Source organism: Pseudomonas sp. GM102, from assembly GCF_000282555.1.
Lineage (GTDB): Bacteria > Pseudomonadota > Gammaproteobacteria > Pseudomonadales > Pseudomonadaceae > Aquipseudomonas.
This window is the reverse complement of the sequence record NZ_AKJB01000059.1, coordinates 57,672-112,034: the sequence shown is the minus strand read 5'-3', so window position 1 is coordinate 112,034 and position 54,363 is coordinate 57,672. Positions and strand designations below refer to the sequence as shown.

Here is a 54,363-nt window from a genome sequence, read left to right as displayed (position 1 = left end):
CGCTTGGTGTCTTTGGGAATGTCCGGTTTGAGGTAGTAATCGAGGGCGCGATCGGCGGCTTCGTTGAGTTTTTTCGAATCGAGGGATTCGTACGGGGATGCCGGATCGGTTTCCGGTGGGTTCGGTGTAGGTTTGAACATGGTAAAACTCCTTGATCAATGGAGTCGCCACATGTCGCTGCTAAACGAGAAAGGGTGGCGACCGTACGCGGGTTAGCAGACCAGGGATCAAGGAACCCGGCGCACCGAAGTGCCCCACGCACAGTCACCATAACGCAGACCAGCGTAGGCAAAAGTAGCCGGCTGATCGAGAGATGACACTGCGTGCCTTGATATTTACCGAGCTGCTAAACCCGATCGCTGATTCGTCAGCGACCCGGAAACGATAGAGCCCGGCCTCAAGGCGTACAAGCCGGCGGATTCTGGCGTAGTCGTAGGCAACGGCGCAAGGATGTGTAGCCTGGGTGAGTGTCTGGAAGTGTCGTTTAAACATCGCCTGTTGATCGTTCCCACGCTCCGCGTGGGAATGCCTCAACGGACGCTCTGCGTTCGGCTTTAGAGAGTGGGACGCGGAGCGTCCCGGGCTGCGTTCCCACGCGGAGCGTGGGAACGATCCTTAGCGCTGATTATCGCGAAACTGACTCGGTGACAAACTGGTCAACGCGCGAAACTGTCGGCTGAAGGCACTGTGGTCGGTGTAGCCGCAGCGCAGGGCGATTTCGGTGATGGGCAGGTCGGTGTGCAGTAACAGCCGCGAACCTTCTTCCAGGCGCGCCTTGTGAATCATCTGCCGTGGGGTGAGCTGGAATACCCGTTTGCAGTGACGCTCCAGTTGCGCCACGGAATAGCCGGTGATGGCGGTCAGTTCGGCGAGGCTGATGGCGTGGGCGAAGTGGCTGCGGATGTGCGCATCCATGGCGGCGAGTTTCTGGAAGGCGGGATGGTTGGATTGGGGTGATTGCAGGTCGCGGGAGATCCCGGCCAGGCCAACGATGTGACCCTGTTCATCTTGCAAGGCGAGTTTGTGGGTCAGGCACCAGATCGGCTGGTTGCCGTAATACAGGTGCAGCTCCAGTTGATCGGCCAGTTCGCGGCCGCTGGACAGGACCCGTCGATCCTGTTCGGTGTACAGCGGGCCGAAGCGTTCCGGGAAGACCATTTCGGCGGTGCGCCCCAGCAGTTCCTCGCGATGTTTGAAACCGCAACGCCGGGCCAAAGTCTGGTTGACGAAGGCGTAGCGGGCTTCGCAGTCTTTGATGAAAAACACCACGTCCGACAGGGTATCGAGCAGCGGCGCAATCGGCTGCAGACTGTTGAGCAGCGTTGGCAAGTCGCAGGGTTTGAAGGTGCTGAGCGAGGGATACATGGCGCTGGGGTCTGATGGCGACCCCGGGATCATAGAGGCTCGACAGCGTGGCCGAAACCCCCGAGGGAGTTTCAGGCTGGCGGGGTGTCGTCCAGGCACATCAAGGTCTCGATTCGCGCCGGGTTGAAGGGTGGGCGGGGTGCCGAAGGTTGCCAGCCGAACAGGTGCTGCACCGCACCGCCGCACACCCGGCCCTGACAGGCACCCATGCCGCAGCGGCTGGCCAGCTTGGCTTCGCGCCAGTCAGAATGCCCGGCCAATGCGGCGTAAGGCACGTCTTCGCAGCGGCAAACCAGAGTGTCGGGTTGGGCCAGGGACTTGAGTGGCGGGGCGAGGGCGAATGCCTGATTCAGCGCTCTGGCGAAACCCTGCCAGCGTGCCCGGCGTGGCCATAATTGGCGGGCCGCTTCAAGGTTACCGACCGCCGCGTGACCAGCAATTGCACCTTCGACCAACGCCAGTTCACTGCCACCAAACCCGGTGCATTCACCCGCCGCATAATGATCGGAATGGCTGCTGGCCTGCCAGGCATCCACCGCCAACGCCTGACCTTCGATGGCATAACCCAGTGCATGGCCCAACTGAATGTTCGGGATCAAGCCAAAACCACAGGCCAGCCGATCACATGCCAGTTCGACGATTTTGCCTTGCTGTTGCAGGCGCACGCCTTCCAGTCGGTCAGTGCCGAGGGCGGCCAGCACATGAGTCGCGGTCCGGTAATGGCGGTTGAACAAGCTGAACGATTGCATCAGCTTGTTGGGCCAGCGGGGCAGTTGCGCGGCGAAACCGGCGACGGCGGTGCGCGAGGCTTGCTCGGCGATGCGTTGTACTTGGGCGCCATGTTTTTTCGCGGTGGCGGCACTTGCCAGTAACAGCGGGCCGCTGCCGGCGATCACCATGCGTTCACCCTGCACCGGAACACCCGCCTTGACCAGCGCCTGCAAACCACCGGCCCCGGTCACGCCGGGCAACGTCCATCCGGGGAAGGGCAGCAGTAACTCGCGGGCGCCGGTGCACAGAATCAGTTTGTCGTAGCTGATCAGCCAGCCGGCATCGTCATTTTCGACCAACAGCTGTTTCGGACCGGGACTGGCGATCACTCGGGTGCCAGCGTGACGGCGGATGTTACTGCATGACTGCAAACGCTCACGCAGGCGACGGGCCTGATCGGGCACGTTGGCTTGAGGCCCGTCACGCCAGATTTGCCCGCCCGGCAGCGGGTTGTCGTCGAGCAGGACGATGCGTGCGCCGCTGGGTGCGGCGGCAAGGGCGGCGGCCATGCCAGCGGGGCCGGCACCGATGATCAGCAGATCGGCGTATTCGTTCATGGGCATGTCTGCACCTGCATGCCGTCTCGGCACAAAGTCTGGCAGGCCAAGCGTCGCCGGCCGTCGATGGTCACCCGGCATTCCTGGCAGATGCCCATGCCGCACAGCGGTGCGCGGCGCTGACCACTGACTGACGTGCGCGTGCAGCCGTCGCTGCCCAACGCCAAGGCCGCGGCGACGCTAGTGCCCTCGGCCACCGTCAAGGCGCGGCCGTCCAGCAGCAATTCAGGCATAGGCAGGTTCTCCAAGGAAACGCTGGGGCAGATAGGGTGGTGCGGCCAGTGGCGGGGGTTCGTTGAACAGTTGCGCCACCAGCAAGTCAGCTGTGCCGGGGGCCGTGGTGACGCCCAAACCTTCGTGACCCACCGCCAGCCACAAGCCTTGGCGTTGCGGGTGTTGGCCCACCAGCGGCAGGCCGTCGGGGCTGGCGGCGCGAAAGCCGGTCCAGGCGCGGATGCCGTTGAGTCGGGCCAGCCCCGGCATGTACTCGGCGGCGCGCTTGAGCATTTTCGCCAGCATCCAGCCTTCGACCTGCGGGTCGGTGGTGCCGAATTGGCGCGAGGCACCGATGAACAATTGCCCGGTGGGGCGCGGCTGAATATTGCAGGCGGTCGACGGCCCCGTGGCGTTGTGGGCGCTGGTGACGTAACCCAGTTCGACCAAGGTGTGGGTAACGGTGCGGGGGTAGCGATCGGTAATCAGCAGGTGACCTTTTTTCGGCTCGATGGGTAACTCCGGGCACAGTTCGTTGGCCTGAATACCGTTGGCCAACACCACCGCTTCGGCACTCAACCAGTGACCGTCATCGAGGCAGACGCGGTTGCCATCGACTGCGCTGACCCGCGCCCGGCGCTGACGGATGTTCGGCGTGTCGAGCATCCAGTTGGCTGTCGCCGGCGCATAAAGAATGCCGTCGCCATTGATCAGCAAACCGCCTTCCAGACCTTCGCGCAGTTCCGGTTCACGCTGGCGCAAGGCACTGGCGCTGATCAATTCGCACGCCACGCCCTGGGCTTTCAGGTTCAAGTATTTGCTATGGGCGACTGCCATTTCCTCGGCGTTGGCCGCCAGCCACAGTGTGCCGTTGTTGCGGTAGGCGCAGCCGTCGGGCAGGTCCGGTGCCAGCTCGCGCCAGCGTTGCAGGGAATATTGACTCAGGGCCAGCTCGGCCGGGTTGTCGTCGAGCACCAGCAGGTGGCCCATGCCCGCCGCCGTCGCACCGTGCAGGCCGGCGTCCAGCACCAGCACCTGCAAGCCACGACGGGCCAGCGCCTGGGCACAGGCGGCGCCGATGATGCCGGCGCCGATCACGATCACATCGGCCACAAGGCCCTCGTTCATGGGCGAATGCCCCAGGCGAACGGGTCATCCTGTTCGATGATCAGACTGGCTTCGGCGCTGATAAAAGCGCGGCCGCGAATGGTCGGCACAACGCGCTCGCCCTGCCATTCGTAAGAGCCTTCGAACTCGCTGCCGATGACACTGGCCTGGCGCCAGATCTGTCCCGGTTGCAGTTTGTCGTCCGCTGCCAGGCACGCCAGTTTGGCGCTGGTGCCGGTGCCGCACGGTGAGCGGTCATAAGCCTTGCCGGGGCAGAGGACAAAGTTGCGGCTGTCGGCGTGATCGTCATCGCTGAACAGTTCGACATGGTCGATCAGCCCGCCGTCTTCGCCACGAATACCCTGGGCCTCCAGTGCCTGCTGCACGGCGTAGGTGTAAGCGGTCAGCGCGTCGAGGTTGTCGCCGGCCACCCGCAGGCCATGCTCGGCGATCAGGAAAAACCAGTTGCCGCCCCAGGCGATATCACCGACCACCTGGCCGATATCTGGCACCTGCAACACCAACGCCTTGCGGTAACGGTAGGCCGGCACATTGCGCACGCTCACCGAATGGTCGTCGTGCAAAGTCGCCTGCACCGTACCCACGGGCGTCTCGATGCGATGCACGCCGGGGCTGATCTTGCCCAGATGCGCCAACGACGCCACCAGGCCAATCGTGCCGTGGCCGCACATGCCCAGGTAACCGGTGTTGTTGAAGAAAATCACCCCGGCACAAGCGCTCGGGTCGACCGGCTCGCAGAGCAGGGCACCCACCAGCACGTCGCTGCCACGGGGTTCGAGCACACAAGCGGCGCGCCATTGATCGTGATGTTCGGCGAGCCGCTGGCGGCGTTCGGCCATGCTGCCGGTGCCCAGGTCAGGGAAGCCTGCGGTCACCAGACGGGTCGGTTCGCCGCCGGTATGGGAGTCGATCACGGTGATGCGTTTCATGGGATGGCCACGTCCGTTCAGATGAGTGAACGAAAGAGTGGCCTGTGCAGCGGGGTGTCGGCTTGATGGATTTATCCTGTGCCGATGACGAAATCAGCACAGCACTCTAACGGTCAGTGCGCGTGAGGCAGGTGCTCGAACAGGGTCTTGCAGACCCCGGCAATATGCTCGTCCAACAGCTTTACTGCCAGATCCACATCCCCGGCACGACAGGCTTTGATGATCTCACGGTGCTCGTGATCAGCCCGTTCCTTGCCGGCCGACAGGCTCATCTGCATGCGCAGGTAGCGCTCCAGCTTGTCGTTGACCGAACGAATCAGGCTGACCAGAAATGGTCGTTGCGCCGGCTCATAGAGGCAAGCGTGCAGCTCCCAATTGAGCTCGGCCCAGCGGCCCACGTCGTCCTCGCCGATGAATTCCTGACAGATGCGCTCGGCACGGGCGAAGGTTTCTTCGGTCATGTTGGGAATGGCCAGGCGCAGTATTTTGTCCTCCAGCAACATCCGCACTTCGAACATCTGCGCCAGTTCGGCATCGGAAACCCGCGTGACCATCGCCCCGCGATTGCGCTGGAACATCACCAGCCCTTCGGCCTCCAGCCGCTTGAGGGCCTCGCGCACCGGGATCTTGCTGACGTTGAACTGGCGGGCGATGTCATCCTGGCGAATCGGCTCATCTTCGGCGAAATGCCCGGCGACGATCGCGTCCCGCAAATGACGGGTGATGATTTCCGAAGTCGATGGTGTATTGCCAAGGTCGGGAGCGTTGAGTTTGGGTAGGTTCACGGCAGCGGTCGTTTGGAGTGAGATGGCGATAGGGTATACGAAATTCTTTCGCTGCGAAGTTCCAGGCGATGGCCGCCCCGAAGAATAGGCATCAGCGAACGCCACCCAGACGCTTCGCGTGGGATTTCACCGGTCTGGTTAGTCATTCGGCAGCGCGTCGGCCCGGGTCTGAGCAGGATGGCCGAGTGGATATCTGTGCGAAGCCGATTATGCTTCAAGAAACCTTGCAGCGATGCGAGGCCATCAGCCTGTTTGCATGCTTTGCGCAATCCGTAATCCGATGACATCAGCCATAGGGCCTGGGTGCGGTAAAAAGAGAGTGAGGTACTCCGGCCTACAACAAGAGCAAGACGGAGAAGACTCATGGCCGCAATCGACAACGCATCCACGGGCAGCGCGCCCCACCACGGGATCACCAGGGAGGAGCGCAAGGTCATTTTCGCCTCGTCCCTGGGCACCGTGTTCGAATGGTACGACTTCTATCTTTACGGCTCCCTCGCCGCGATCATCGCCAAGCACTTTTTCGCCGGCGTCAATGAGACAACGTCCTTCATCTTCGCGCTGCTCGCGTTCGCCGCCGGCTTCGCTGTACGGCCCTTCGGCGCCATCGTCTTCGGTCGACTGGGCGACATGATCGGGCGCAAGCATACCTTCCTCATCACCATTGTCATCATGGGTGTCTCCACCGCCATAGTGGGTTTTCTGCCCGGCTATGCGACCATCGGCGTGGCGGCGCCGATCATCCTGATCACCCTGCGCCTGTTGCAAGGCCTGGCCCTGGGCGGTGAGTACGGCGGCGCGGCGACCTACGTGGCCGAACATGCGCCCAAAGGCAAACGCGGCTACTTCACCTCGTGGATCCAGACCACCGCGACCCTCGGCCTGTTCCTTTCGCTGCTGGTGATCCTTGCCTGCCGAACCATTCTCGGCAACGAAGCCTTCGAGGCCTGGGGCTGGCGGATTCCCTTCCTGCTGTCGATTCTGTTGTTGATCATCTCGGTGTACATCCGCTTGCAACTCAGCGAGTCACCGGTGTTCTTGAAGATGAAGGAAGAAGGCAAGTCGTCCAAGGCGCCGCTGACCGAATCCTTCGCCCGCTGGGAAAACCTCAAGATAGTGATCATGGCGTTGCTTGGCGGTACCGCCGGCCAGGCGGTGGTCTGGTACACCGGACAGTTCTATGCGCTGTTTTTCCTGCTGCAGACGCTGAAGATCGACCCACAGACCGCCAACTATCTGATTGCCGGCTCGCTGCTGATCGGCACGCCGTTCTTCATCGTATTCGGCAGCCTGTCCGATCGCATCGGCCGCAAAGGGATCATCATGGCCGGCTGCATTATTGCGGCGCTGACCTACTTTCCGATCTTCAATGCCTTGACCCAATACGGTAACCCCGACGTGTTCGCCGCGCAGGAGAAAAACCCGGTCACGGTGATTGCCGATCAGAGTAAGTGCTCGTTCCAGTTCGACCCGGTGGGCAAGGCCAAATTCACCAGCTCCTGCGACCTCGCCAAGACTGTGCTGGCGAAGAAGGCCATACCCTATGAGAACGTGAAGGCCGAACCAGGTGCTATCGCGCAGGTCCGCATCGGCGACAAGGTGATCCAGAGCTTCGAGGGTACCGGCATGCCAGCCGCCGACTTCAAGGCCCGCAACGATGCCTTCGTCGCTACCCTCGGCACCGCCCTCAAGGACGCCGGTTACCCCGAGAAGGCCGACCCGGCCAAGACCAACTATCCGATGGTGCTGCTGCTCCTGACCATCCTGGTGATCTACGTCACCATGGTCTACGGCCCGATCGCCGCCTGGCTGGTGGAACTCTTCCCGGCGCGCATTCGCTACACCTCGATGTCGCTGCCGTACCACATAGGCAACGGCTGGTTCGGCGGCTTTCTGCCCACGGTGGCGTTCGCCATGGTCGCGGCCACGGGGGATATCTACTACGGGCTGTGGTACCCGATCGTCATCGCCGTGATGACGGCCATTCTTGGCACGTTCTTCCTGCCGGAAACCAAGGATCGGGAAATACATCACACCTAGGATTGGCCTCGCCCTCTCCCACAAGGGGGAGGGCAATGCGCGGTATCAGGACTCTTCGCGATAGCGCCCCGGGGTCATGCCGAACCAGCGCATGCAGGCTTTATGAAAGCTGCTCTGATCGCGAAAACCCAGCAACGCGCCGATGTACTTTACGCTGCGCACCGAGTTGCGCAGGAAGTTGTGTGCGAGCATCAGCCGCGCCTCATCCTGCAGCGCGGAGAAGTGCATGTCTTCATTGCTCAGGCGTCGTTGCAGGCTGCGCGCGCTAACCCCGACCACCTGGGCGATTTTGTCCAGGTCGCTGGGCACGCCTTGGGCCAGACGTTCGGACAGCACCCGTCGGACCCGCGCGGTCATTGAGTCATTGAGCAACAGGTTCAAGCGCGTGCGAGCGTATTCGACATGCAGGACATCCAATGCTGGATCGGCGGTGGGCAATGCAATCGAGCAGTCGTCGAGGCTGAACGTCAGGCTGTTGTACGGTGCGTCGAACAGCAGGTTGCTGCCCAGCAAACGTTCCAGCCATGAGGTGTCCGCGGGTTCGGGGTAGGTAAAGCTCGCCGCCAGGGGTTGGGGTTTGTGCTTGGGCAGCAGCCAGTGGACCAGCCCCAGCGTTTGCGCGGCACCAGCATCGATGAACGGGCGGGGCGTCAGTGACGGTTCCATGCTGATATCGAAGCCGATCAATCTCAGCGCCCGGGGTTTGCGTTCCAGGCACATGCAGAAGCCGTTGCTGATCAGTGAGTGATAGTCCACCAGGCGTTGCAGAGCGGTGCCCAGAGTGGCACTGGACATCACGGCATAACCGAGCACCTCCAGATTGGCCGGGTGCGCCCGGGTATAGGCCAGCAGGCCGATATCTGGATTGCCGGTACGCTTTACCGCTTCTTCCATCACCTTATAGACCAGCTCCAGCCCGACACCTTTGGGGTTTGCAAAGACCTCCTCGCTGCTGTCGAACTGCTTGAGCAAGGCTTCCACGTTTGCACCTCCGTCGGTCAAGACATCGGCAAGCACCCGAAAACTGGCGCAGGTCATTCTGTGCATAGTTCATCCTGAAGTGGTAGCTAAGTGATATCGCGCGAGCCGGCGCATGATCGCAATAAACAAATCACCACAGTCGATTAACGGGACGACCACGTTTCCAAGGACAAACGAAAGGTATCCGGGAACACTTCCTGACGGCGAGAGGCGGGGCGATTATGGCCGGCAGTCAACCCTTGCAGTCGCAGGAGCGCCCGTTCGGCGTAGTCACACTCAGCCGGCGACAAGCCGCTGCTTTGTCCACGGATGTGTCATGCACAGAGTTAGAAACTTTTACAGTGAGTTGGCTCTCGGCCGATTAGTCCTGGCGTTTCAGCCGGTGGTCTGGTTACCCGACAGCAGTCGGGTGCTGTATCAGGAGGGGCTGCTGCGGCATATCGATGCCCTGGGGAAAGGGGTCTATCCCTTTGCGATGCTGGAGAAACATCAACTGATGCGCGAGCTTGACCGCAGCGTGGTGCATAGCGTGATCGACAGCTTGCTGCTGGATGAACACCTGCGATTGGGCTGCAACATCTCTGCGCAAAGCGCCATCGTCGACCACTACTGGCAGGAGATCATCGCGCAATTGCGTGATGCGCCCTCGGTGGCCGCGCGACTGGTTATTGAAATCACCGAAAGCGCCACGCCGCCCAGCACTTTGGCGGCAATTGAATTCGTCCTGTGCTTGCGCGAACTGGGCTGCCGGGTGGCCATCGACGATTTTGGCGCGGGGCTGGGTACCCTGGAATTCATTCGTCAGACCCGACCGGACATCGTCAAGATTGACCAGGGTTACATCCAGCGTGCACGCCTGGAGACCAACAACGCCCAGACCCTTGGCCACTTGGTGCAGTTGTGCAAGACCCTGGCGCCGTGTGTGATCATCGAAGGGATTGAGTCCGAAGCCGACAGGGCGCTTGCCAGCGCCTGCGGCAGCGAGTGGGGGCAAGGTTATTTATTCGGGCGTCCGCAGATTGATGCGTTGGGCGCGCGGTGCCTGCTGCAACCGATGGGGAAGAGTGCTTGAGACCTAGCGCTTACGGCGATGGCCAGTGATCATCGACAGCGGCAGGTTTTCACGCAAGCGGACGCTTTCCACCAACGCGGCGACGATATGCACGCAAACCAGCGCGAGCAGCGCATTGGCCATAAACTCGTGGACATCACGTAGCCAGTCCTCGCCCCAGAAATAGTCCACTTCTTCCATCAAAAAACCGCTGATACCCAGACCTGTCATCAACAGCAGCATGAGGACCATCACCAGTGCACCGATGGGCGAGTGCCCCATGCGGTGATAGCCCTTGCCGGAAAACAGCGCCCGGCCATGCTGAACGACCCGCGTCGGGGTCGGCCAGAAGTCTGACCAACGCGCCGCTGGCGGGCCGATGAACCCCCACACCACGCGCACCAACACGACAGCCACGGCGTAATAGCCGAGCCAGCGATGCCAGCCGTCTCCTTCCTCATTGAGGAAGTAGTCGCTGATGAAGACTACCGCCAGGGACCAATGACAAACGCGTACGAGGGGGTCCCAGAGGCGCAGGGTTTCAGCTTTCACAGGGGTCCTATTCGATTTCTTCTTTCACGACCTTGCCGGTGACCGGGTCAAAGTAGATTTCGACTTTGCGCTTGTCTTTGTCCCAGCCGTATATCTCGTAGCAATTGCCGCTCGTGACCTTGAATTTCTTGATGTTGTAGCCCTTGGCCTTGAGATCTTCCTGGAACTTGGCCTGGTCCTGCCATTGGGCCTTGTCGGCTGTGGTGCATTGAGTCCCGGCGAAAGCCAAGGGGGAGGCGGCAAGAAGCGAGAGCAACAGAAGTTTACGCATGGGTTTTCCTCTACATATTGTTGTTGTCTGACAACGCGAGAGATTCTCATCACTCTCCGCGCGCTGAAGGTTAGTTGAGCTTTGAATCGTTGTCACGATGTTGCTATTCACTGAAGAGAGTCTTGAGTCACCGACACCTGTGGCGAGGGAGCTTGCTCCCGCTTGAGTGCGTAGCACTCACAAAAATCGACGATTGTTGTCAGATATTTGGGGCCGCTACGCAGCCCAACGCGAGCAAGCTCGCTCGCCACCAAGGTAAGCATGACTGAGGAACAGTGCTTGATTGGCATTGCCTGGAAGGCAGGGCATCTGCTTCAGGTTCCACTCAGAACCGGTAGTTGGTGCTCAGCTCCAGAGTCCGTGGTGCTCCGGGGGTGATCAGGTCTACCGAGCCATGGGCCGAGGCGTAATAGTCCTTGTCGAAGACGTTACGCAAGCGCAGCGCCATGTCCCATTTCGGCAAGTTATAGAGCAACGCCGCGTCCACGGTGGTGTAAGCGGGCATGACCACCTGGTTGTCCAGGGCGGTGTAACGGTCATCGACATAGTTCGCCCCCATGCCCACGCGCCAGGTGTTGGTCAGCGAGCGCACCAGCCAGAGGTTGGCACTGTGACGCGGGGTCAGGGTTGGTGTCTGGCCTTCGTTGGCAACGCCGTTGGTTCGGTTGTTGGACTTGGTGATCTCGGCGTCCAGATAGGCATAGCCGGCATAGACCTGCCACTTGTCACTCAACTGCCCGGTGGCGGTCAGTTCAAGACCGTCGGTGCGCTGCTCACCCGACAGGACCAGCTTGGTCGGGTTCGCCGGATCGGTCGTTTTCATGTTGGTGCGTTCCAGACGGAACAGCGCCGCCGTCAACGCCAGGCGATTGTCGAGCAGGTCCCACTTGCCACCGATCTCGAAGTTGGTGGTTTGCTCCGGCTCAAGGTCCTGGTTGCTAGTGCTCAGGGCGAAGACTTCGGAGGAGGGTTGATAAGAACGACTCACCGAAATGTAGTAGGACTGAACCTGATCAGGCTGATAGACCAGGCCTGCGCGCGGGCTCCAAGTGTTGTCGGTTCGGGACATGGAGGCACCCGTCAGGTCATCCGAATATTGCTGGTCGAACACGTCATAGCGCACCCCCAGCAAAGCTTTCCAGTGCGGGGTCAGTTCAATCAGATCCTGGACGTAGAAACCGGCCGTGTCCTGGGTAGTGGTGCCCTTGGCGGTTTGTCGGTTGGCCTGGAACGGTACGTCGACCAAACCATCGCGGTACACCGGAACCCGCGCTACGTTGTTCTGGCTAAAGACGGATTGATCCTTGACCTGACGCCCCAGCTCCACGCCATAGAGCAGGTTGTGGTTCATCCCGGCCAGCGTGGCCTGTTGCTTCAGTTCGGTCTGGTTGAACCAGCCGTCTTCCTTGCGCTGCACGTTGCCGCGATTGAGCTTTACCAGCAGTTCGCCGTTGGGAGCGGTGACGAAACGGGTCGGGCTGGAGTCGGCGAGTGTGTTGTTGCGATCCAGATCATAGTGGTAGTAGCGGCTGGTGTTGCTGAGGGTGAAGTCGTCGTTGATGCGGTAGTCGACGCCGGCCGTGAACGAAAACACTTCGCTGCGGGTGTAATCGTCATCCGGGTCGGCGGCACCGAAGCGCTTGTCCCGATCGACATCGACCGGACGATCGCCCCGTGCGGGAATGCCGAAGTCGATCAAGCGTTTGTCATAGAGGTAAGTCGCCCCCAGGTTCAGCTCAAGATCGTCGGAGAGTTTAAAGTAGGCCGAAGGCGCAATGGCCTTGCGATCGATATAGCCGTCATCGCGGAAGGTGTCGCTGTTCTCCAGCGCACCGGTCACCCGGAATGCCTTGTCGTTTTGCTGCTGATCGGCCCAGCCAGCGTCGAACTGCGTGCGCTTTTTACCCTCGCTGTCGAAGCTGACACCCACTTCCTGTTTGGGGGTGAAGTTGGGTTTCTTGCTGATGCTATTGATCAGGCCACCGGATGAGCCACGGCCATAGAGCACCGCTGCCGGTCCCTTGATCACTTCCACGCGCTCGACGTTGGACAGATCGCGGAAGTAGAGCGCGTCGTCACGAACGCCGTCGACGTACATGTCGCCGATGGCACTGAAGCCGCGAATGGTGACTTGGTCGCGCTGGCCATCGCCATTGGAAAGACCGATGCCGGGGACGTTCTTCAACACGTCTTCCATCGACTGTGCGCCCTGATCCTTGATCACGCTCTGGGGGATCACGTTCACCGTTTGCGGGATATCCCGCAGCGGCGCATCGATCTTCAGCGCACTGCGGCTGTCGGTCGGCTTGTAGCTCTGCTCGCTGTAATCACTGGTCACAGCGGTTGCAGGAAGGGCCAATGCCGATTGGGTTTGTGCTTGCAAATCAGGTACTGCAAAAAGCCCCAGCAGTGAGAGAGAGGCGGGGTAAATGCGCGGTAAAGCCACCATGAGCTCCTTTTTTAGTTATTGCGTTAATGATAACGATTACCTTTTGTAAGTAAATAAATATCATTCACACACGGAGTCGATACATTTGCCGTTGACCCGTACATGCGGGAAAACATATATTCGGAAAAACGCATATGAACACCCCACGCAGAGAAACCCAATGGCTGACCACCTGACGCCGACCACCGTTTTCAAATGCCTGGCTGACGACAACCGGGTCCGCATGATGCTGCTCATCGCCCGAGAGGGTGAGCTGTGCGTCTGCGAGCTGACCTGTGCGTTGAATGAGAGCCAGCCCAAAGTCTCCAGGCACCTGGCGCAATTGCGCACAGGCGGATTGCTCTCGGACCGTCGGCAGGGTCAATGGGTTTTTTACCGACTGCATCCGAACCTTCCAGACTGGGTGCATCAGGTGCTGACCTTGGTGCTCGAAGCCAACCAGCACTGGTTGAGCCCAGATGCCAAACGCCTTGAAGAAATGGGTGACCGTCCCGAACGGGCAGCGGCTTGCTGCCCGGCTTGATGATTCCCAAAGCGCCACCCCTGACAACAGAAACAGAGCACACCAACATGACTATCAAAGTGGGCATCAATGGTTTTGGCCGCATCGGTCGCCTCGCTCTGCGAGCAGCCTGGCGCTGGCCAGAGTTTGAATTCGTGCAGATCAACGATCCGGCAGGCGACGCGGCAACCCATGCGCACCTGCTGAACTTCGACTCGGTGCATGGCCGTTGGATTGACCAGGCCGACTCCGAGGGCGACAACATCGTCATCGACGGCAAACGCATCAAGGTAACGGCCAACAAGGCGATTGCCGACACCGATTGGTCGGGCTGCGATCTGGTGATTGAAGCCAGCGGCAAGATGAAGACCGTCGCGGTGCTTCAGGCTTACCTCGACCAAGGCGTGAAGCGTGTGGTGGTCAGCGCCCCGGTGAAGGAGCAGGGCGCACTGAACATCGTCATGGGCGTCAACCATCAGCTGTTCAACCCGGCGGAACATCGCATCGTCACCGCCGCATCGTGCACCACCAACTGTCTGGCACCGGTGGTGAAGGTGATCCACGAAAAACTGGGGATTCGCCACGGCTCGATCACCACCATCCACGACCTGACCAACACGCAAAGCATCCTCGACCAACCCCACAAGGATTTGCGCCGTGCCCGGGCGTCGGGCATGAGTTTGATCCCGACCAGCACCGGCTCGGCCACCGCGATTGCCGAAATCTTCCCGGAACTGCGCGGGCGTCTGAATGGTCACGCCGTGCGCGTACCGCTGGCCAACGCTTCGCTGACCGACTGTGTCTTTGAAGTCGAGCGCGTCACCACTGTCGAAGAAGTGAATCAGTTCCTCAAGAACGCGTCCGAGAACGAACTGAAAGACATCCTCGGTTTCGAGGAGCGTCCGCTGGTGTCCATCGACTACCGCACCGACCCACGCTCATCGATCATCGATGCGCTGTCGACCATGGTCATCAATGGCACCCAGGTCAAACTCTATGCCTGGTACGACAATGAATGGGCTTACGCGAACCGCACTGTCGAACTGGCCAGAATGGTCGGTCTGGCCGTCTGAGGAGCGATGATGAAAGCGTTGTCAGCCCTCACGCCTCAAGTGCGGCAGTACCTGCTCGTGACGGGCAATTACTGGGCCTTCACCCTCACCGACGGTGCCTTGCGCATGTTGGTGGTGCTGCACTTTCACGCGTTGGGCTACAGCCCGCTGCAAATCGCGGCGTTGTTTCTGTTCTACGAACTCTTTGGTGTGATCACTAATCTGCTGGGCGGTTATCTCGGCGCCCGACTGGGCTTGAACCGGACCATGAACATCGGGTTGGGGATACAGGTTGTGGCGCTGTTGATGCTGACGGTGCCAGTGGCCTGGCTGACGATTCCTTGGGTGATGGGCGCGCAGGCGTTGTCGGGGATCGCCAAAGACCTGAACAAAATGAGCGCCAAAAGCTCGATCAAGCTGTTAGTGCCCGAGGGGCAGCAGGGCACGCTTTACCAATGGATAGCCATCCTCACCGGCTCGAAGAATGCACTCAAGGGGGTTGGCTTCTTTCTCGGCGGGGCATTGCTCGCCCTGATCGGGTTCAAAGGGGCATTGCTGGCCCTGGCGGGTGTTCTGGCGCTGATCTGGGTTAGCAGCTTGATTCTGTTGACGAAGGATTTGGGTAAGGCCAAAGCCAAGCCCAGGTTTCGCGACATCCTGTCCAAAAGCCGGGCGATCAACATTCTGTCAGCGGCCCGGATGTTCCTGTTCGGTGCTCGCGATGTCTGGTTTGTCGTGGCTTTGCCGGTGTACTTGAGCAGCGTCTTTGGCTGGGACTTCTGGAAGGTCGGTGGATTCCTCGCGGCCTGGGTGATCGGCTACGGCATCGTGCAATCGTTCGCGCCGCGAATCACCGGCAAGAAACGGGGCCATGTTCCTGATGGTCGCGCTGCCTTTCTGTGGGCGTTTGCCCTGGCAGGCCTGCCCGCGGCAATCGCTCTGGGGCTGAACACTGGGTTGTCGCAACAGGCGGTGCTGTTGGGCGGATTGATGGTCTTTGGTGCGCTGTTCGCGGTGAACTCCTCGCTGCACAGCTACCTGATCGTGTCCTATGCCAAGGAAGACGGCGTGTCGCTGGACGTGGGTTTTTACTACATGTCCAACGCCATGGGACGGCTGATCGGCACCGTGCTCTCTGGCTGGGTTTATCAGGCTTTCGGGCTGGTGGCGTGTTTATGGATATCCAGTGCGTTTGTTATTTTCGCGGCGATGATTTCTGTGGCGTTACCGAGGCATGCCGAAGTGAGTTAAATTGCTCTGACGGCGGCTGTTTCACCCGTTTTAGTTGAAGTGTGCAACTTTAATTTCTGTTTTTATTTGTGGTTCTGCCATTTTTCAGGCGTCAAATATTTGCAGTTTGTTATATGGATCGAAAAGCAATTAGTCTTAGCACAATTTATTCATACGCATTCTTTACAACTTCAGCCATAAATAAATGCACCAGACCAGGGCTGCGAGGGAAACTACAAGCACCAGACAACTAAAAGATTCGCCACAATAAAAATCAAACCTCCTTATAAGTCGGTGATTATCATGATTAAAATCATGACCTACTTTTTAACAGGAGCTGTTCTTGCAGGATGCAACGGTATGGTAAAACCCGACTTGTCGGGGCCTGCCAATGACTCATATTTTTCAGTCTTCTCGGGCTTTCCCTTGCCCTATCTGTACATGGCCTCGGCCGTGCAATGGAACGAAGACTATGCCGTCACCACTCGCCACACCCCCCTCATCCGCCACGTGGAATACAGCTGCAGCACCGGCTGCGACCTCGTCTTCATCCAGCACAAGGCCGACGGTCGTTATCCGTCATGGCGCGCACCGCGTGTGGGTGAACACATCACTGCCGTGGGGGCGAGCCCCTACATGACGACTGTCACCGGGCAAGGCAAAGTGTACCCGGCGCCTTTCATCAATAGCGATGAAGGCAGCGGCGAACGCTATGCGATCCATGATGCCCCGATGATCAAGGGGATGTCGGGTGGTCCCGTCATCGGCAATGACGGCAGTATTGTCGGTATCAATGTCGGCTTTTTCTCCACCACCCTTAATGATGTGAGTTTTCACCCTGGGTTAAAGGGGGCTGAGAGAATCAGCATCTTTATCCCTTACTCAATCATTCAGCGTGAATGGGAACTGATGCAGGTGAAGCTTAACGATCCGCACGGCGCGAAGTATGCGAAGAAGTAACTTCGCGTCGTCAATCAATTGGCCGTCGGGATGGGGTTCATCGTAGTGGGTACGATGATCCACATCTTGGCGGGTTAGTTGAATCCAGGCGTATATTGATTGTGTCGATCCAGGTCATTGAGGCGATAGCAGATCGCTGGCGGTGCGACAGACGAGAGGCTGGGGGGCTAGCAGATATCCCAGAACGTTTGGAGGTGTGACATGAGCCAATATCAACGACTCCTTCTAATAGCCGGTCCCACCATGCGTCATACGCCGGCGCTGCAGCGGGCCGTCGCCCTTGCCGAAGCCACGGGCGCAGCGCTGCATATCACGGTGTTTATCGAAGATTTCAGCATCCTGGGTTTGATCCACGCCAATGCGCGGTTTCGTGAGGCTTGTCAGCAAGAGAACGAAAAATGGCTCAACGATGAAGCCGAGCTGATCCGTGGGCGCGGGATCAACCTGAGTACCGAGGTGCTTTTCACACGCGACGCGTTGCAAGAGATCCTTCAGCACGTGACAACAACGCAGGCGGATCTGGTTATCAAGGATGTGCAGCATGAGTCGGCGCTCAAACGCGTTTTCATCACGCCTCTGGATTGGCATCTGCTGCGCGAATGTCCAGTGCCTGTGCATCTGGTCAGCGAAGTCAGTTGCCCACTTCCGCGCGTGATCGTGGCGGCAGTCGATCCGTCGCACCCAGAGACTCAGATCACTGGAATCAACGACCTGATCGTCCAGGCCGCGAACGAATTGGCAACGCAATGCCATGCAGAAATGCATCTGCTGTATGCCTACGACCTATCGCAGACGCACATGTCTGATGCCGGCGCGGGTGCAGTGACGATGCCTGGCTTTAACAGCGACGTGCGCAAGTCTTTGCACAAGTCATTCATCGCGCTGGCCGATCACTACGGCGTGCCCACCGAGCGGCAACACTTCGTTGCAGGGCCGCCCGGTAAAGCGCTGGCCGACTTTGCCGCGCATCACCGGGCCGATGTGATCGTCATGGGCAATGCGCATCGCAAGGGGCTGGACAAGTGGGTGGGCAGTACCACAGAGCATGTTCTGTATCGGGTGCCCTGCAACATTCTCGCCGTCGCCGGGCAAGCGGATCAGTGAATGGATCCGTTATCAAGTGACTCGGAAGGAGTGCGTCGGCGACCGGGACGGGATTTATTGAGGGCGCGCTCCGAGATATCCCGGTAGGTATCGCAATCGGTTGCAGCCAAGAGCTTGCCACCGTCCTTCAGTGTGGCCATGAAGGTCACCTCGGTGCTCTTGCCAGCAAGCAGATAGCCTGCGATGGCACCGACTGGCCCCAACAACATCGCGCCGGCAATGCCCAGGCCTATGGCGCTCTTTATATTTTTATTGGAGTCCGTGTTCTGGACCGTCAGATCTTTAAATTCCGAGACGGAGAAACTTTTCCCCACTCGTGGTTTAAGGGCTGTTTTGAGCGTGATGGTTCCCGAGTAATACTCCCCATCTCCCTGTGGGAAGTCACCGGCGAGCACTATGATCTTTGCCATATGGAGTTTTCTCTTGGGCGATCATTTTTGGGTAGGACATTGCGCGCGCCCAAAGTCAAAACGTCAACGATCCGACGATGAGTGGCATCCATGGATTTGCGACACACAAGTATCAGTCTTCCGGGTCAATTTCTTCTTCGGGTGTCCATCTGGCGATCAGGTCAGCCATCAGCTCGGCAATGGCGTCAGTGTTACCGGCCAGCACCTTAAGGTGATCGGTTATCCGCTCTGACACGTCAGTATCACCGCGCTTATCAATCCAGATGCCAATCTCATCAATAGCGCGGCCGAGGGCCGTGATGTTCTGGTTGAAGCGATCGAGCAGGGCGGGGGTGGGATCGTCTGGCATGGTTGTTCCTCCGGTCATGAACGCAAAGCGTAGCAGGCGGTCGGGGCTGTAGAGGTAGTCATAGCCCGGTCATGGACGTTTTATAACGTTTGGCTAAAGCGGGCAGAGAGTGCGCTTTAATCCTCCGTTGGTCCGACGGGTTTAATCGCGATCAGCAATCAACTGCTCGGCATCATCAACAGACCTCTCAGTCGAGAGGGTTTAACGGGGGATTAATGGACTTCTGGACTACCACGCAGGTATCGATTCTAGGGTTGGTTGAAGGGCTCACAGAGTTTTTGCCCATCTCCAGTACGGGACACCAGATCATTGCCGCGGACTTGCTCGACTTCGGCGGTGAGCGAGCCATGGCGTTCAATATCATCATCCAGTTGGGGGCTATTCTGGCGGTCGTCTGGGAGTTTCGTCACAAGATTCTGGAGATCACTACCGGTTTGCCGACCCAGCGTAATGCGCAACGTTTCACGCTGAATTTGTTGATCGGTTTCTTGCCGGCGGTTGTTCTGGGTGTGATGTTCGCTGACAAAATCCATGAATATCTTTTCAACCCGATCACCGTGGCCGTGGCGCTGGTGATCGGTGGAATCATTATGTTGTGGGCGGAGCAACGTGAGCATGTGGTGGTTATCGATCACGTTGACGAGATGCGCTGGACCGATGCCTTGAAAGTCGGTTGCGCGCAATGCCTGGCGATGATCCCCGGCACTTCGCGCTCGGGTTCGACGATTATCGGCGGGTTGCTGTTTGGCCTGTCACGCAAGACGGCTACCGAGTTTTCATTCTTCCTGGCGATGCCGACGATGGTGGGGGCTGCGGTGTACTCGGGCTATAAGTACCGTGACCTGTTCCAGTCCGCAGACTTGCCGGTGTTTGCCTTGGGATTTGTTGCCGCATTCCTCTTTGCGATGATTGCTGTGCGCGGTTTGCTCAAGTTCATCGCCAATCATAGTTATGCGGTGTTTGCCTGGTACCGGATTGCGTTCGGTTTGCTGATTCTGGCGACATGGTTTTTGGGTTGGATCGACTGGAATCATCTCTCGGAAGTAGCGTAGGTTTTCCTCGGCTTTGTGGCGAGCGAGCTTGCTCGCGCTGGGCTGCGTAGCGGCCCCAAAAATCTGACAACCGATTTTTGTGAGTGCTACGCACTCAAACGGGAGCAAGCTCCCTCGCCACAGGTTTCTTTGACTCAGGACTCCGGGCGGATCTAAATCTTGTTAACGCCAGCCAATGGCAAGCTGATGTGCTGTTCACGCTGCAGGAAATTCATCATCAACAGCACCCGTTCCTCGCCATCCATGGCCAGGAACACCGCCTCGAGATCGGAGAACGGGCCTTCAGTGATGCGCACCGTATCCCCGTGCCTCAACAACGTTGTCACGATCGCCTGGCTGTCCCGTTCCTGGAGCTCGTCGATCAGCGCATCGCGAATCGGCAGTGGCTGACCGCCGAACCCGACGACTCGCGAAACACCGCGGGTCGAGCGCAGCGGGCCCCAACTGTCCTGAAGGCTCAGTTGAATAAACAGATAGCCCGGAAACAACGACTCGCTGATCACTCGACGCTGCCCGCGCAAAACGCGCTCACGCCGGTAGGTCGAGCGAAAACAGGCATAACCCTGGCGCTGTAAATGTTCTTCGGCGCGCTCATCCTGTTTGGGTTTGCACTGAAGCAGATACCAGGCTTTGGCGGCGTGTTCTGCAATCGCGTTCATTCGAATCCCCTCCCAGCATCGATGTGCCCCAGCAGTTCGGCAGTTTTGTGCTGCATGAGCGAACTATCGCCGCGACTTTCCACCGTCAGGCAAGTCACGCAACCATCGTCCAAAAGACGCAAGCTGAGACGCCAGTCGGTAAAGACCAGGTTCAGCCCGTCGCTCTCGTCGATATCGAGGGCGTCGGCGGCGTAACGCTGCCTGATGCTCGCCAGCAACGCCGGACCATCCTTGACGTGGCGGCGGATCTCCCCGGAGGAGGGGAAGGCGCCGATGCGCTCCACCAGCAGCACTGGCGGTTTCTGCACGCGGGGAAAGATCAGCTCCGACGCATAGGCGCGCACGATGAGGTACGCGAGGTTGTTTTTAAGGTCAGCGCCATACGGGCGGCGACTGTCATCTGCCTTGAAACCGCTCAATGTCTTCATAGAGGCTTCGTCCATAGGGTAATAAAGACCGAAAAATCGATTCGATAACGCACACGTTTGTCAGGGTTCAGCGCCGTCACAAGGTGTTCTGATGCAGGTTCTCGAAACAGAAGTTGGTGGCTTCGATGTAACCTTCGGCACCGCCGCAATCGAAGCGTCGTCCCTTGAATTGGTAAGCCAGCACGCAGCCGTTCTGGGCCTGCTTCATCAATGCGTCGGTGATCTGGATTTCACCGCCCTTGCCAGGCTCGGTGTCAGCGATCAGGTCGAAGATATCGGGGGTCAGAATGTACCGACCGATAATGGCCAGGTTGGACGGGGCGTCTTCCGGGCGGGGCTTTTCGACCATGCTGTTGACCCGGTAAATACCCTCGCGAATCAGCTCGCCGGCAATCACGCCGTACTTCTGGGTTTGCTCACGAGGTACTTCCTGAATCGCCACGATCGAGCAGCGGAATTGCTCATAGAGCTTGAGCATTTGCGCCAGTACGCCGTCGCCTTCCAGGTTCAGACACAAGTCGTCGGCCAGCACCACGGCGAATGGCTCATCACCAATCAACGAACGACCACTGAGAATGGCGTGCCCCAAGCCCTTCATTTCCACCTGGCGGGTATAGGAAAAAGTACAGGTGTCGATCAGCTCACGAGTGCCTTCCAGGAATCGCTCCTTATCAGTGCCGCGAATCTGGTGTTCGAGCTCGAAGCTGACATCGAAATGATCTTCCAGCGCTCGCTTGCCCCGGCCAGTGACGATGGCCATATGTTGCAGGCCGGCGTCGCGCGCTTCCTCGACGGCGTACTGGATCAGCGGCTTATTGACGATCGGCAGCATCTCCTTCGGCATGGCCTTGGTGGCGGGCAAAAAGCGGGTCCCATAGCCGGCTGCGGGGAATAGGCATTTACGAATCATGGAAGCGTCCTTGAAAGTAGACAGATGGAATGGCTAATGGCAGTAGGAAAGGTTCGACGGGTTGTCGGAACCGATAACGCTGGAGCGTGCGGGCTCTAAATGGCTCGATCACTCGAGAAAAATGTTGGCAACGCTGCAAGAGCAGCGAAAGGCCAGTACGCCATGTTTCTCGCAAGGCGCAGGCAGAGAGAAAGATCGTGCGGTCGCTTGGTCGGCGAGCATGCCTGGTTGTTCCACTGCATGCTTCTGACGCAACCCGCTGTAAATAAAGTTATTGCCCAAGGCATCTCTTACCCAACTTCTAACCGAATGCCCGACGCCCTGGCAATTCACTAACGGAGCGGCTATATATTAGCCGCTCGCTATTTCGGTGTAATTTAGATTGAACGGTCGCGGGAAAACGGCAATTGTTAGAAATTGTCTGGATAAATTATCGAACTGTTATTTTCAGTGTTCAAAGAGTGAAATGTTATTTTTTGTCTGAAGAAAAAGTTGGGGGCTGTTCAAACGTCATGGTAATAAATACGCACTGATGGTTTGAAAGTCTCAGCTGCAGTTACCGGGGTTATAAATACCCGGATTCATTCGTAGTTTAAAGCTCTTATGTTCGGCAAGTGCTATGTCACCGCCAATGTTGACAAGACGGGGAATGTTATCTTGCTTAAAAGGGTTTTGATTGTCTGCGTCGGCAATATTTGCCGCAGTCCCACCGCGGAGTATTTGCTGCGCGGGGCACTCGTTCATTCCGATATCGAGGTCAGCTCGGCAGGCCTCGCTGCCTTGGCGGGCAAACCCATCGAGCCGACGGCACACGCCGTACTCAAGGAGCATGGTCATCTGCCCGATGGGCATGAGGCCGTTCAACTCACGTCTCAAGCCGTCAGCGAGGCGGACTTGATTCTGGTGATGGAACGACGGCATGTCAGCGGGGTACTCAACATTGCCCCTGAAGCGCGAGGCAAAGTGCTGCTACTGGGCAAGTGGCAAGACGATCGCGAAATCAGCGACCCCTACCGTCAAGGCAAACCTGCATTTGTGCACGCTTATGCGTTGATCGAAGAAGCCGTACTCGCATGGGCACAGCGCCTGGCGCGCTGATGGCCACTCCTTTTTGAATCGTAATACAGGCAAAGAATCCGACTTATGCAGCAAGCACCGGTAGTTAACGTGCGGGACGACGACAATGACGAGATTGATCTTCTCGGCTTGTTTGGAACACTCATCGACCATAAATGGCTGATTGCCGCGGTTACCGGTGCCTTCATGGTGGCTGGGGCTGCGTACGCGGTGCTTGCGACCCCGGTATACCAGGCGAATGCGCTGTTGCAGGTCGAAGCTAAAAAGAACGATTTGTTGGGTTTCTCCGATGTCAGCAGCATGTTGGGAAAAGAGTCGCCTTCTGCGACTGAGATTGAGCTGATCAAGTCTCGTGCGGTGATTGGTAAGACGGTCGATAACCTGAAACTTGATGTAGTCATACAACCGATGTACTTCCCGGTGGTCGGTGAGTTCCTGGCGCGTCGATTCCAGAGTAAAAATCCCGGTGAAATAGCCGGCCCCTTGTTGGGGTTGAATAGTTTCGCCTGGGGAGGGGAGTCGCTGAAGATATTCAAACTGGATCTTCCCGATTCACAACTGGGCAAGAAGTTGACCCTGACCGCGGGTGAAAAAGGTCATTACACCCTGGTGGACGAAGACGACAACGTTTTGGCCGCCAGCCAGGCTGGACAACTTTTCGAGCAAAATGGCGTTGCGTTCCAGATAGAAGAAATGCACGCCAATCCTGGAACCCGCTTCAGAATCATCCGCAATTCTCGCCTGACCAGCATCCTCGATTACCAAGAGGATTTGGATGTAAGCGAGCGCGGTAAAGAGTCAGGCATGATCGGGCTGGCGCTGGAAAGCACCGATCCGAATCAGGCCATTAAAACACTCAATGAAATTGCCGCTATTTATGTGCGGCAAAACGTAGAGCGCACTTCAGCTGAGGCAGCGCAGAGCCTGGCGTTTCTTAAAGAGCAACTTCCGGTGGTCAAGAAGGACCTGGAAAAAGCCGGGAATGCCTTGAATGAATACCAGACGCGCAGCAAGTCCGTGGACATCACGCTCGAAACCAAAGCCATTCTCGATCAGATTGTCGGGCTTGATACCAGCATTTCAGAGTTGAAATTGCAGCAAGCCGAGATGGACCGAAAATTCACCCGCCAACATCCCGCCTATCGCGCATTGTTGACCCAGATTGGTGAGTTGAGCAGCAAGCAGAAAAGTTTGGCGTCCAAGGTGGAGAGCCTTCCCTCTACTCAGCAAGAACTGCTGAGCCTTACCCGGGATGTAGAGGTCGGTACTGCCATTTATACCCAGTTGCTGAACAAGTCTCAGGAGCTGGATGTGATGCGCGCGGGGACGGTCGGTAACGTGCGTCTGATCGACACCGCGGATGTCAATTTTTTCAAACCGGTCAAACCGAAAAAAATCTTGATTGTATTGATCGCCACGATTCTTGGCGGTTTCCTGGCGGTGGTCCTGGTACTGGTGCGCAAGGCACTTAACCGGGGGCTGGAAAGTCCGGAAGCCATCGAGCAACTTGGGTTGCCGGTCTACGCATCGATTCCTTACAGCATTCTGCAGAAAAGTGAAGAAGACAAAGTCTCTCGCGGACGGGGACGTTCCGGCGCAGGTTCTACATTGCTGGCCGTCACTCATCCCACCGATCTGGCCGTCGAGGCGTTGCGCAGTTTGCGGACCAGTCTGCACTTCGCCATGCATGAGGCCGGCAATAACCGTCTGATGATTTCCGGGCCTAGCCCTCAGGTGGGTAAAACATTCGTGTCGGTTAACCTCGCGGTGGTGATAGCACAAACCGGGTTGCGGGTATTGTTGATCGACGTCGACATGCGCAAAGGCTATCTGCACAAAGTGTTAAGTGTTTCTTCAGACAATGGGCTCTCCGATATCCTGGCCCGGCGTTGCGATGTAGCCACTGCTATCCATAAGACCGAAATCGACAACTTCGATTTTGTCAGCCGAGGCCAAATCCCGCCCAATCCTTCCGAGTTACTGATGCACGCCAATTTCAGCGCGTTATTAGAGCAGGCGAGCGAGCTATACGATCTGGTGATTCTCGATACGCCGCCGATATTGGCAGTGACAGACGCGGCGATTGTCGGGCGCTTGTCCGGGACTAACCTGATTGTGACGCGCTACGGACTGAACCCGGCGAAAGAAATCGAATTGACGGTCCGCCGGTTCTCCCAGAATGGCGTTTCCATTAAAGGTGCGATTTTTAACGGCGTGGAGAAAAAGGCCTCCAATAAATACGGCTACAGTGATTATGGTTACTACCACTATGCCTACGCCTCCGACAAAAATTGATGAGTGTTGAACGGGCCGCATCATAAGTTCAGATTTTTGACGGCGTTGCTGTTGTTCTTGAGTGCTTGTCGTTATTGCTACGCGGGGTCATGCCAATAGGCATGATCAAACCGATATTTCATGGAAACACCACGTCCTGAGGAAGATGACGAAAAATCCTGGGGCGGTAGCGTGTCGAATGACAACATCAGCATAAAGAATACCAAACCATGTTCTACCTGTTATCGCTTGTCGCCCTGTCAGCGGGTTTGCTTGCAGTAAAAACCCCCAAATACTCAATTGTATTTTTGGGTGTCATGCTGTCTGTCATTCCGACTGGGAACTCCTACAGCGAAATAATATCGTTAAAAGGCCTCTATTTTTTTGATTTCTATATAGCAGGTGCATTGAGTGCATTGCTGACAAGACAAGTCGTGACACGAAAACTTCAATTAACAGTGCCCGCCGGCCTTCTTTTTGGCTGTGGGCTCTATGTGGTATTACTCGCGTGCGGCCTGATAGGGGCCCCGAATAAGTACTTATTGAAAGACATTCGACCTTTTATAATGATCCTGTCATTTATAGTGCTCACGAACATCGCCACCCTTGCAGCGAAAACCTTGACGCTACAAACGGTACTGAGAATATTGATTGCGATGACCGCTTTCAATGTATTGGATATCGCTTGGTTACGATTGGGTCTGTACAGCTTTCAAGACGTCTACTATGAAGAAAACGCCTACAGGTACCTTGATGGTGGCACGTACGCAGCCGTTGCATATTTAATATATTACTTCATAGATCCTGGGCTATTTGAGAACAAAAAGAAGCTGGCGAGAATCTGTTTGATGACTTCATTCATCTGTTTATTCATCGCCAATTCGCGATTCATTTTCGTTTCTGTTTTTGCAGCCATCATCATTCACCAATATACAAAACCTGCTCGAATGATAGGCGTCATACTATTAGGTTCAGTCGTGCTATTGGCCTTCATTGGGGTCAGTAACATGATCGGTGCTGATCGAATCAATGACGCTTTATCATCTGAAGGCCTGGCGGTTCAGTTAGCCACTCGCTTCAGCCCAGCGCTGGACTTGATACGCAACATGAATCCCATGCACTACTTCGTTGGTCTAGGGGCCGGAACTCCTTTTGAAATACCCTGGTTTGAATACCGTGGCCTCGATGACAAAAACTCGAATATCGACAGTGCTTACTTAACGTACTTTGTTAAATACGGGGTCATCGGCTTGTACTTGCTATTCGTATTCACTACGTCCATGACCCATCACTTAAAAACCCGCGTGGCGGTATCAATAGCCACCTTTCTGGGGCTGATGTTCATCGTATCGGCCACGCCTTATCAGCCGTACGCTATCGGAATCGCTTATAGCGCCATCATTTTACGCGTCGTCGCGGAGCACGCCGGCAGGCAACGTAAAAAAATACCGACATTTCATCAACCGCTGATAGCCCCATCCTTTCAGGTTAAAGCCAGATGAACAACGCACTGTTGAAAAAGTTCGTGTCCAGTACCGCATGGAGTTTTATTTCAGCCGTGGCCACGAAAGTTTCGGTTGTCATTACCGGTATCCTGGTCGCCAGAATACTGGGTGCACAATCATTTGGAGAATATGGCCTGATACAAAGCGCGATTGTGATGCTCGCCAATGTCGCAGCCCAAGCCACAACGACGGCGACGGCTAAACATATTGGTCAATTTAAAGAGACCTCCCCCGAGAAAACGGGCAGAGGTATCGCTCTAACGCTGATATTTGCCTTATCTTTCAGCGCCATGATCATTGGTATCGCTCTATTTTTTCCGCTTTTTTTCTCTAACATCATTCTTGGCTCCGACAATCTGAAATATGTATCACTGATTGTATTGAGTACCATCACCTTCATCATTTTATCTGGATGGACCCAAGGGTGTTTAACCGGTTGGGGGCAATATCGGTCTATTGCAACGATCAATGGAATCATCGCCATCGTCGCGATCCCGGGGACTTACTTCCTGACGACAAAATTCAGACTCAATGGTGCCTTGCTGGGACTGGCGTGTTCTCAACTGTTCATTGTGTTTTTCAGTGCACTCGCGTGCTGGAAAACACTAAAGGAAAAGAACACTACGCTCAGTTTCAAAGGTGTAATGACTGAAAAGCATACCGTTCTTTCGGTCGGGCTCCCGGTCTTGCTGACAGGGCTGATGGTCGCCCCGATGAATTGGTTAGCGAATAAGCTGCTAGCGGAAACAAGTAACGGACTCGCCGCATTAGGAATGTACGCAGCCGCCATGCAATGGAATGCAATATTCTCACATGTCTCCGTTGTATTAGGTTCCGTGCTTGTCCCGATGCTGGCCGCAACGCTGGGAGGTAAAAGCCGAAAGTTAGACGCCTTGAACTTTCTATCCGGCTGGTTAGTCGTGTTGATTGTTATACAGCCGGTCATCATGTTTCCCGAGTTGCTGGCAAAACTCTATGGGGATAGCTTCCTTGGCCGGGACTTTGAAGTAACGTTGATTCTGGTTATTCTGGGTTCGCTGCTAAGTGCATTTAAATCCGGTATCTCAAGAAAAATGATCGTGATGGATTTGGCGTGGTACAGCGTCATGAGTAATATTATATGGGGCGTATTATTCATATCCGGAGCTCTGCTTCTGAGGGAGGAGGGCGCCGTCGGTATTGCAAAAGCATTCATTGGCTCGCAATTAATACACTTCCTGCTTGGTCTGCCCTATTTTATATACAAAAAAATACTGCCCTTGGAATTACTCGTCTCCCCCAGAATACTGATCTTGTGGACGTTGCCTTTTGTTAGTTTCATTTCAAGCACATACATTGAAAGTACCCTGTATCGGTTGATAATAGTGGTCATGATATTTGTATACATTGTTGCAACAACGTTTACCTTGAATACTATGTTCAATGAACCCGTAGAAATTGGAAACCCAGCATGAATTCCAGTAAAGTTTATATCCGTGGTGCTTACGGCCCTGGCAATTTAGGTGATGACATCCTAATGTTGTGCGTCATCAATATTCTGAAAAAGAGATTCAAAGAGTCGGACATTGCAGTGGGTGTCGACCATCCGGCTATCGCCAAGAATTTTAACCCGCGCATAAAATGGTTACATATCAAGGAACCTGTCAAAGCTGATCTGGTTGTTTTGGGCGGCGGTGGTCAGTTTTTCTCGTTCATCCCTCCGTCCAAGAAAGCCTCCACTCTTTCGCTTAAAGCGTCAAAGCTTTATAAGAGTGTAAAAGCCCAAACCGATTTAAAATCCACACTTTTACGTTTGTATGTAGGGATGCGTGGCGGCATCGACAAGATTTTTTTCCATCGCCGTCTTGCTGCATTCTGTATCGGTTTAGGCCCATTTGATGGCGGTGGAAAGCAGCTGACTCGCGCAGTCAGTGTCATTAATCGTTGTGACTACATTTCCGTCAGGGACGGTACAAGCCAAAAGCATTGCAATGCGTTTGGAAAATCAGATGTGGATGTGTACACGGACCCGACTCTGCTTTCCGATCTGTGGATCTCCAGCAAAGATCTGAACATAAACAGCGCAAATAAAAACAAATACCTATCCTTTATTCTGCGCGATTGGCCGCATGACGTGAATGGACAAAGATTCATCGAGGCAATGGTTCAGGCCGCTCATGAACTGTCCAAACGTGGTGAACAGGTTCGTCTGGTATCACTTTATAAAGAACGTGACCAGCATCTTATCGATAAGCACCACACGTTTGAATGGTTGTGTTGGGATGCCGCAGTCGACACGCCAGAGACGTTCATGGCGAAATTGATCGTGGAATCCGATGTCATTATCAGCGCCAGGGCGCACGGCGTGCTTCTGCCTGCCTCTTTAGGTTATCCAACCATCGCTGTTGAAATCGAAAACAAACTGAAAAAAGTCCATGAAATGCTTCCGCGTGGCACCAAACTGGTCAGCGCTCCTGACCATAACGTGATCATGGCGACCATTAGCGAATTCAGACAATCCAAAGAGCAAATGGCAGAGCACCTCAAGCAAGAGATTTCACAGAGATCATCCATCGCACAAAATGCCGTCGATGATTTTTTGAAGTGGGTCGATAACAAGTAAGATTCGAGGGGCAACTGACGTGAAAAAAAAAGGCTCGACGCTACTCACTTTAGCTTTTTCTCTGCATGTGGCTACGAGCGGTGCGTCAGATGTAAAGGACAGCTGCGAGCAAAACATTGAAAACATCTATCCGTCACTTCCAGATGTTTCGCAGACGTTTACCAATCGTCAGGGCAAAGCCCAAGTACAGGACAGTATAAAAGGCAGCGCTAATTTAACCAACAAAGCCTACAGCAACGAAATCAAAGACATCAAGGTACATTATCCCGCCGGGTCGTACGATCCAGGCTCGATGGTCCGGTTGGGTTTACCCTACGGGGGAATTGAATTCAAATCCAGGCTCAAGCAACCGGGTAGAGAATGCCTGATTCTTACTTATGAATTGAAATTCGATAAAAATTTTAATTTTGTAAAAGGTGGGAAGCTTCCGGGTCTCTACGGCGGCACAGGCAATACAGGAGGGAAAATACCTAACGGCCATGATGGTTTTTCCACTCGCTACATATGGAAAGAAAATGGCGTTGGCGCAATCTATGCGTATTTACCCACCAGCAAAACATGGGGGACAGCAATAGGCTTGGGCTCCTGGACCTTTAGTGTTGGGCGATGGCACGTATTAGAGCAACTCGTAAAATTAAATACTCCGGGTCAAGCCGATGGTGTGATTTCTATTTGGTACGATAGAAAGCTGGTGCACTCTGAAACAGGACTGATATTTAGAGACACTAAAAACTTAACGATCGATGGTTTGCTGTTCTCTACTTTCTTCGGTGGAAACAATGCATCCTTCGCCACACCTGCCAGTACCAATATTCGGTTCAGGAATTTCGTGATGAGTTCACGTCGCATCGCTAATACATCAGGGCAGGGCGCAGGTAACTAGATGAAAAACTTGAAGCTTAATACCAAGAAGGTAGTGGTTGCCTTATTTAATACGGCGCTTAGCCTGGCTTTCTTTTTTAGCTTGAGACGTTCACTGCTAAGGGCAACGGGATGCCGTATTGGCACCAAAACTACTGTCCATAGAAGGGTCATTTTTTTTTCATTTGGTAAATTCTCAATAGGAAAGAACTGCACGGTAAATTACAACTGCTACATGGACAATAGGGCTGGAATCAGCATCGGCGACAACGTCAATATCTCCCACAACACAAAAATCTATACCCTGGGGCACGATATCGATGACCCCATGAGTAATACAGTCGGGAAGCCAGTTGTCATTGGGGATAACGCGTGGATCTTTCCCAATGTGATGATAATGCCAGGAGTCACAATAGGAAAAGGTGCGGTTATTTATCCCGGCAGCGTTGTCACGCGCAATATTGAAGAGTATTCGATTGCGGGAGGAAACCCGGCTAAACATATTCGGTTCAGAAATCAAAACATTCTGTACAGCGCCGACTTCCCTATTTGGTTTGCATTGTAATGCACTCAATTTTCCCGACTATCCTTTATGCAGGATTCTGAAGTGAAATCATTAATGATCGCATGGGTTGGCTATCAACGACGCGCCGACACAATGAAACAATATTGGGCGTATGACATTCTGCATCTCCCAAATAGATTCAAAAAAAAATATACACGACCATTGGATTATTTGATTAAGTCTTTTAAGACGATCAAAGCGCTTTTCGTCGGTGCGCCTGAGGTTGTTTGGGTCCAGCTACCACCGAGCCCTGTGTTGCACATAGTACTGGTCTACAAGTTTTTGGTGAACAGGCGCCTCAAGATTATCGCTGACGCACACAACAGCTTGCTGCGTAAACAGTGGATAACTTTCCCGGGGACGGTGTCTTTACTCAACAAAATCGATGCTGTTGTAGTTCACAACTTCAAAGTCAAAGAAGAGTTATCTCACGCAGGCGTTAACGCAGAAAATATTTTCATCCTTGAAGATTTGCCATGTGATTTTAAAGCCTCGCCCGCCAGTGATCATCAGACACCCTATGTGCTTTTTCCTTGTTCCTTTGATATCGACGAACCGATAGAAGTCGTTATTAACGCAGCCAGGGAAATGCCACATATAAACTTTCTTATTACAGGGAAGCATGAGGGCAAGTTATCGGAGGCGCTCATAGAGTCGATGCCAGCCAATATCAAGCTTACGGGTTTTCTGAGCAAAGTGATTTTTGAACAACTGCTGTGCAGCGCGAATGTCGTTCTCGGTCTGACAACGCGCGACAACGTCCAATTGAGTGTGGCCAACGAAGCGGTCAGTGCCGGCAGGCCGATGGCACTCTCGAACACGACGGTACTGCGATCATTATTTTCGGACGCGGCCGTATTTGTTGAGACATTAGACCCCCTGTCAATAAAATTCGGGGTATCTCAACTCATCGAAAATGAAGAAATCTACAAAGAAAAATCAGCCCTGTTAAAAGCCAAGCGAATAACACGCTGGAAGGGCCAGGCGGAGTTATTAAGAACAGCCGTTACCATCTAATGATGTCTATTAATCCTGACAGGAAGGGAACCGTCATGAGTCAATCGTATGATGTTTTACTGATTTGTTCCGGAGGTGGGCACTGGGTACAGATGAGCAAACTGCTTCCTGCTTTTGACGGCCAAAAGGTTAACATTGCCACCGTCGATATCAGCGTTCACTCACAGTATCCACTTCACGATTTTGTTAAAGTCCCAGACTTTAATAGAAATGAACCCTTGAAGATTATTAAGGGCTTCTATCAGATCTTCAATATCGTTTACCGCAGCAAAGCAAAATACGTCATCTCTACGGGTGCAGCACCGGGTCTGCTGGGTTTGATCACTGCAAAGATCATGGGAAAAAAAACGCTCTGGATTGATAGCATTGCCAATCCCAAGAAGATCTCTCTGTCCGGCAGAATCGCTTCTTACTTTGTAGATGAATTGCTCACGCAGTGGCCCAGTCTTTCGGAAAACAGCAGGGCTCAATATAAAGGGAGGATTGTATAAATGATATTCTGCAGCGTTGGCACTCAAGCACCGTTTGAGAGAATGCTCAGCTATTTAAGTGAATGGAGTCATGCAAATCCTCATGTCCCTATTGTTGCCCAAGTTGGCGATAACGAAAAGGACTTGGGCCGCATTACCGCGTTCAAGACAATAGCCGAACCTCTGTTTTCCAAAAATTTCAACACATCGGCAGTCGTCGTCTCTCATGCGGGCATGGGTAATATCATTCGCTCGCTTGAACTGGGAAAACCAATAGTTATCGTGCCTCGGGATAGCAGCCGTGGTGAGCACATTAATAACCATCAGTACGACACTGTCGAGAATTTTTCGAGCTTTCCGTCTGTTTTCATTGCCTATGATAAAGATGATTTTTTTTCGGCTATCGATTCAGCGCTCAATTACAGTAATGCAGAGAGCTCGCTGGACTTTACGGAGAGAGATCGTTTAATCAATTATATAAAGTCGTTCACGTCTTAAGCCTTCGCTGTTTGCCGGCACTCTCTCATCACCTTTAATCATTGAGTAATCGCTATGATCCCAGTTATTTTATCTGGCGGCTCAGGCACGCGCCTGTGGCCGCTTTCAAGATCTCTCAAACCAAAACAATTTATATCGATACATGGTGATTTGAGCTTGTTTCAAGCCACTTTAGATCGAGTAAAAAATCTATCTACAGAGGGGGAGAGCTTAAGTCCTCCGATAATAGTTTGTAATGAAGATCATCGTTTCATCGTGGCTGAGCAAAGCAGATCTCTGGATATAAAGCCGCAAAAAATACTATTGGAACCCGCTGCACGAAATACCGCTCCCGCTATAGCGGCCGCGACACTGGCAGCCTTGGAGGACGGAGATGATCCTATCCTTTTGGTATTAGCCGCAGACCATGTCATCACCGACATTAACGCTTTTAAAGCTTCCCTTGCGCTGGCCAAGGTAGAAGTCAACAAGGGGCGAATTGTCACCTTCGGCGTTGTACCCACTAAGCCAGAGACCGGTTACGGTTATATCCGTACGCGAATTGACACTGCCGAAGGCGCTGCGCACGTCGAAGCTTTCGTAGAAAAGCCCGACCTGGAAACAGCACAAAGCTACCTTGCCCAAGGAAACTATTTCTGGAATAGCGGAATGTTTATGTTCCGCGCCTCTGTCATGAAGTCTGAACTGGAACGCTTGAGCCCTGACATCATTGTCGCCGCCGAACTTTCTCTCTCCAACGCTGCGCATGACCATGACTTCACACGGCTCAATCAGGTTGACTTCGTGAACGCGCCCAATGTGTCAATTGATTATGCGGTCATGGAGAAAACCAACATTGCGTCAGTCGTTATCCTCAACTCCAGTTGGAGCGATCTTGGTGCATGGGATTCGGTTTGGGAAGCAGGCCCGAAAGATGAAAATGAAAACTGTATACAAGGGGATGTATTGCTGCATGGCGTTACCAATAGTTATGTCCACTCCAGCCATCGTCTGGTCACTGTTCTAGGTATAAGTGATGTCGTTGTCGTCGAGACTTCGGACGCGATATTGGTGACGACCAAGGAACACTCTCAAGACGTCAAGAAAATAGTGTCTGAACTCACTAAAAATAATCGAGTCGAGGGCGCTAGCCATCGTGAAGTCTATAGACCCTGGGGGAAATATGACTCAGTGGACCAAGGTCATAGATACCAAGTGAAGCGAATCACCGTCAAGCCAGGGCATAAACTTTCTGTTCAACTTCACCATCATCGGGCAGAACACTGGATCGTGGTATCAGGTACTGCAAATGTTCAAATCGGTGACAAACAAGTATTACTGAGCGAGAACCAATCCACCTACATACCCATTGGGGTTGTGCACTCCCTTGAAAATCCAGGGCGTATCCCCCTTGAGTTGATAGAAGTTCAATCAGGTTCCTACCTTGGCGAAGATGACATCGTTCGTTTTGAAGATCGTTATGGCCGCCTCGAGCTCGTTTAAAGGAGTATTAAAATGAATGTTACTGTTTTTGGAATAGGCTATGTGGGCCTGGTACAGGCGGCTGTACTTGCTGACGCAGGGCATGACGTATGTTGCGTTGACGTCGACGCTATTAAAGTCGAGAACCTGAAGAGCGGGATTATTCCTATCTATGAGCCTGGATTAAGTGCTCTCGTAGAAAAATGCCATGAAGCAGGGCGTTTACACTTCACCACCGATGCAGCACGCGGCGTGCATCATGGTGACATCCAATTTATTGCAGTGGGCACGCCTCCAGACGACGATGGCAGCGCTGATATAAAATACGTGTTATCTGTTGCCGCGACCATCGCGCTCCACATGACGGAGACTAAAATTATTGTTAACAAGTCTACTGTGCCTGTCGGTACCGCAGATAAAGTAAGAGTGAAAGTTTCCGACGTATTGAAGTCTCGAGGCCTTGAAGTGGAGTTTCATGTTATCTCGAACCCCGAGTTTCTGAAGGAAGGTTCTGCGGTAGCAGACTGCACTCGTCCCGATAGAATTATCATAGGAAGTGATAGTAGTTACGCCGTGGACCGGATGAGGGAGCTCTATGAGCCTTTCAACAGAAACCATGAAAAAATAATCACAATGGACATCAGAAGTGCCGAGCTGACGAAGTATGCGGCTAATTGTCTATTGGCAACAAAAATTTCATTCATGAATGAAATGGCTAATTTCGCCGAACGATTGGGCGCAGACATTGAGGCCGTTCGTAAGGGCATTGGCTCTGATCCAAGAATTGGTTACGATTTTATCTACCCTGGCTGCGGCTATGGCGGCTCCTGCTTCCCAAAAGATGTACAAGCCCTGGAGCGCACCGCGTCGTCGATCGGCTATAAAGCAACGCTTTTGTCAGCTGTCGAGGAAGTCAACAGACGGCAAAAGGAACACCTATTCGACCATATCCAACATCACTTCGATGGGCAGTTGGAGGGAAAAACATTTGCGATTTGGGGCTTGGCTTTCAAACCCAATACCGATGATATGCGAGAAGCATCAAGCCGTGTCTTGATTGAACAGTTGCGTAGTGTTGGTGCCAGAATGCAAGCCTTCGACCCCGAAGCTATGGCCGAAACACAACGAATTTATGGAATGAAAGAAGACTTGCTTTTAATGGGTACCAAAGAAGCCGCGCTTCAAGGCGCTGATGCTTTAATTATTGTGACAGAATGGCGCGAATTCAAAGCCCCTGACCTGGACTTGATAAAGGAAAAACTGAGTACTCCTGTCATATTTGATGGCCGTAACATATTTGATCCTCCGCGCATGAAAGCTAATGGATTCGACTATTATGGTATAGGCCGTGGGCTATCGGTAAGGCCAGTCATTTAAAGCTGTCCAGGCCACTGAAAACACCATAGTCGCTCTTCCGTACTTGTCTGTGTCCTGGAATGAACAAGTCCAGTGGTCAAAAGGCTGGATAATGCTGACCATTATTAACAATGCTTCAGCACGCCGGAAGGTTCGCGCTCAACGATGAGCGTTGAAAAACGGCTAACGTTCAGCTAACTCCCAGGAACATCCGTCAAAATTGCATCCTGACTTGGTTTGGAGGTGATTTGCGCAGGCTTTTTGGCGAATGTTGGCCACTGGTTTAAGTTATCGACGAGTGAGATGATTCTGAGGAGGCTACGTGCGTGATCCGACAAGATCTTTCTGCAGTTGTCATTGCCTCTTCATCTCCGTTCCATCCCTGCTCCCTTATTATAGAGTTCTATAAGGGGTTAATATCGAGAAGGAGTCTGATATGAAGAAATTACTTTTAGCCGGCTTGCTGGCTGTCATGAGTACCGCGGCGTTGGCAGCGGATGAACCGGTGAGCGATACGGTGAGCGCAAGCGAGCCACTGTCGTTGAACACCCCGCTGGTCGGGGGTGTGACTGTCGCCGAAACCGTGGTGATTGGCGCGGCTGTTGTCGGCGCTGCAGTGGCCGCTTCAAACTCTGGGGGCAGCTCCAATGGCGGCACCTCTGGAACGGGCGGCACCACCGGTACGGGTGGTACGACTGGTACCAACTAATACCCCGCGAAGTGTGTTGTACAAGATCACTCAGAACTTTCTGGGTGATCTTGTTTTAGACTTGCCCTCGACTAGCGTAGTGCCATTATGATCCGTAGGTTTTCTGTTGTTATGCTGGCAAGTATCAGCTTGTCCGGCTGTATGTTTTCGCCTGGTCAACACATGGACACCAGTCAAATGGTGAGTGACGGTTCTCCGGAGAGTAGCCGGGTGGAACTTATTCCCATCACCCCTAAATTGATTGCCATGGATGCCGCCACACGCGTACGCGAATCGGTCCCCCCGGAGTTGTTGTCTTATACTTCGGGCGGTTATCGCGTGGGTGCCAACGACCTGTTGTTTATTACGGTCTGGGATCACCCGGAGTTGACGGCGCCTTCCGGGCCGCAACAGCAAATCGATGCCAACGGTCGTCTGGTGCGCCCGGACGGCACGCTGTTTTATCCCTATATCGGTAATATTCCGGCCGCCGGTAAAACCATTGAAGAGTTGCGGGCCTATATCGCCGAGCGCTTGTCGCAATTTGTCGAAAGCCCTCAGGTCGACGTCAGCGTATTGCGCTTCGCCAGCCAGACCGTGGTGATTTCCGGAGCGGTGATCAAAGCCGGTCAGCAGCCGATCACCACCACCCCGTTGAGTGTGGTGGAGGCCATTGGCGCGGCCGGTGTGGACCCGACGAATGCAGACCTGTCAGGCCTGACGCTGACCCGTGACGGGCGCGAGTACAGGCTGGATCTGGATACCCTCAATCGCCAGGACTCACAGCTGCAGGGCGTCTACCTCAAGGGTGGCGACCGGCTGTACCTGCCTTATAACGATCTCAAGCGGATCTATGTCATGGGTGAGGTCAATCAGCCCCGCGCGCTGAGCTTCAAGAGCAAATCGATCAACCTGACCGATGCCTTGGGCACTGTGGGGGGCTTGAACCAGACCACCTCCAACGGCAATGCGGTGTACGTGATTCGCGGTGCGGACAACCTGGAAACCGAACCGGCCAAGGTGTTCCAGCTCGATGCAGAATCGCCTTCCGCTTTGGTGCTGGCCACCCGTTTCGACTTGCAACCGCAAGACATCGTCTATGTCGGCCCGGCCGGCGTGACGCGCTGGAACCGTCTGATTACCCAGCTCCTGCCTACCGCCAGTGTCCTCGGGACCGGTGCCAGCTCAGTTAACGACCTCAGCGAAGCCAACAGCAGATAAGGCTCTATCCCGCCGTGAAAATTTTGCCTACCTGCGCCGGTCTGACGATGGCGCTCTTGCTGTGCGGGTGCAACCCGTTGATGAGAGCCTCCTGGAACACCCTCGAATCCTCCGTCTCAGGACCTGCCTCCATCAATTTGACCCGCGCTCAGGTCGACGCCGTGCCGTATCCGCAGATCCTGGTCACCACCACCTCCAGCGAGGGGGTGATGGCCATGGCCCGCCGGCGGGGCGACCTGCAGTTCTGGGTCGCTTCCGGCAAGCAAGTACTGATGATGCGCGACGGTCTGGTGGTACGCACCGTCGGGCTCGGCGTTTCACTGGATGGCACTCGCTTCAGTGATGAGTCGCCGTTCAAGCGCGGCCTTCAGCATTTACCCGACGGTTACACCAGTACGCGCTGGGTCGACATCTATGACGGCAACCGCATCGGTATCGCCGTCAACAGCCGTTTCAGCACCCACGACATCGAGACCATTCGCATTCTGGACAAGGATTACGCCTTGCTGCGCATCGACGAGCAGGTGGATGTACCCACCCTGAAATTCCGCGCCACCAACCGCTACTGGGTCGACCCCCAGGACGGCTTCATCCTGCGCAGCGAGCAGCACCTGACACCGCAGCTGTTCCTGAAGATCGTGCAGGTACGCCCTGATCGGGGGGCCGCCCGGTGAAGTGTTCGAACCTTGTGTTGCTGGGCTTGTTTTTGATGGGGCCAGGCGTGGGCCAGGCAGCCGTGACAGTCAGCGGTGATGTGCGCAGTGCCGGTCCCATCGACGTCAAACCCGGTGCACGTTTGATGGACGTCATTCGAGGCGCCCAACCCAACCCCGAAAGTTACTGGCTGGGTGCTGCGTGGCTGCATCGCTCGTTAGAGGATCAGCAAGCGCGTTTGAAGGCAGGCGTCCTGTTCGATCTGAAACTGCTGCAACGGGGTGCCCTGCTGGATGGCAAGGACACGCGAGCAGATTTGAGTGCGCGCCTGTATGAGCAGATCGAGCGACTGCCGGTCACCGGGCGCCAGGTTGCAGTGCTCGACCCGATCGCCGTGGAAGTGGGCTTCGCCCGCAACGCGTTGCTGGATGATGGTGACCGTCTTGTTTATCCCGTACGGCCGTCCACCGTGGAAATCCTCGGGGCAGTCGCGCAGCCCTGTCATGTGCCTTACCGCGCCCTGCAGGAAGTCCGTGTCTACGTGCGGGACTGCCCCATCCTCAACGACGCCGAGCGCGATTACCTGTGGCTGATCCAGCCCGACGGCCAGGTCAGGCGCGTGGGTGTGGCGGCATGGAATCGCGAGGATGGCATCGTGGCTGCTCCTGGCAGCAGGATCCTGGTGCCGATCAGGAGCGATGACCTCGAGATGCCGACCCCAGAGCTCAATCAACAACTGGCCGAGTTTCTCGCCACTCAACCCTTGGCTGAGGTGGCCCCTTGAAGTGCCCGTTGACGTTACGTTTTGCTGCTGTATTGATCTTGCCCTGCGGAATGGTCCACGGTGAACCGCGTTATACCCAAAGTGATTTTGGTGGCGTCGGTCTGTTACAGACCCCCACCGCGCGCATGGCCCCCGCGGGGGAGTTGAGCGCCACGGCCAGTCGTACCGATCCTTACACCCGCTACAGTTTTTCCTTGCAACCGCTCGATTGGCTGGAGGGCTCGTTTCGTTACACCGCGATCACCAACCGCAAGTACGGCACCGAAGAGTTGAGCGGTGATCAGAGTTTCAAAGACAAGGCCATCGACATCAAGGCGCGGCTTTGGGAAGAAAGTCACTGGGCACCGCAGGTCGCCGTTGGTGCACGGGACATCGGCGGTACCGGACTGTTTTCCAGCGAGTATTTCGTCGCCAACAAACGCTATGGCGACCTGGATTTCAGCCTCGGCATTGCCTGGGGCTATCTGGGTAATCGAGGGGATTTCAGCAACCCGTTGTCGGTCTTCGGCAGCAAGTTCAACGACCGGCCAGAGAGCTCTGCGGTTGTCGCCAGGGCAGGGGACGTGAACACCAACGCGTATTTCAGAGGCCACCCTTCGTTGTTTGGCGGGGTTGCCTACCAAACGCCGTGGGCACCGCTGAGCCTGAAGATCGAGTACGAAGGCAACGATTACAAGAATGAGCCACTGGACAACTCGATCAAGCAAGACCTGCCGATCAACATCGGCGTGGTCTACAAGCTTGCGGACAGTGTCGATTTGAGTGCTGGCTGGGAGCGTGGCAATACGGCGATGTTCGGTATCACCCTGCACACCAACTTTGTCAGCCGCAAGGCACCGGCCAAGACGTACGACCCTCCCGCCGAGCCGTTGCCGGCGCAGGAGCCGACGACCCCGACTGACCAGGTCAACTGGGCCGATGTCTCCAACCGGCTGCAGCAAAATGCCGGCTACAAGGTGAAACGCATCACCCAACGTGGCTCGGAGCTGATGGTGTATGGCGAGCAGTCCCGCTATTTTTATTCGGCCAAGTCCGTCGGGCGGGCCAGTCGGATTCTCGATAACAGCGTCAATCAGGACATCGACTGGTTCACCCTGGTGAACCAGCGTTATGACATGTCCATCGAGGAAACCAGCGTGCCGCGGGAAACGTTCCGCGCGGTCGTGAACAATGATCAGCCACTGAAAGATCTGCACCGTACGACAGAGGTCAATCCAGCGACTGCGCACCGCGAAACCACGCTTTATACCCAGGCGCTGGAACCGTTCAGTTACGGCCTCGGCGTAGGCTACAAACAGAACATCGGCGGCCCCGACGGACTGATCTATCAGTTCACCGCCGATGCCGACGCGGAGTACCGTTTCACCCGAAATACCTGGTGGAGCGGCTTGCTCAGCGCCAACCTGCTGAACAACTACGACAAGTTCACCTACGACGCGCCGAGCGGGCTGCCGCGAGTGCGCACTGATCTGCGCCAATACATGACCACCTCCGATGTGATGATGCCGACGTTCCAGTTCAACCATGCGGCGCAGCTGGATCGGGATTGGTACGGGATGGTCTACGGCGGCTATCTGGAATCCATGTTCGCCGGCGTCGGCAGTGAAGTGCTGTATCGACCCACCGGGAAACGCTGGTCGGTGGGCGCAGACCTGAACTTCGTGCGTCAGCGGGACTATGATCAGGGCTTCGGCCTGCGTGATTACAAGACCGTGACGGGCCACGTCACCAGCTATACTGAACTGCCCAACGACATGCTTGCAGCGGTCAGTGTCGGGCGTTATCTGGCGCGGGACTGGGGCACCACCGTCGACTTGTCGCGGGTGTTCAAGAACGGCGTGAAGTTTGGCGCCTGGGTCACTCTGACGAGCGCGTCGAAGGAGGAGTATGGCGAGGGCAGCTTCGACAAAGGGATCTATGTTTCCATCCCGTTCGACGAGTTGATGAGTACCTCCACCATGCGTCGGGCCAACATCGTCTGGGCGCCACTGACCCGCGATGGTGGTGCACGCCTGAGCCGAGCTTACTCGCTGCAAACCATGACCGACGGACGTGACAGCGATTTGTTCTACAACAACTTCGAGAAAATTACCGAATGATCACGTGGCTCAAAGGCTTGGTTGAGTTGCCGTTCTGGTTCCGGGGCCTGGTCTTTGCCTCGGTGACGGTGATTCTGCTGTTCGCGGGTTTGCGCTCCCAGCCGATCCCGGAGCTGTTCGTCGAAGAGGACAAGCTCCATCACTGGATCGGCTTTCTGGTATTTGCGTGCAGCTGCCGCCTGGCCTTTCCCAATGTGAAGTTTCGCTGGATCGCCGTGGGGTGTTTGCTCACCGGCGTGCTCATCGAGGCCGCTCAAGGTTTGATGCCGCTGCGCACGGCTTCGCCCTACGACATGCTGGCAAATACTATCGGCGTGTCGATGGGGTTATTGATTTCAAGGTACTGGGTACGCTGAATAGGCGCGAAATACTTGGTCGTCTACCGGCATGCTGTCACTGTTGATCCTCGCTATCCCCCTCCAGCAACACCTCTCTTGCCATCCGGCACACGTCAGTCAATTAATCCGTAATCAGTAGCAGCTGTCGAGCCTGCGAGGCTGCGTTCGGCTGCGCAGCGGCCGTGAATCCGGCTGACGCGGTTTGCCTGATGCACAGTAAGTTCTGGCTTGACGACGGCTTCGCCGCCGAACGCAGTCTCGCAGGCTCGGCAGCTGCTACGGTGAACGCAGCCTTCGGCAGTTGCTACAAAAAAAGAGGGCGAATGGGATGAGGCGGGGAGAAGGGCGGGCAGTCAGAGATCTGACTGCCCGGTTTGAGGCCTTGTTAGCTACAAGCTGAAGAACAGGCGGGGAGTGAATCTCAGCGGTTAATAGATGTCCTTGGAAAACAGCGTGAAGGGGGTCTTGATCAGGATCTTGATGTCGAGCCACAACGACCAGTTGTTGATGTAGTTGAGGTCGATCTCCACACGCTTCTGCATCTTGTCGAGGGTCTCGGTTTCGCCACGGCAGCCGCTGATCTGGGCCAGCCCGGTGATGCCCGGTTTGATTCGATGGCGGGCCATGTAAGCCTGAATCTTGCCGGTGTAGTAGTCGTTATGGGCGATCGCATGGGGCCGCGGCCCGACGAGCGCCATATGGCCTTGCAGCACGTTGAAGAACTGCGGCAGTTCATCGATGGAGGTGCGTCGTATGAAGCGGCCGACCGGAGTAATGCGCGGGTCTTCACGACCGGCCTGGCGGACCTGATGATCGTCGTGCAGGCGCATGGAGCGGAACTTCCAGACCTTGATGATCTTGCCGTTCCAGCCATGGCGCTCCTGTTTGAAGATAATCGGGCCCGGGGAGGAGATCTTCACCGCGACAGCGATTATCAGAAGCAGCGGACTGAAGCCGATCAGCGCCAGGGCGGCGAGGCTTCGGTCCAGCAATGTTTTGCTCAGCGCCGCTGTCGGGTAACTGGTCAGCGGGCTTTCATTGAGGTGGATGGCAGGCAGGCCATCCAGTTCGCTGACGGAGTGATTGAGCAATGTCATGCTGCCCAGGTCGGGAACCCAGACCACATCGACATTGGAGTCGAGAAGGTCGATATACAGCGCTTCGACTTGTTTGGCTTCGCTCAAGGGCAGTGCGATGTATAACCGCCGGACATCGTGCACCCGGATCAGCTCGCGCAGTTCCTGCAACTGACCCACGATTCTGTGGGCATTGACGTTGGTAGACAATTCGTTGGGTTTTGAGCTGATCAGGCCGACCAGCGGCGGATATTCGGTTTTGGCCAGTTTGTCTGCCAGGTTCACTGCCAGTTGGTCAGTGCCGATAATCAGGGTGTTGTTTTGGCTGTGCAATTGCCGATGGTAGTGCCTGGAAAAACTGTGCAAAGGCAGGTACAGCAAGGCCTGTACACAATAACCGGCCAAAGCCCAGACCAGGATAATCTCCCGGGAGAACAATTCGCTGGTTTTGCTGATAAAGCCGATGGTGGTCAGTCCGGTCAGCGTCAGCAGCCACCCCAGCAGCAGTCGACCCAGGCCGGTGAGGTAACCATGCTGTTTGTGATAAACCAGCAGCAGGGAGTAGGAGGGGACCGAACCCAGGAAAGTAAGCACCGCCAACACACGATAATGGGCCTCTATTTCTCCTGTCTGGTAGAGCGCCAGAGCAAATAACAGTACGTTGACCGAAGTGATGGCAATTATCCATTGCCCCCAGAAAGTCAGTCCTTTGGATATGCTGTTTCGATTAATACGATTATGTACCATCGCGGTGTCCCTCGGGCCTGCGCCACGTTGTGTATCAGTCGACGGTTAATAAATGGCAGCCACGCACAAAGGCTGAGCGAACGCGGTTCAGTCAGAAGTTGTTTTTATTATTAGAAGGGAATAACGCGGGCTTATGGGTGGCCATCCTGGCGTTGTTTTCAAGTCAGCTGATACGGTTGTCTCAGTGTCAGGTTTTATACTAGTACCTAAATCTTCGTGTGTGTCTGACGAATTATAACGACCACTCTTTCGGAGCCCTTGTTATAAAAGGTCGTGCTCTTTTGTTAGGAGGATATCGTTCAATCGTCTATATAATTGCAGCATTCGATAAACGTTTGTCGGGTAGGCGAGGGGTGAAGCGGATCGAGCGCCATAGAAGAGTTTATAGCGATAGTCGAGATAGGCAGTGCAAGGAGGCAGGTGATGGGTGTGGGTATATCAAGTGGGGCGGAGAATCGCGTTTATTGTTATTGTTTTTGCGATTTCTCGCTCAGTAAGCGACTCTTATCCTTTGTGCAAGGCAGTAGCCCCGGTTTCTAACCGAGCGGACCAGCCGTTCTCCATTGGCTGCCGTCTTGAACTTTTTCTGCAATCGGCTCAGGCACATTTCAAGGCCGCTATATTGTTCCGGGTCTTTATCGATGCGTAGAATAAGATCGTTTTTGCTGAGTACCCGCCGATCGCTGAGGACCAGTTGAGTGAGCATTAACGATTCGGTACCGGTCAATGGAATAGTGATATCTTCCTTGACCAATGTTCGATCGTCAGCATTGAACCACCAGATATCAGGGTTGCCCTGAGACTCTTTAACCCGACTGACCGCCGAGATGAACTCTTCGTCGGCCACTGGTTTCTTGAGAAAGCCATCAACACCGAAGTGCGAAAAGTGATGGAGTTCCGAAGGTTCAGAGTTGGGTGTTATGAGGATGATTTCCGCATCTTTTTGATTTTTACGGATGAAACTGACATCGCTCAGCGATATGTCCGCCTGATCGAGCAGGATGTGCGTGAATCGACTCTTTCGGATGCGTTCGCTGCTGAGTTTACCTGACTCGATTTCAAAGGATAAATACAGGCGTTGTGCGAGGAGCGATTCTATCGCTTGTCGTGCCAGTTGGTCGCGGGTGAAAATCAGAAAGCTGTTATTCGGCGTATTCACAATAAGGTTCCTTCCTAGTCTGGTGAAGTTTTCAAAACTTAAATAAGCTCGGTGGGTGAGTAGTACCTCCCCTGGAAAAAGTCGAAGGGCATGCTGCGAGCCAGTGTGTGTAGTGCTTTGTGCTCCACGCGGTCCGCCACGAATTTGATCTTGCTGTCATGGATCATGCCGCTCAGGCAGTCGTAAGACCTGTTGAAAAAGTCCTGGCTGTTTTCGACCATGATGTCGAAATTGGATTTGGTCAGGTCCACTTTTATGTAATCGAACAGCGCCAGGCTGATCAGTTTTTCGGTACTGTCGTCGCTTAAATCATAGCCATCGAACGCGATCTCGATCCCATTGTCTTTTAATAGGTGGATGTGATTGATAATGGTTCTTTTTTCTTTCAGGTTGAACGACAGGAGCGAACTGCTGTTAATGCTGGGGATCAGCTGTTGCTCATGCTTTTTGAGTATCGCTTGAGCATCGTTCATTTCCTTGATAAACGCTTTATCCAATAAAGCAGATTGATTCATGGTCACGAACAGTTTGTTTGGCACCGGTGCATGGGAAGGCGTGGCCTCAATCTGCGAGAGGGCATTCAATTGGATCCGAGTCAGGACTTCGTAATAAGTCGCCAGTGGATGATCGGAATGCAGTTGTTGATACCCCTTGTTCAGGGGGGTCTCCTGCTTGGTCGCCTTGGCATAAATTTCGCTGCCGAACAGTTCATCGTTCCGTTTCAGAATCGATTGCCTGAAGAACACCAATGCGAAGTTTTCGTGCACTATAGCTTGCCTGCTGGGCTCCATTACCTAGTCCTTTAAGAGTGAAAGTTTGTTTGATTGACTGATATGACTCCGCGAAGCAGTCGATAGCCATAACCACGAACACTGTGAATGATGTTAATGCCAAAGTGTTTTTTGATTTTATTTCGAAGCCGACTTATGGACTTCTCCAAGACGCGTGAGTCGTAGAGTTTTATATTCAAGCCCATGGATTCGGCCATGCTGTCATGGTGCAGGATATTGCCTTCTGCGTTAATAAGCGCATCCAGGGCTTTCATTTCCTGATAAGCCAGATCCAGTTTGTATTCATCGTTGTACAAGTGCAGGCATGTTTGGTCCAGGGTCAACTTTACACTGGGCTGCCATTCAGGAGTTTCGAGCAGCTCTGAGAGTAACCTGGCTTTTTCATCCTGATCGTTTGGTACATTGATACAGTGATCGGCCCCCGCCAGGTAACATTCTATTTTTGCGTGCGGAGAGCGATAGTTGATTGCTACGATAATGGCCAGTTCTGCCGGATTCGTACGTAACTTCTTGATCAGCGCCAGGCAGTCATTAAGTATGGAGGGGCTTTCAATATCGATCAGTACGGTATCGAGTGTTTGCGTTGCGATATCCAGGCTTGGCGGATTTGGATAATCTAATGTATAAACATGTGTAAGGTTTGGTACAAATAGTTGTCGAAGTTTCTCTGTTGAGCGCCAAGTGCGCCCAATAGCGAGAATACCCCTCTGGCTATTTTCGGTTTTGCTCTCAGGACTCATCATGTAAATTACTCATATGTGCTGGCGTTGCAATCTTAATACACAAAATACTGACATTATCTGACTTTTTATAACATTTCCCGTCGTGAGCACACGTCACTCCATGCTCGGTAGTTTTAGCTGATTCAATGACATAGGCAAATGCCGAGGCTTAAGCCCATTTGTTTTTGTGATATCGGGCTTAGTTGGTACGCCCCTTTCTGTCGGACTAGGCTCTTTAGGTTGACTTTTCTATGAGCAATACAGATGCGATGGCTAATTGCCCATCTGGCTGCAGAACGAAGCACAACTGAGGAGTCTTGCGTATGAACTGTGCGGATGCCCGCATTCTTGAAAATTGGATTTGATTTATAAGGATATTCCACGGTGTTCTAGGGTGATGTAGGTGCACGTTGGGGAGGCGATCAGTACAGCGACCGCCTCTTTTTAGGGCGAATGAGAGGGAAGACTATATTAATTGAGTATTTTGGCATTATATTCGTAATATTTTTCTCAGGGAGGGTGGAATTTGTGAACGTTATTCTGTTTGGCTATTGAAAAAAATCTCAAAGTTGATATTAAAGCGCCAGTAAATGTTATGTACTAACCGGTGGGCGCCCGGTCACTGATCCTTTTCGCAATTAACCATCCACGCCACGCCAAACCGATCGACCAGCATCCCGAAGCGTGCCGCCCAGAACGTCGCCTCCAGCGGCATTTGAATATTGCCGCCTTCCGCCAATGCAGCAAACACCCGCTCTGCCTCCGCCACACTGTCGACATTCAACGAAACCGAGCAACCGCTCATGGCTGTGGTGGGGCGATCAGGGGTGGTATCCGATCCCATGATTGCCTGGTCTGCGACCAGCAGGCGCGTGTGAATGATCAGGTTATGGCAGTCCGTTGGAACATGGTCGCGAGCCGGAGTTTCGCCGAAGGTCATCATTACTTCTATCTGGCCTGGCAGGCTTTTGGCGTAGAACGTGAAAGCGGTCTTGCAGTCACCGTTGAAGATCAAGTACGGATTGATTTTCATGTTTTGCTCCCGTTATAGAGAGGAGACATCGGCTGGACGTTCAGGTTTGTCCTCGATTCTCGATGGGCATTGACTCCACATAGCAAAGCGCTAAAACGTAGCGAGTGATGGTGTTTTTTTAGATGTTTTTACTATCGGCGTGGCCAGCTTTATCGCGTCCTGTCCCGTAGAGTGGAAGGCTCATTCCACGTACTGTAGAACCTGCCGCGCTCCTCTGACGTCCGCCACCGAGTCCATCGTCCTATGCCTGTCCTGACCCGTTTTGCCTCTTTGCTCGACCAGGCGAGACGAGCTTTATTGCTGGTCTGGGGAACGTCCCGTGGGCTGTTTCTGGGGCTGGTACTGGCGACTCTGATTGCCGGTGTGTTGCCAGCGCTGGCGGCCTGGTTGGGGCAGCGGATTGTCGACGCCGTAGTCACCGCCATGCAGTTGCACACCCAGCAGGGCAGTGCACCGTTATGGCCGGTTGTGCGGTATGTGTTGTTCGAAGCGGGCGTGCTCGCGTTGCTGTCGGGGACGCAGCGCGCACTGTCGGTTCAGCAATCGCTGTTGCGGGTGCAGTTGGGGCAGAAGGTCAACACGATGATTCTGGAAAAAGCCCAGACGTTATCGTTGGTGCAGTTCGAGAATTCCGAGTTCTACGACAAGCTGGTACGGGTGCGACGCGAGGCATCGACCCGGCCGCTGGCGCTGGTGATGAAGTCGCTGGGGCTGATCCAGAACCTGATCGTGTTGATCAGCTTCGGTGTGTTGCTGGTGCATTTTTCGCCGTGGGCGCTGGTGCTGCTGGTGGTTGGGGCGTTGCCGGTGTTCTTTGCCGAAGCGCATTTTTCCGGGGATGCCTTTCGCCTGTTCACGCGCCGGGCGCCGGAGAGTCGGCAGCAGAATTACATCGAAACGCTGCTCTCTCATGAGGGCTACATCAAAGAGGTGAAACTGTTCGGTTTCGCGCCGCTGCTGTTGCAGCGTTATCGAGACACGTTTGCTCGTCTCTATGCCGAAGACCGACGCCTGACGTTGCGTCGCGATGGCTGGGGTTTTGTATTGGGGCTGCTGGGCACCGCTGCGTTTTACCTGGCCTATGCCTGGGTCGTGGTCGATACCGTTCACGGCAGTATCAGCCTTGGGCAAATGACCATGTATCTGGTGCTGTTCAAGCAGGGGCAGGCCGCCGTGAGCAGCAGCTTGAGCGCGATCAGTGGTCTTTACGAGGATGGCCTTTACCTGTCGAGCCTCTACGAGTATTTGGCCGAACCGGTTATTGCCGATAGCGCAAGCCTTACCGTGGGCGCGGTGCCCGGCGATGGCTTGCGTTTCGAGAACGTCGGCTTCCGTTATCCGGGAGCGAGCCGCGCCGCTTTGCAGGGTATCGATCTGCACCTGATGCCTGGCCACAGCGTCGCCCTGGTGGGGGAAAACGGCTCGGGCAAAACCACGCTGATCAAGTTGCTGACTCGGCTGTATCGCCCCGATCAGGGCCGTATTTTGCTGGATGGCAGCGATTTGCAGTCCTGGGACGAAGAAGCGCTGAGACGGCGCATCGGCGTGATCTTCCAGGACTACATTCGCTACCAGTTCTCCGTGGGCGAGAATATCGGCGTGGGCGATACATTGGCGTTCAACGATGAAACGCGCTGGCAGCAAGCAGCCGCCGAGGGCATGGCCGCGCCCTTCATCGAGCGCCTGGATCGCGGTTACGCGACGCAGTTGGGCCGGTGGTTTGCCGGTGGGCAGGAATTGTCCGGTGGGCAATGGCAAAAAATCGCTTTGTCTCGGGCTTACATGCGCCGCGACGCCGATATTCTGATTCTGGATGAGCCGACCTCGGCTCTGGACCCTGCGGCGGAAGCGGAGGTGTTCGAGCATTTCAGTCAACACACCGAAGGCCGCATGACGTTGCTGATTTCTCATCGGTTCTCCAGCGTGCGCAATGCCGATCACATCATCGTGCTCGACCAGGGGGCGATCCTTGAGCGAGGCGATCACGACAGCCTGGTCGCGGCAGGCGGGCGCTATGCGCAGTTGTTCAACGTGCAGGCTCGTGGTTACCGATAGCGTCTCAATCCCCTGTGGGAGCGGGATTTGTGCCATCCCGCGGGTCGTTTTTTTGTACCCGGTGATACGGACTAATGTGGCGAGGGGGCTTGCCCCCGTTGGGCTGCGAAGCAGTCCTGAACCCTGCCACCACGGTGAATCAGGCACACCGCATTCACTGGCTTGGCGACTGCGCAGCCGAACGGGGGCAAGCCCCCTCGCCACAAGGTGTGGGGCTTCACGGCATTTGCGGCAACTCTTGCGGCCGCAAATCAAACACCAGCACCTCGGCATCCACGCCGTTGCTCAAGCTCATCACCTGTTCTTCCCGAACCCGCACACCATCGCCTTCCTGCAACTGCACGCCGTTCAACTCGACACTGCCGCGCGCCACATGCACATAGGCGTAACGATTGGCGGCCAGTTCCAGGGTGGCGCTTTCCTTGCCGTCGATCAGGCCGGCATATACCCGCGCATCCTGCCTTACTTTCAGCGAACCGTTGGCCCCGTCCGGGGAGATGATCAGCTGCAAGCGCCCGCGTTTTTTCTGCGTGCTGAAGTGTTCTTGCTGATAACGTGGTTTGGCGCCGCTGACCTCGGGCACGATCCAGATTTGCAGAAAGTGCACCGGTTTGTTCGTCGAGTGGTTGAACTCGCTATGAGCCACGCCACTGCCAGCGCTCATCAATTGCACGTCACCGGGGCGGATCACCGAACCGGTGCCCAACGTATCCTTGTGTTCCAAGGCACCTTCAAGCACATAGGAAAAAATCTCCATGTCGCGGTGAGGGTGCTGGCCAAAGCCTTTGCCGGCTGCCACGCGGTCGTCGTTGATCACCAACAGGTCGGAAAAACCCTGCTCCCGTGGGTTTCGATAGTTGGCGAAAGAAAAGGTATGGAACGACTTCAACCAACCGTGATTGGCCGCGCCGCGATCCGAAGCTTTACGAAGGGTCAGCATGATGAAATCTCCTGTCAGGACGTGAATTCGTCCGAGTGAGGAGAAGGTTAATGTTTACCGTTTTGTGCAATAAGTAGATGAAAGTTGAAATACTGTCTCTTTAGAGTTGACAATTTTTGGTGCCGGTTCACGTATTCTAGTGGTTACATTTGGCCCTGATGCTCAGCGCTGCTGACGCTAACCTTCTTCTTTGATATCAGTGATGTTCAATCCATGAAAACCGTGGCAATGGTGCTGTTCCCCGACTTTCTTCTGCTCGACATGGCCGGTCCGATGGAGGTGTTTTCCATCGCCAATCGTTATCTGGATTCGGCGGACCGTTACGAGCTGTCGACCATCGGCACCGAGCCGGGCGCGTTGCGAGCCTCAAACGGCGTTAACGTTCAGGCCGATTTGCACATCGATCAGGCGAACGAGCGCTATGACTTGTTGCTGGTGCCGGGCGGGCCGGGAGCCTACAACGAAAAACATCCACCGTTGTTAGGCTGGCTTCAGGGCGCGGTCAGCCGGGCGAACCGTTATGGGTCGATCTGCACCGGCGCATTCGTGCTCGGGCATGCCGGGCTGCTGGACGGTTATCGCGTGACCACTCACTGGCATTACACCGAACGTCTGATCAAAGGCTTCCCCAAGGCCACCGTCGAGACCGATCAGATTTACGTACAGGACCGCAATCTCATCACCTCTGGCGGTGTCACCGCTGGCATCGACCTGGCGCTCGCGGTGGTTGCCGAGGACCATGGCAAGAAGGTCGCCCAGGACGTTGCCAAGGTGTTGTTGGTGGTAATGAAACGCCAGGGCGGGCAGGCGCAGTTCAGCCCGTTGATGGCGGCAGTGGCACCCCATGAAACGCCGATCACCCGGGTGCAGAACCATGTGCTCGAACACCTCGATGAAGCGTTCAGCATCGAACGCATGGCCAGCCTGGTGAACATGAGTACGCGGCACTTCGCCAGGGTTTTCGCCCGGGAAGTGAACATGACGCCCATGGAGTTTCTGCAAAATGCGCGCATCGATTGCGCCAGGAACCTGCTGGAAACCAGTGGCGTGCCACTCAAGACCGTGGCCTTCAAAAGTGGTTTCGGCAGCGTGCGGCACATGCGTTTTCTGTTCAGTGAAAAGCTCGGCCTGACACCCACCCAGTACCGCGAACAGTTCAGTTAGGGGGGGCGTTGTCCGTCACGCGCACCGTGATGGCCGTGATGCTCCTCCCGTGGCCGTTGTGCCGTCACCCATGCCTGCCAAGATACCCATGAACTCTTTGCCATGGAGGTGCGGGAGCCTGGATGGACCGGTGCGATGGATTTTGCAGTGCCTTGAGCCGGGCCAGGTTTTCAGCGCGTGAACGTGCATGAACAGCCTCAGAAATATAAACAGCGATGCGGTGCTGCGGTTCGGGCCCTACGCGTTCCACCTGCATCAGCGACTGATCCTGGACGGTGATCGCCCGCTACGCATGGGCGGGCGGGCCCTGGATATTTTGCAGGTGCTGGTCGAACGCGCCGGCTCAGTGGTGAGCAAGGATGCCCTGATTGCCCACGTCTGGCCGACCTCGGTGGTTGAGGAAATCAACCTGCGCGTGCACATCGCCGCCCTGCGTCGGGCGCTCGGCGACGGCCAGAACGAGCAGCGCTACATCGTCAATATTCCCCAGCGCGGCTACAGCTTCATCGCCCCGGTGCAGTGCGACCGGGCAGGCACGCCGGCGCCCGTCGAGACGGAGCACAAGCCTCAACACAATCTGCCTGCCCGGCTCACGCCGGTGACCGGTCGCGACTCGATCATCGGGAGTGTGGTCCGGCAGTTGCCGGTTCGACGCCTCATGACCCTGACGGGTCCCGCCGGCATTGGCAAAACTACCGTGGCGTTACGCGTGGCTGAGCTGCTGTTGCAGCACTATCGCGACGGCGTCTGGAGGGTTGATCTGGCGGCCATCGATGACCCGGCGCAACTCGTCGAGCATCTGTCGCGCACGCTGGAACTGGACGTTGGCGGGGCGGCGCTGGAGCAGCGGCATGCCTTGGTGGTGCTCGACAATTGTGATCACCTGCTCGAATGCTGTCGGGCAGTGGTGGACGATTTGCTGGCCTCGGCGCCACGGTTGTCGATCCTGGCCACCAGCCGCGAACCCTTGCGAGCGGCGGGAGAAACGCTGTTGCATATACCCGCCCTGGCGGTGCCGCCGGCCTCAGTGACATACAACGTGGCCGAGGCCATGGGTTATTCGGCGGTGCAGCTGTTGGTCAGCCGCGCCCGAGCCCGTCAGCAAGGGTTTGCCCTGCGCCAACAGGACCTCAAGGCCGTGCGCGAAATCTGTCGGCGCCTGGATGGCCTGCCCCTGGCCATTGAACTGGCGGCGACGCAGATCGATGCGTTGGCGCTGGTGGGGTTGCAAGCGCAACTCGGCAACTGCTTGCAGTTGTTGACTCAAGGCCGGCGCACCGCTCTGCCACGGCATCAGAGTCTGAAAGCCGCACTGAACTGGAGCTATGAACAGCTGAGCCCGTTGGAGCAAACCGTGTTGCAGCGGCTGGCGGTGTTCAAGATGGCGTTCACGCTGGATTCGGCGATTGGCGTGATCAGTTGCGCGGTGCTGTTGCCTGCCAGTGTGGTTAAAGGGGTGGAAAGCCTGGCGCGCAAATCACTGCTGTCGGTGGAGCAGGGCAGCGGTGTGACCCGTTACCGTTTCCTCAACACCACCCGTATCTACGCCTTGGAGAAGCTCGAACACAGCGGTCATTTGCGTGCCTTTGAACGGCGTCATGCCCGCTACATTAGCCAGGCACGCGGGACATCAGCCGGGCAGGTGTCGCTGCAGCTCGTCGAGTAGGCGACGGACTTTCGTCAAGTCCGGTGTAGCAAAGCCTTCGGTGAAGCGCTGGTAAATCGGCGCCAGCAACTCATGGGCCTGTCGGCAACGTCCCTGACGCTGCCATAGTTGGGCCAGTGACGTGGCGCTACGCAGTTCCCAGGCCAGCGCTCCCTGGGTTTTTGCCACGGCTAACGCCTTGAGCAGCACGGCCTCGGCCGCACTGACCCGGGTCGGACAATCCTCTGCCAGCAACGCATCGGCCCTGGCTCGCAGAATTTCCGCGGTGCTCCAACCCGCCGCGCCGCTTTCGGCTCGTTCCAGCAATGCGTCATCGATGAAACGGCTGTCCAGCGTGACCATGATTTCCTTGATCAACCCGGTGTTAGCTCGCGATGACGAGGGCGCATCGGCCCCCTCGATCACCTGCGCGTAATGTTTGGCCCACGTGTAGAACAGCAGCACCGAGTGTTTCTTCGCCTGTTCAAGCAGCAGGTTCAGGAGCTCGCGGGCGACCGGGGTGTCGCCGTTGTAGTGAGCGATAAGGCAACCGGCCAGCGCCAGGGTGTAGCAGATGGACGTGCCATGATTGATCTGCATCGCGATGTCGAGTGCTTGTCGTGCGGTACGCCAGGCTTTTTCCGGGTGCCCTTGTAACCAGAGAATGCGCGCCAGAATCGTCAGGGCTGCGACGCTTTGATCGTACTGCACACCAAAACAGTAGGTGAAGCGGTTGAGTTGACCGCTCTGGGCGAGGCATTGAATAACCTGTTCGACATTCTCCCGCGCCAGAGCCTGATCTCCGGCAAAGTGCAGGGCCAGAACCCGCAAGCGTTGGGTGCTCAGGGACAACGCCGCGTCACCGTGCAGCCCCAACCGCTCAAATTGTCGGCTCTGCTCCAGGGCCTGTTGGTAGTGGCCGCAACTAAGATCAACCGCCAAGTGCCCGGAAATCGCTTTGAGCTGACCGGCCACATCGTTGCAGTGTTCGGCCAGGTGTTTGGCGCTGACGAACGCTTCGACGGCTTCGTCGCTGCTGCCCAGGGTGTGGTAGCAGGAACTGCCGAGGGCAAGCTTGAGGGTCATGGTCACACGCGGGCAGGGCTGATGCGTCGCTTCGAGCAACGCCAAAGCTTTGCGCACATACACGCCGTGCTCCTTGAGCAGCGACAGTTCCTGCCACAGCGGCGTCGAGGTTGCAGCGAGGCGGATCGCCAAGGCCTGCGGCCCTTGAGCATTCAAGCCCCAATCAAGTGCAGCACGGATGTCTTCCAGGTTGCGGGCGTAACGCTCGGTCCAGCGCTCGCTCGAGATCTGCTCCCAGTCGTTCCGGGCTTGCTGCATCAAGGTCAGGCAGCGTTCGGCGTGGCGCTCGCGGGTGTCCGGCAATTCCTGGGCCTGGGCGAGTTTTTCCAGTGCATAGCTGCGCGTGGTGTCGAGCAAACGGTAGAACACTTCTTCGTCGCCGACTTCCACGTTCAGCAACGACTTGGCGACCAATTGGGTGATCGAGCCGAATACCACATCGGGCTCGAGGTGTTCACCGACGATCACCGCGGCCGCCGACTCCAGGGTGAAACCACCCCGGAACACGCCCAATCGGCGCAGGCAGGTTTGCTCGCAGGCATTGAGCAGTTCGAAGCTCCAGTCCAGTGTGGCGCGCAGGGTCTGATGGCGGCCCAAGGTTGTCTGGCAGCCCTGGGTGAGCAGACGAAAACTGCCTTGCAGTTGCGACAGCAACCCACTCAATCCCAGGCTGCCCACTTGCGCCGCCGCCAGTTCGATAGCCAGCGGTATCCCGTCCAGGCGCCGG

At 55.5% G+C, this 54,363-nt stretch carries 51 protein-coding genes and 1 pseudogene (1 of these 52 cut by a window edge); 29 read left to right on the top strand and 23 right to left on the bottom strand.

Features of this window, described 5'->3' with window-relative positions; all coding sequences use genetic code 11:
* The 7 genes and pseudogenes from PMI18_RS31920 to PMI18_RS14745 form a co-directional block, all read right to left on the bottom strand.
* Positions 1 to 140: pseudogene (locus PMI18_RS31920) on the bottom strand (DUF6124 family protein); the annotation flags it as partial.
* Positions 141 to 615: 475 nt separating this feature from the next.
* On the bottom strand, positions 616 to 1,365 hold the full coding sequence (locus PMI18_RS14720; protein ID WP_033036426.1) for an AraC family transcriptional regulator: 750 nt from the start codon (positions 1,363 to 1,365) through the stop codon (positions 616 to 618).
* A gap of 71 nt (positions 1,366 to 1,436) precedes the next feature.
* Positions 1,437 to 2,693 (bottom strand): NAD(P)/FAD-dependent oxidoreductase, encoded by a 1,257-nt coding sequence (locus tag PMI18_RS14725; protein ID WP_033036423.1) that lies wholly within the window; start codon positions 2,691 to 2,693, stop codon positions 1,437 to 1,439.
* Positions 2,690 to 2,926, bottom strand: coding sequence for a (2Fe-2S)-binding protein (locus tag PMI18_RS14730; RefSeq protein ID WP_007900905.1), 237 nt, complete (start codon positions 2,924 to 2,926; stop codon positions 2,690 to 2,692). The genes PMI18_RS14725 and PMI18_RS14730 overlap by 4 nt, the downstream gene beginning before the upstream one ends.
* Complete coding sequence (locus tag PMI18_RS14735) at positions 2,919 to 4,034, bottom strand: NAD(P)/FAD-dependent oxidoreductase (protein WP_007900903.1); 1,116 nt, start codon at positions 4,032 to 4,034, stop codon at positions 2,919 to 2,921. Before PMI18_RS14735 ends, PMI18_RS14730 begins: the two co-directional genes overlap by 8 nt.
* The gene (locus PMI18_RS14740; protein WP_007900902.1) at positions 4,031 to 4,963 is read right to left on the bottom strand and encodes a 4-hydroxyproline epimerase; all 933 of its coding nucleotides are present in this window, start codon (positions 4,961 to 4,963) and stop codon (positions 4,031 to 4,033) included. The genes PMI18_RS14735 and PMI18_RS14740 overlap by 4 nt, the downstream gene beginning before the upstream one ends.
* A gap of 113 nt (positions 4,964 to 5,076) precedes the next feature.
* Positions 5,077 to 5,748: a GntR family transcriptional regulator gene (locus PMI18_RS14745; protein ID WP_007900901.1), complete on the bottom strand. Its 672-nt coding sequence runs from the start codon at positions 5,746 to 5,748 to the stop codon at positions 5,077 to 5,079.
* 363 nt (positions 5,749 to 6,111) lie between these two features.
* Between PMI18_RS14745 and PMI18_RS14750 the strand changes: the two genes are divergently transcribed.
* On the top strand, positions 6,112 to 7,788 hold the full coding sequence (locus PMI18_RS14750; protein ID WP_007900900.1) for an MFS transporter: 1,677 nt from the start codon (positions 6,112 to 6,114) through the stop codon (positions 7,786 to 7,788).
* 45 nt (positions 7,789 to 7,833) lie between these two features.
* On the opposite strand, the gene PMI18_RS14755 is transcribed toward PMI18_RS14750, so the two are convergent.
* Positions 7,834 to 8,835, bottom strand: a complete 1,002-nt coding sequence (locus PMI18_RS14755) for an AraC family transcriptional regulator (protein ID WP_007900898.1) — start codon at positions 8,833 to 8,835, stop codon at positions 7,834 to 7,836.
* 250 nt (positions 8,836 to 9,085) lie between these two features.
* On the opposite strand from PMI18_RS14755, the gene PMI18_RS14760 reads away from it, so the two are divergent.
* Entirely contained in the window at positions 9,086 to 9,841 is a 756-nt protein-coding gene (locus PMI18_RS14760) for an EAL domain-containing protein (RefSeq protein ID WP_007900895.1), read from the top strand.
* A gap of 3 nt (positions 9,842 to 9,844) precedes the next feature.
* Here PMI18_RS14760 and PMI18_RS14765 read toward each other — a convergent pair whose 3' ends face one another.
* From PMI18_RS14765 to PMI18_RS14775, 3 genes are all read right to left on the bottom strand, one after another.
* Positions 9,845 to 10,372, bottom strand: coding sequence for a cytochrome b/b6 domain-containing protein (locus tag PMI18_RS14765; protein ID WP_007900893.1), 528 nt, complete (start codon positions 10,370 to 10,372; stop codon positions 9,845 to 9,847).
* A gap of 7 nt (positions 10,373 to 10,379) precedes the next feature.
* Entirely contained in the window at positions 10,380 to 10,643 is a 264-nt protein-coding gene (locus PMI18_RS14770) for a PepSY domain-containing protein (RefSeq protein ID WP_007900892.1), read from the bottom strand.
* Between the two features lie 325 nt (positions 10,644 to 10,968).
* Positions 10,969 to 13,092, bottom strand: a complete 2,124-nt coding sequence (locus PMI18_RS14775; RefSeq protein ID WP_033036421.1) for a TonB-dependent receptor — start codon at positions 13,090 to 13,092, stop codon at positions 10,969 to 10,971.
* A gap of 160 nt (positions 13,093 to 13,252) precedes the next feature.
* On the opposite strand from PMI18_RS14775, the gene PMI18_RS14780 reads away from it, so the two are divergent.
* From PMI18_RS14780 to PMI18_RS14800, 5 genes are all read left to right on the top strand, one after another.
* Positions 13,253 to 13,615 carry a metalloregulator ArsR/SmtB family transcription factor gene (locus PMI18_RS14780; protein WP_007900890.1) on the top strand — a complete coding sequence of 121 codons (363 nt, stop codon included), beginning with the start codon at positions 13,253 to 13,255 and terminating at the stop codon, positions 13,613 to 13,615.
* Positions 13,616 to 13,662: 47 nt separating this feature from the next.
* Positions 13,663 to 14,667 (top strand): ArsJ-associated glyceraldehyde-3-phosphate dehydrogenase, encoded by a 1,005-nt coding sequence (locus tag PMI18_RS14785; RefSeq protein WP_007900889.1) that lies wholly within the window; start codon positions 13,663 to 13,665, stop codon positions 14,665 to 14,667.
* A gap of 9 nt (positions 14,668 to 14,676) precedes the next feature.
* Entirely contained in the window at positions 14,677 to 15,897 is a 1,221-nt protein-coding gene (arsJ, locus tag PMI18_RS14790; RefSeq protein WP_007900888.1) for an organoarsenical effux MFS transporter ArsJ, read from the top strand.
* A gap of 339 nt (positions 15,898 to 16,236) precedes the next feature.
* Positions 16,237 to 16,836, top strand: a complete 600-nt coding sequence (locus PMI18_RS14795) for a serine protease (RefSeq protein WP_007900887.1) — start codon at positions 16,237 to 16,239, stop codon at positions 16,834 to 16,836.
* Positions 16,837 to 17,037: 201 nt separating this feature from the next.
* Positions 17,038 to 17,940, top strand: a complete 903-nt coding sequence (locus tag PMI18_RS14800) for a universal stress protein (RefSeq protein WP_007900885.1) — start codon at positions 17,038 to 17,040, stop codon at positions 17,938 to 17,940.
* Here PMI18_RS14800 and PMI18_RS14805 read toward each other — a convergent pair.
* Together PMI18_RS14805 and PMI18_RS14810 are read right to left on the bottom strand one after the other, a co-directional pair.
* Positions 17,934 to 18,350 (bottom strand): hypothetical protein, encoded by a 417-nt coding sequence (locus PMI18_RS14805; protein WP_007900884.1) that lies wholly within the window; start codon positions 18,348 to 18,350, stop codon positions 17,934 to 17,936. The two genes, PMI18_RS14800 and PMI18_RS14805, sit on opposite strands and share 7 nt — an antisense overlap.
* A gap of 112 nt (positions 18,351 to 18,462) precedes the next feature.
* The gene (locus tag PMI18_RS14810; RefSeq protein WP_007900882.1) at positions 18,463 to 18,699 is read right to left on the bottom strand and encodes a hypothetical protein; all 237 of its coding nucleotides are present in this window, start codon (positions 18,697 to 18,699) and stop codon (positions 18,463 to 18,465) included.
* Positions 18,700 to 18,914: 215 nt separating this feature from the next.
* Here PMI18_RS14810 and PMI18_RS14815 point away from each other — a divergent pair, with 215 nt between their 5' ends.
* Positions 18,915 to 19,751, top strand: a complete 837-nt coding sequence (locus PMI18_RS14815) for an undecaprenyl-diphosphate phosphatase (protein WP_007900880.1) — start codon at positions 18,915 to 18,917, stop codon at positions 19,749 to 19,751.
* Positions 19,752 to 19,903: 152 nt separating this feature from the next.
* On the opposite strand, the gene rfaH is transcribed toward PMI18_RS14815, so the two are convergent.
* The 3 genes from rfaH to galU all read right to left on the bottom strand — a co-directional run bounded on the left by rfaH (position 19,904) and on the right by galU (position 21,748).
* Entirely contained in the window at positions 19,904 to 20,410 is a 507-nt protein-coding gene (rfaH, locus tag PMI18_RS14820; protein ID WP_007900877.1) for a transcription/translation regulatory transformer protein RfaH, read from the bottom strand.
* Positions 20,407 to 20,838, bottom strand: coding sequence for a hypothetical protein (locus PMI18_RS14825; RefSeq protein WP_007900876.1), 432 nt, complete (start codon positions 20,836 to 20,838; stop codon positions 20,407 to 20,409). Before PMI18_RS14825 ends, rfaH begins: the two co-directional genes overlap by 4 nt.
* 76 nt (positions 20,839 to 20,914) lie before the next feature.
* Entirely contained in the window at positions 20,915 to 21,748 is an 834-nt protein-coding gene (gene galU, locus PMI18_RS14830; protein WP_007900875.1) for a UTP--glucose-1-phosphate uridylyltransferase GalU, read from the bottom strand.
* Positions 21,749 to 22,420: 672 nt separating this feature from the next.
* On the opposite strand from galU, the gene PMI18_RS14835 reads away from it, so the two are divergent.
* The 18 genes from PMI18_RS14835 (at position 22,421) to PMI18_RS14920 (ending at position 41,236) form a co-directional block, all read left to right on the top strand.
* The gene (locus PMI18_RS14835; protein WP_443200871.1) at positions 22,421 to 22,846 is read left to right on the top strand and encodes a low molecular weight protein-tyrosine-phosphatase; all 426 of its coding nucleotides are present in this window, start codon (positions 22,421 to 22,423) and stop codon (positions 22,844 to 22,846) included.
* Positions 22,847 to 22,891: 45 nt separating this feature from the next.
* Complete coding sequence (locus PMI18_RS14840) at positions 22,892 to 25,120, top strand: polysaccharide biosynthesis tyrosine autokinase (RefSeq protein ID WP_007900872.1); 2,229 nt, start codon at positions 22,892 to 22,894, stop codon at positions 25,118 to 25,120.
* A gap of 209 nt (positions 25,121 to 25,329) precedes the next feature.
* Positions 25,330 to 26,601: a DUF6369 family protein gene (locus PMI18_RS14845; RefSeq protein WP_007900871.1), complete on the top strand. Its 1,272-nt coding sequence runs from the start codon at positions 25,330 to 25,332 to the stop codon at positions 26,599 to 26,601.
* Positions 26,598 to 28,058, top strand: coding sequence for an oligosaccharide flippase family protein (locus PMI18_RS14850; RefSeq protein WP_007900869.1), 1,461 nt, complete (start codon positions 26,598 to 26,600; stop codon positions 28,056 to 28,058). Before PMI18_RS14845 ends, PMI18_RS14850 begins: the two co-directional genes overlap by 4 nt.
* A complete protein-coding gene (locus PMI18_RS14855; RefSeq protein ID WP_007900867.1) occupies positions 28,055 to 29,206 on the top strand; it encodes a polysaccharide pyruvyl transferase family protein in 1,152 nt (383 codons plus the stop codon). Before PMI18_RS14850 ends, PMI18_RS14855 begins: the two co-directional genes overlap by 4 nt.
* Positions 29,207 to 29,225: 19 nt before the next feature.
* Positions 29,226 to 30,089: a polysaccharide lyase gene (locus PMI18_RS14860; RefSeq protein ID WP_007900865.1), complete on the top strand. Its 864-nt coding sequence runs from the start codon at positions 29,226 to 29,228 to the stop codon at positions 30,087 to 30,089.
* Entirely contained in the window at positions 30,090 to 30,632 is a 543-nt protein-coding gene (locus PMI18_RS14865; protein ID WP_007900863.1) for an acyltransferase, read from the top strand.
* A 42-nt stretch (positions 30,633 to 30,674) separates the two neighbouring features.
* The gene (locus tag PMI18_RS14870; protein WP_007900861.1) at positions 30,675 to 31,649 is read left to right on the top strand and encodes a glycosyltransferase; all 975 of its coding nucleotides are present in this window, start codon (positions 30,675 to 30,677) and stop codon (positions 31,647 to 31,649) included.
* 35 nt (positions 31,650 to 31,684) lie between these two features.
* Positions 31,685 to 32,140, top strand: a complete 456-nt coding sequence (locus tag PMI18_RS14875) for a polysaccharide biosynthesis protein (protein ID WP_007900860.1) — start codon at positions 31,685 to 31,687, stop codon at positions 32,138 to 32,140.
* Positions 32,141 to 32,617, top strand: coding sequence for a glycosyltransferase (locus PMI18_RS14880; RefSeq protein WP_007900856.1), 477 nt, complete (start codon positions 32,141 to 32,143; stop codon positions 32,615 to 32,617).
* A 54-nt stretch (positions 32,618 to 32,671) separates the two neighbouring features.
* A complete protein-coding gene (locus PMI18_RS14885) occupies positions 32,672 to 34,099 on the top strand; it encodes a mannose-1-phosphate guanylyltransferase/mannose-6-phosphate isomerase (RefSeq protein WP_007900853.1) in 1,428 nt (475 codons plus the stop codon).
* 12 nt (positions 34,100 to 34,111) lie between these two features.
* Positions 34,112 to 35,455: a UDP-glucose dehydrogenase family protein gene (locus PMI18_RS14890; protein WP_007900847.1), complete on the top strand. Its 1,344-nt coding sequence runs from the start codon at positions 34,112 to 34,114 to the stop codon at positions 35,453 to 35,455.
* Between the two features lie 415 nt (positions 35,456 to 35,870).
* A complete protein-coding gene (locus PMI18_RS14895) occupies positions 35,871 to 36,143 on the top strand; it encodes a hypothetical protein (protein WP_007900844.1) in 273 nt (90 codons plus the stop codon).
* Positions 36,144 to 36,230: 87 nt separating this feature from the next.
* Complete coding sequence (locus tag PMI18_RS14900; protein WP_177319024.1) at positions 36,231 to 37,343, top strand: polysaccharide biosynthesis/export family protein; 1,113 nt, start codon at positions 36,231 to 36,233, stop codon at positions 37,341 to 37,343.
* Positions 37,344 to 37,357: 14 nt separating this feature from the next.
* Positions 37,358 to 38,017, top strand: coding sequence for a YjbF family lipoprotein (locus PMI18_RS14905; RefSeq protein ID WP_007900831.1), 660 nt, complete (start codon positions 37,358 to 37,360; stop codon positions 38,015 to 38,017).
* The gene (locus PMI18_RS14910) at positions 38,014 to 38,781 is read left to right on the top strand and encodes a capsule biosynthesis GfcC family protein (protein ID WP_007900828.1); all 768 of its coding nucleotides are present in this window, start codon (positions 38,014 to 38,016) and stop codon (positions 38,779 to 38,781) included. Before PMI18_RS14905 ends, PMI18_RS14910 begins: the two co-directional genes overlap by 4 nt.
* Positions 38,782 to 38,789: 8 nt before the next feature.
* A complete protein-coding gene (locus tag PMI18_RS14915; protein ID WP_033036417.1) occupies positions 38,790 to 40,880 on the top strand; it encodes a YjbH domain-containing protein in 2,091 nt (696 codons plus the stop codon).
* Entirely contained in the window at positions 40,877 to 41,236 is a 360-nt protein-coding gene (locus tag PMI18_RS14920; RefSeq protein WP_007900817.1) for a VanZ family protein, read from the top strand. The genes PMI18_RS14915 and PMI18_RS14920 overlap by 4 nt, the downstream gene beginning before the upstream one ends.
* Before the next feature lie 410 nt (positions 41,237 to 41,646).
* Here PMI18_RS14920 and PMI18_RS14925 read toward each other — a convergent pair whose 3' ends face one another.
* From PMI18_RS14925 to PMI18_RS14945, 5 genes are all read right to left on the bottom strand, one after another.
* Positions 41,647 to 43,041, bottom strand: a complete 1,395-nt coding sequence (locus PMI18_RS14925; RefSeq protein WP_007900815.1) for an undecaprenyl-phosphate glucose phosphotransferase — start codon at positions 43,039 to 43,041, stop codon at positions 41,647 to 41,649.
* Between the two features lie 490 nt (positions 43,042 to 43,531).
* The gene (locus PMI18_RS14930) at positions 43,532 to 44,200 is read right to left on the bottom strand and encodes a winged helix-turn-helix domain-containing protein (RefSeq protein WP_007900813.1); all 669 of its coding nucleotides are present in this window, start codon (positions 44,198 to 44,200) and stop codon (positions 43,532 to 43,534) included.
* Between the two features lie 38 nt (positions 44,201 to 44,238).
* Positions 44,239 to 44,991 (bottom strand): EAL domain-containing protein, encoded by a 753-nt coding sequence (locus PMI18_RS14935; protein WP_007900811.1) that lies wholly within the window; start codon positions 44,989 to 44,991, stop codon positions 44,239 to 44,241.
* Positions 44,992 to 45,002: 11 nt separating this feature from the next.
* A complete protein-coding gene (locus tag PMI18_RS14940) occupies positions 45,003 to 45,734 on the bottom strand; it encodes a winged helix-turn-helix domain-containing protein (protein ID WP_007900808.1) in 732 nt (243 codons plus the stop codon).
* A gap of 598 nt (positions 45,735 to 46,332) precedes the next feature.
* On the bottom strand, positions 46,333 to 46,746 hold the full coding sequence (locus PMI18_RS14945; protein ID WP_007900806.1) for a VOC family protein: 414 nt from the start codon (positions 46,744 to 46,746) through the stop codon (positions 46,333 to 46,335).
* Positions 46,747 to 46,989: 243 nt separating this feature from the next.
* Between PMI18_RS14945 and PMI18_RS14950 the strand changes: the two genes are divergently transcribed.
* Positions 46,990 to 48,801 (top strand): ABC transporter ATP-binding protein, encoded by a 1,812-nt coding sequence (locus PMI18_RS14950; RefSeq protein WP_007900803.1) that lies wholly within the window; start codon positions 46,990 to 46,992, stop codon positions 48,799 to 48,801.
* Positions 48,802 to 49,018: 217 nt separating this feature from the next.
* Here PMI18_RS14950 and PMI18_RS14955 read toward each other — a convergent pair whose 3' ends face one another.
* Entirely contained in the window at positions 49,019 to 49,741 is a 723-nt protein-coding gene (locus tag PMI18_RS14955) for a pirin family protein (RefSeq protein WP_007900800.1), read from the bottom strand.
* 213 nt (positions 49,742 to 49,954) lie between these two features.
* Here PMI18_RS14955 and PMI18_RS14960 point away from each other — a divergent pair, with 213 nt between their 5' ends.
* Together PMI18_RS14960 and PMI18_RS14965 are read left to right on the top strand one after the other, a co-directional pair.
* Entirely contained in the window at positions 49,955 to 50,905 is a 951-nt protein-coding gene (locus PMI18_RS14960; protein ID WP_007900796.1) for a GlxA family transcriptional regulator, read from the top strand.
* 187 nt (positions 50,906 to 51,092) lie between these two features.
* The gene (locus PMI18_RS14965; protein ID WP_007900794.1) at positions 51,093 to 52,571 is read left to right on the top strand and encodes an ATP-binding protein; all 1,479 of its coding nucleotides are present in this window, start codon (positions 51,093 to 51,095) and stop codon (positions 52,569 to 52,571) included.
* On the opposite strand, the gene PMI18_RS14970 is transcribed toward PMI18_RS14965, so the two are convergent.
* On the bottom strand, positions 52,536 to 54,363 hold the 3' portion of the coding sequence (locus tag PMI18_RS14970; protein WP_007900792.1) for an ATP-binding protein. The gene runs 977 nt beyond the window's last position; only the last 1,828 of its 2,805 coding nucleotides appear in the window; the start codon falls outside the window, past its right edge — the gene reads right to left on this strand; it ends in the stop codon at positions 52,536 to 52,538. The two genes, PMI18_RS14965 and PMI18_RS14970, sit on opposite strands and share 36 nt — an antisense overlap.

Excerpts from the sequence above, each read along its gene's own strand:
- PMI18_RS14730 (WP_007900905.1), bottom strand. The coding sequence starts at position 2,926 with ATGCCTGAATTGCTGCTGGACGGCCGCGCCTTGACGGTGGCCGAGGGC.
- PMI18_RS14795 (WP_007900887.1), top strand. The coding sequence starts at position 16,237 with ATGGTAAAACCCGACTTGTCGGGGCCTGCCAATGACTCATATTTTTCA.
- PMI18_RS14965 (WP_007900794.1), top strand. The coding sequence starts at position 51,093 with ATGAACAGCCTCAGAAATATAAACAGCGATGCGGTGCTGCGGTTCGGG.
- PMI18_RS14895 (WP_007900844.1), top strand. The coding sequence starts at position 35,871 with ATGAAGAAATTACTTTTAGCCGGCTTGCTGGCTGTCATGAGTACCGCG.
- PMI18_RS14960 (WP_007900796.1), top strand. The coding sequence starts at position 49,955 with ATGAAAACCGTGGCAATGGTGCTGTTCCCCGACTTTCTTCTGCTCGAC.
- PMI18_RS14875 (WP_007900860.1), top strand. The coding sequence starts at position 31,685 with ATGAGTCAATCGTATGATGTTTTACTGATTTGTTCCGGAGGTGGGCAC.
- PMI18_RS14805 (WP_007900884.1), bottom strand. The coding sequence starts at position 18,350 with ATGGCAAAGATCATAGTGCTCGCCGGTGACTTCCCACAGGGAGATGGG.
- PMI18_RS14845 (WP_007900871.1), top strand. The coding sequence starts at position 25,330 with ATGTTCTACCTGTTATCGCTTGTCGCCCTGTCAGCGGGTTTGCTTGCA.
- rfaH (WP_007900877.1), bottom strand. The coding sequence starts at position 20,410 with ATGAACGCGATTGCAGAACACGCCGCCAAAGCCTGGTATCTGCTTCAG.
- PMI18_RS14885 (WP_007900853.1), top strand. The coding sequence starts at position 32,672 with ATGATCCCAGTTATTTTATCTGGCGGCTCAGGCACGCGCCTGTGGCCG.
- PMI18_RS14840 (WP_007900872.1), top strand. The coding sequence starts at position 22,892 with ATGCAGCAAGCACCGGTAGTTAACGTGCGGGACGACGACAATGACGAG.
- PMI18_RS14945 (WP_007900806.1), bottom strand. The coding sequence starts at position 46,746 with ATGAAAATCAATCCGTACTTGATCTTCAACGGTGACTGCAAGACCGCT.
- PMI18_RS14920 (WP_007900817.1), top strand. The coding sequence starts at position 40,877 with ATGATCACGTGGCTCAAAGGCTTGGTTGAGTTGCCGTTCTGGTTCCGG.
- PMI18_RS14785 (WP_007900889.1), top strand. The coding sequence starts at position 13,663 with ATGACTATCAAAGTGGGCATCAATGGTTTTGGCCGCATCGGTCGCCTC.
- PMI18_RS14755 (WP_007900898.1), bottom strand. The coding sequence starts at position 8,835 with ATGCACAGAATGACCTGCGCCAGTTTTCGGGTGCTTGCCGATGTCTTG.
- PMI18_RS14770 (WP_007900892.1), bottom strand. The coding sequence starts at position 10,643 with ATGCGTAAACTTCTGTTGCTCTCGCTTCTTGCCGCCTCCCCCTTGGCT.
- PMI18_RS14825 (WP_007900876.1), bottom strand. The coding sequence starts at position 20,838 with ATGAAGACATTGAGCGGTTTCAAGGCAGATGACAGTCGCCGCCCGTAT.
- PMI18_RS14740 (WP_007900902.1), bottom strand. The coding sequence starts at position 4,963 with ATGAAACGCATCACCGTGATCGACTCCCATACCGGCGGCGAACCGACC.
- PMI18_RS14935 (WP_007900811.1), bottom strand. The coding sequence starts at position 44,991 with ATGGAGCCCAGCAGGCAAGCTATAGTGCACGAAAACTTCGCATTGGTG.
- PMI18_RS14720 (WP_033036426.1), bottom strand. The coding sequence starts at position 1,365 with ATGTATCCCTCGCTCAGCACCTTCAAACCCTGCGACTTGCCAACGCTG.
- arsJ (WP_007900888.1), top strand. The coding sequence starts at position 14,677 with ATGAAAGCGTTGTCAGCCCTCACGCCTCAAGTGCGGCAGTACCTGCTC.
- PMI18_RS14760 (WP_007900895.1), top strand. The coding sequence starts at position 9,086 with ATGCACAGAGTTAGAAACTTTTACAGTGAGTTGGCTCTCGGCCGATTA.
- galU (WP_007900875.1), bottom strand. The coding sequence starts at position 21,748 with ATGATTCGTAAATGCCTATTCCCCGCAGCCGGCTATGGGACCCGCTTT.
- PMI18_RS14780 (WP_007900890.1), top strand. The coding sequence starts at position 13,253 with ATGGCTGACCACCTGACGCCGACCACCGTTTTCAAATGCCTGGCTGAC.
- PMI18_RS14950 (WP_007900803.1), top strand. The coding sequence starts at position 46,990 with ATGCCTGTCCTGACCCGTTTTGCCTCTTTGCTCGACCAGGCGAGACGA.
- PMI18_RS14900 (WP_177319024.1), top strand. The coding sequence starts at position 36,231 with ATGATCCGTAGGTTTTCTGTTGTTATGCTGGCAAGTATCAGCTTGTCC.
- PMI18_RS14815 (WP_007900880.1), top strand. The coding sequence starts at position 18,915 with ATGGACTTCTGGACTACCACGCAGGTATCGATTCTAGGGTTGGTTGAA.
- PMI18_RS14800 (WP_007900885.1), top strand. The coding sequence starts at position 17,038 with ATGAGCCAATATCAACGACTCCTTCTAATAGCCGGTCCCACCATGCGT.
- PMI18_RS14850 (WP_007900869.1), top strand. The coding sequence starts at position 26,598 with ATGAACAACGCACTGTTGAAAAAGTTCGTGTCCAGTACCGCATGGAGT.
- PMI18_RS14735 (WP_007900903.1), bottom strand. The coding sequence starts at position 4,034 with ATGAACGAGGGCCTTGTGGCCGATGTGATCGTGATCGGCGCCGGCATC.
- PMI18_RS14855 (WP_007900867.1), top strand. The coding sequence starts at position 28,055 with ATGAATTCCAGTAAAGTTTATATCCGTGGTGCTTACGGCCCTGGCAAT.
- PMI18_RS14880 (WP_007900856.1), top strand. The coding sequence starts at position 32,141 with ATGATATTCTGCAGCGTTGGCACTCAAGCACCGTTTGAGAGAATGCTC.
- PMI18_RS14775 (WP_033036421.1), bottom strand. The coding sequence starts at position 13,092 with ATGGTGGCTTTACCGCGCATTTACCCCGCCTCTCTCTCACTGCTGGGG.
- PMI18_RS14925 (WP_007900815.1), bottom strand. The coding sequence starts at position 43,041 with ATGGTACATAATCGTATTAATCGAAACAGCATATCCAAAGGACTGACT.
- PMI18_RS14865 (WP_007900863.1), top strand. The coding sequence starts at position 30,090 with ATGAAAAACTTGAAGCTTAATACCAAGAAGGTAGTGGTTGCCTTATTT.
- PMI18_RS14890 (WP_007900847.1), top strand. The coding sequence starts at position 34,112 with ATGAATGTTACTGTTTTTGGAATAGGCTATGTGGGCCTGGTACAGGCG.
- PMI18_RS14955 (WP_007900800.1), bottom strand. The coding sequence starts at position 49,741 with ATGCTGACCCTTCGTAAAGCTTCGGATCGCGGCGCGGCCAATCACGGT.
- PMI18_RS14750 (WP_007900900.1), top strand. The coding sequence starts at position 6,112 with ATGGCCGCAATCGACAACGCATCCACGGGCAGCGCGCCCCACCACGGG.
- PMI18_RS14810 (WP_007900882.1), bottom strand. The coding sequence starts at position 18,699 with ATGCCAGACGATCCCACCCCCGCCCTGCTCGATCGCTTCAACCAGAAC.
- PMI18_RS14940 (WP_007900808.1), bottom strand. The coding sequence starts at position 45,734 with ATGATGAGTCCTGAGAGCAAAACCGAAAATAGCCAGAGGGGTATTCTC.
- PMI18_RS14725 (WP_033036423.1), bottom strand. The coding sequence starts at position 2,693 with ATGAACGAATACGCCGATCTGCTGATCATCGGTGCCGGCCCCGCTGGC.